This window comes from Domibacillus sp. PGB-M46 (genome assembly GCF_022668875.1).
In the GTDB taxonomy this organism is placed as follows: domain Bacteria; phylum Bacillota; class Bacilli; order Bacillales; family Domibacillaceae; genus Domibacillus.
This window is the reverse complement of the sequence record NZ_JAKGCR010000003.1, coordinates 230,687-287,984: the sequence shown is the minus strand read 5'-3', so window position 1 is coordinate 287,984 and position 57,298 is coordinate 230,687. Positions and strand designations below refer to the sequence as shown.

Below are 57,298 nucleotides of genomic sequence, written 5' to 3'. Positions count from 1 at the left end.
CACTTCTTTTATATTTTCTCCGATCAAGGTACGCGCTTCCCCGGGTGAATGCGCATATGCCGCCCACTTGCTAATTTGCTCAGCAACCGCAAGGTGCACACGCTCTTTTCTTTCCTGCTCTGACCGGCTGTTGTCATGTGCAACAACCCTGATACGGATTGCCTCTTCTGGAATACCGCCCGCAGCGGGATCAGACGGGGCAAAATACATCATAAAGCAAACGGCAGCTGAAAGTCCATATACATATAGAATAAGAATTTTTGTTTTCATTTTATCATCCCTCCCGGCAATCAGTATCGCCGGAAAGGAATTATCTTAAACGTGCAAAAATACCATTCTATCTTTTTTATTAATATCATACATAATGCTTACTGTCCCATCTGGGAAAGCCGCCTGGAAAAGAGCGGCAACCTCTTCGGTTTGACCAGCACCCGTTTCCACGCCGACAATTCCTCCCGGCCTCATAACAAGCGGCAGCTGCTGGGCGAGCCTTCGGTACAAATCAAGCCCGTCTTCTCCACCAAACAATGCCATATGCGGCTCATGATCCACCACAACTGTGGATAATGTTTCCCGCTCCCAGACCGGAATGTATGGCGGGTTCGACAGCAGCACATCCACCAATAGTCCTTGCTTGATGATCGGTTCTGCCAGGTCGCCATGCCAAAACGTCACGTCCGCACCGAGAATATCGGCATTTTGGGCTGCCGTCTGCAATGCTTCCGGGGATAAATCCACCGCGTAGACAGAAGCATCCGGCCGTTCAGCTTTCATGGTTACGGCAATGGCACCGCTCCCTGTTCCAATATCGACAATGACCGGGCTCTTTATTTTTTTTATTTTTTCGATTGCATGATACACAAGCTCTTCTGTTTCGGGCCGCGGGATTAAAACATGGTTGTTTACAATAAACGACCGTCCATAAAACTCTTCCATGCCAATCAAATGCTGGACCGGCACTCCTTCTGCATGGCGTTCGACCATTTTTGAAAAAGCATCCCACTGCTCTGGTGTCAGTGGATCATGCATCCTCGCCAATAGAGCGGAGCGGCTTACACCCATTACATGCTTCATCAACAGTTCGCCCGCATTCGCATCGCGTCTGTGCTCGACTAAATAAGAAGAAGCCCATTTTAGGGCTTCATATATTTTTTGTTCCACTTATTAATCCTCCAGGTTTTCAAGACGGCTTGACTGATCTTCTACGATAAGAGCATCAATTACTTCTCCGACTTTGCCTTCAAGAATTTGATCAAGCTTTTGAATCGTCAACCCGATACGGTGATCGGTTACGCGGTTTTGCGGAAAATTGTACGTGCGGATCCGCTCCGAGCGGTCACCGGTACCTACGGCTGATTTGCGGACAGCGTCGTATTCTGCCTGCGCTTCTTTTTGAAACTTATCGTAAATACGTGCACGAAGAACTTTCATCGCTTTTTCTTTGTTTTTAATTTGTGATTTTTCATCCTGGCAGGAGACAACGATGCCAGTTGGCAAATGTGTCAGCCGGACAGCAGACATCGTCGTATTGACGGACTGGCCGCCCGGTCCGCTTGATGCGAATGTATCCACCCGGATGTCTTTATCGTGCACTTCCACTTCGACTTCTTCTGTTTCCGGCATAACCGCAACAGTCGCTGTAGACGTATGAATACGCCCGCCGGATTCTGTTTCTGGTACACGCTGTACCCTGTGGGCGCCGTTTTCGTACTTCAATTTAGAGTAAGCACCGCGGCCATTAATCATAAAAATAATTTCTTTGTAGCCGCCAACCCCGGTGGTACTCGCTTCGATCACATCAATTTTCCAATTGTTCGCTTCTGCATACCGTGAATACATCCGGTACAGATCGCCAGCAAACAGAGCCGCTTCATCGCCTCCAGCAGCGCCGCGAATTTCCATAATGACGTTTTTATCGTCATTTGGATCTTTCGGTATAAGCAAAATTTTCATCCGGTCTTCCAGATCAGAAAGCGTACCTTCCAGCTCGCTCATTTCTTCTTTAACCATTTCCCGCATTTCAGCATCAAGCTTGTCTTCAAGCATCGCTTTCGCATCGGCATATTGTTCTTTTGCTTCTTTGTATTGCCGGTATACTTCCACTGTTTCTTGAATATCTGATTGTTCTTTAGAATAATCGCGAAGCTTAGCCGGATCATTTACAATAGCCGGGTCACTAAGCAGTTCATTTAATTTTTCGTATCGGTCTTCTACTGCCTGCAATCGATCAAACATTGTCTACACCTCGTTTGTTAAAGCGGCGGGTTTTGATGGCATTTCCGACAAACTGGATAATAGGTATCGTTGCCGCCGATTTGAATTTGTTCTCCTGTATACACAGGCTTTCCTTCTTCATCCACGCGCAGATTCATCGTTGCTTTTCGCTCACAAAACCAGCAGATCGTTTTCATTTCTTCTACTTTATCCGCGTAAATAAGCATATACTGGCTTCCTTCAAACAGCTCGTTTTGAAAATCATTTTTCAAGCCGAATCCCATAACCGGAATGTTCAGTTCGTCCACAATCTGGGCGAGCTGCAGCACATGCTTCTTTGATAGAAACTGCACTTCATCTACCAGAATACATGATGGCGATGACGGATCTCTTCGCACCTCTTCAAATACGTTTGTATCCGCGAAGATCGGACGTGCCGGACGCCGCAGACCTACACGGCTTGAAATGTAGCCAACTTCATCCCGGGTATCGAGACCTGACGTAAACAAAAGCACGCCCTTATTTTGTTCTTCATAGTTATTGGCAACCTTTAAAATTTCAATCGATTTGCCGCTGTTCATCGCACCATATTTAAAAAAAAGCTGGGCCATCCTGCCTGTCCCTCCATTTTATCTAAGAAAAGCGTAAGGCGGCCGTTCAGGCCCGGCAGGCATAAGACGAACCGGCGAAGTGGCGCTCTTTGCCACATAGCCATGGCGGCTTATGACAGAGGGGCTGGCCGCCTGAAGCTAGACAGCATAAAAAATCTTACCTTTTCTTATTTTTACATACAAAAAAACAGGCAAGCAGTTTGCACTCCTTGCCTGTCCCTTTTATCATTATCTTGCTTGATCTTTAAGGCCGTATTTTTTGTTGAAGCGATCCACACGTCCGCCTGCGTCAGCAAATTTCTGACGACCAGTGTAGAATGGATGGCATTCAGAGCAAACCTCTACGCGGATCTCGTCTTTAACTGAACCAGTTTCAAACTCGTTACCGCATGCACATTTAACAAGTGCAGTTTTGTAGTTAGGATGAATTCCTGCTTGCATCTTTTTTCTCTCCTTCCGCCCTGAGTCATTCCGAAACAGAGTTAAATATAATTAGGTGTTAATCCTAATTATTTATTTCATTCACATAAATCACATTATATCAGGCACCCTCAAAAATTGCAATTAGATTACAGCATTTTTTTTGAAGAGCCATTTTTCTTTGTTTCAGCAAGCAGCTGGGCAATAAACTCCTCATTGCTTTTTGTCTGGCGAAGACGGCGCAATACTTTATCCGCCAAGTCTGGCGCATCTGACATTGTTTTACGAATTGCCCAGACCATATCAAGCTGTTCTTTGCCAATCAACAGCTCTTCTTTGCGCGTACCCGAACGGCGAATATCGATGGCCGGGAACACACGGCGCTCGGCAAGTGAACGGTCAAGGTGCAGTTCCATATTGCCCGTCCCTTTAAACTCTTCGTAAATCACATCATCCATACGCGAGCCCGTATCAACGAGAGCCGTAGCCAAAATCGTTAAGCTGCCGCCTTCCTCAATATTGCGCGCGGCACCAAAAAAGCGTTTTGGGCGGTGAAAAGCTGCCGGATCAATACCGCCGGATAAGGTACGGCCGCTCGGCGGAATCACAAGATTGTATGCACGAGCCAGGCGTGTAATAGAATCCATAAGGATGATGACATCCCGCTTATGCTCAACGAGACGCATGGCGCGTTCAAGTACAAGTTCTGCCACTTTAATGTGGTTTTCCGGCACCTCATCAAATGTCGAACTAACGACTTCAGCTTGCACCGAACGCTCGATATCCGTTACTTCTTCCGGGCGCTCATCAATAAGCAGGACAATCAGCTCTGCTTCCGGATGGTTGGCCGAGATCGAATTGGCAATTTCTTTTAACAGCATTGTTTTCCCGGCTTTCGGCGGTGCAACAATCAAGCCGCGCTGGCCAAACCCAACCGGCGAAACCAAATCCATAATCCGGGTAGACAAGTGTCTGGACTCAAGTTCAAGCTCGATTTGGCGGTCCGGGTAAAGCGGCGTGAGCGCTGGAAAATGAACCCGTTCCTTTGCTGTTTCCGGATCTTCTCCATTGACCGCTTCTACATGCAGAAGTCCGTAATACCGTTCATTCTCTTTTGGCGGACGAACTTTTCCGGATACTTTGTCCCCGTTTCGAAGATCAAAACGGCGAATTTGAGAAGCAGAAATATAAATATCTTCCGAGCTGGCTGAGTAGTTAATCGGACGAAGGAAGCCAAAGCCTTCCGACTGAATGATTTCAAGCACTCCTTCCATAAAGAAGAAGCCTTGCTGCTCAGCGCGCGCTTTTAGGATGGCAAAAATCAGTTCTTTTTTGGTGAGCTTGCTATAGTAGGAGATTTTGTACGTTTTGGCAAGTTCGTATAACTCTTTTAATTTTAAGCTTTCAAGATGATTGATTGTAAGTTCTTCCATTATGGCACCACACTTTATTAAATTGATTTGATAGAAGGGAGGGGTGACGATGAAGCATGATAAACAAGTGGGCAAATCAAACAAAACAGCGGAGAACCGGACCGGCTGCACCGCTGTGGGTATGCTTATGGTTTAATAACAAGGTTAGGTTTTTTGTGCAAGCTGTGACGTCCATCTACAAAACGGACCGTACCTGATTTCGCACGCATAACGACAGACTGTGTTTCTGCGTATTTGCCTTTAAATTGAACACCGCGCAGCAATTCACCGTCTGTTACACCGGTTGCCGCAAAAATAGCGTCATCGCCGCGGACAAGGTCTTCCATCCGAAGAACTTTATTTACGTCAAGACCCATTCTCATGCATCGTTCAAGCTCAGCATCAGACTGCGGCAGCAAACGTCCTTGAATTTCCCCGCCAAGTGCTTTCAATGCAACAGCAGAAATAACGCCTTCTGGTGCGCCGCCCGAACCAAATAAAATATCAACGCCTGTTTTATCAAACGCTGTATTAATCGCCGCAGCAACATCACCGTCATTGATTAGTTTAATACGAGCGCCGGCTTCGCGCAACTCGGCAATAATATGCTGATGGCGTTCGCGGTTCAAAATCGTGGCCACCACATCTTCAATATCTTTGTTTTTCGCTTTGGCAACAGCCCTTAGGTTGTCCGTCACAGAGGCGTTAATGTCGATCATACCGACGGCTTCAGGTCCGACGGCAATTTTATCCATGTACATATCAGGCGCGTTCAACAGGTTTCCGGCATCTGCTACTGCTAAAACAGCCAGGGCATTCCAGCCGCCGGCTGCAACAATATTTGTTCCTTCAAGAGGATCAACAGCTACATCCACGCGTGGTCCATAGCCGTTTCCAAGCTTCTCTCCAATATAAAGCATTGGGGCTTCATCCATTTCACCTTCACCGATCACGACTGTCCCTTTCATTGGGATCGTATCGAACACATCCCGCATTGCTGATGTTGCTGCACCATCCGCTTCGTCTTTCAGGCCACGGCCCATCCAGCGTGCTGATGCTTGTGCAGCCGCTTCTGTAACACGGACTAGTTCCATCGATAAACTTCTCTCCACTATTCTCCTGCCTCCCCCTGCGACGAACAAACAACGGCATTATGCTACATATTTATTTATATATTATAACACATTTACCAGTTGTTTCGCTTAATACTATGAACTTTTTACTTCACTGTACTCTTCTTCTGTCATTTCTTCCCGCCAAATATTAGCGCCGAGAGCTGTCAGCTTTTCAGTTAGCTTGCTGTACCCGCGGTCAATATGCTCGAGACCCGTTACTTCCGTAATGCCATCTGCCATTAAACCGGCTATCACAAGTGCTGCACCAGCGCGCAGATCGCTGGCTTTCACTTTTGCCCCTTGAAGCTGAACAGGACCGTTAATGATGGCAGAGCGTCCTTCCGTTTTCACATTGGCTCCCATACGGCGCAGCTCGTCAATATGCTTGAAACGCGCCGGATAAATCGTATCGGTTACAATAGCCGAACCTGATGCTTTTGTTAAAAGCGACGTGAACGGCTGCTGAAGATCAGTTGCAAACCCCGGATAAACAAGTGTTTTAATATCAACGGTTTTAAGGTTCTGGGCTTTTCCAACAAAAATGCGGTCTTCTCCGATTTCAATCGGCACATTCATTTCACGCAGCTTAGCCGTTAACGATTCCATATGCAGTGGAATAACATTATCGACAATGACGCCTTCTCCTGCCGCTGCTGCCATAATCATAAACGTACCGGCTTCAATACGGTCTGGAATAATGGAATGACGGCAGCCATGCAGACCCTCTACGCCATCAATACGAATCACATCTGTGCCGGCTCCTTTAATCTTTGCACCCATATTTGACAGAAGCGTTGCCACATCAATAATTTCCGGCTCTTTTGCCGCATTTTCGATAATCGTCTGGCCTTTGGCACGAACCGCTGCCAGCATGATATTAATGGTTGCCCCCACACTGACTACATCCAAATAAATTCTGGCACCGCGCAGTTCATTTGCGCGCAAATAAATCGCGCCTTGTTCATTTGTTACTTCGGCACCGAGTGCTTCAAACCCTTTAATATGCTGGTCAATCGGACGAGGGCCAAGATGGCAGCCCCCGGGCAAGCCAATGACCGCTTTATTAAAACGGCCAAGCATGGCACCCATTAAGTAATAAGAAGCACGGAGCTTTTTGACTTTTCCATTTGGCAGCGGCATAGCAGTCATGTTTGTCGGATCAATTCTCATTTCTCCATCTTCAAATGTAACCTCTCCGCCAACTTCCTCCAAAAGACCTTTTAACATATGAATATCGGATATATCCGGCAATCCATCGATTGTAATCGGAGATTCCGCCAAAATAGCAGCCGGTACAAGGGCAACGGCGCTGTTTTTTGCGCCGTCCACCTTTATTGTGCCTTTTAAAGAATGGCCGCCTTCAATCTTTAACTTTTCCATCATGTTGTACTCCCTTCTTTCTGCGTAAACGGAAAGCGGGAAAGCTTTCTTGGTAATCGTAGTTTAACCGATAAAAATGGTCTCATGTACAATTCTTACTTCGCTTTACGATTTTCCCAATCAGCCAGGAATCCTTCGATACCTTTATCCGTTAACGGGTGTTTAAACAGCTGCTCCAATACCTTGTAAGGAGTTGTCGCAATATGCGCCCCTTTTAGCGCTGCTGCTGTAATATGCTGTGGATGACGGATCGATGCTGCGATAATTTCTGTTTCGATGCCGTGGATGGCAAAAATATCTGCAATCGTCTCGATCAACTCAAGTCCATCCTGTCCGATATCATCTAAACGGCCAAGGAATGGTGAAACGTATGTAGCACCGGCACGCGCTGCCATCAACGCTTGGTTAGCACTAAAAATAAGTGTAACATTTGTTTTAATGCCTTCTTTAGCGAACACTGCGACCGCTTTCAAGCCTTCCGGCGTCATTGGTACTTTTACTGTAATGTTTGGCGCGATTTGAGCCAGTTCGCGGCCTTCTTTAATCATGCCTTCTGCATCAAGCGCAATAACTTCTGCACTTACTGAATCTGAAACAAGCTCCGTAATTTCACGAAGACGGTCATGGAATGGAATGGTTTCTTTTGCAACCAATGATGGATTTGTTGTAACGCCGGAGAGAATGCCCCAAGAATGTGCTTCGCGGATTTCATCGATGTTGGCTGTGTCAATAAAGAATTTCATTAAATATTCCCTCTTTTCAGTTCATTTTATAATATAAACAACAACCGCCTATTCGTTAAAAAAGGCGGTTCTTGTCGTTATTTGTTTTGTTATAAGCATGCAGAATTAAGGATCAAAGGCTAAATTCGCGACGTCCTGTCGCAACACCTTTGTAACCTACATCTTGTAGGCCCAAGGATCAAAGGCTAAATTTGCGACGTCCTGCCGCAACGCCTTTGTGACCTAGATCTTGTAGGCCTTACGCTTGGCCTGAAGAACCAAATTCGCGCATTTTACCGGCAACTGTCGCTTTAATTGCATCGCGAGCTGGTCCAAGGTATTTACGTGGATCGTACTCTTCTGGTTTTGCAGCAAGTACTTCACGAACTGCTTTTGCAGAAGCGATTTGGTTTTCTGTATTTACATTGATTTTAGCTGTTCCAAGAGAGATTGATCTTTCGATGTCTTTTGTTGGAATGCCTGTACCGCCATGAAGAACAAGTGGAAGACCTGTTGCATTTCCGATCGCTTCCATCTCAGCAAAGCCAAGGTTTGGCTCGCCTTTGTAAGGACCGTGAACAGAACCAAGTGCTGGTGCAAGGCAGTCGATGTTTGTGCGTTTTACAAGCTCTTCGCACTCTTTCGGATCTGCATAGATAACACCTTCAGCAACGACGTCGTCTTCTTGTCCGCCAACTGTGCCAAGTTCCGCTTCAACTGAAACACCTTTTGAATGTGCATATTCAACAACTTTAGAAGTTGTAGCAACGTTTTCTTCAAATGGATGGTGTGAAGCATCGATCATAACAGATGTAAATCCTGCATCGATCGCTTCTTTACATTTTTCAAAGCTTGAACCGTGGTCAAGGTGAATGGCAACAGGTACTGTCGTACCGTAGTCTTCCATTAATCCTTCTACCATTTTCACAACTGTTTTAAATCCGCCCATGTAGCGAGCCGCGCCTTCAGAAACACCAAGGATAACTGGTGATTTTTCTTCTTCAGCTGCTTGAAGAATCGCTTGAGTGAACTCAAGGTTGTTTAGGTTGAATTGGCCTACTGCGTATTTCTTTTCTTTCGCAGTATTTAACATTTCTTTCATTGATACTAATGGCATTTTGTTTCCTCCTCTAAGGGAAATGTTTGCTTCATGAAAAAAACCACATTAGTATCATATCAAATTCGTCTTTTTATTACCAACACAATTTACTTATTCCATTAAAGCGTTAAATGCTCTTTGATGGTTTGGCGGATATCATCAATATCAAATGGTTTCGGAACATGCATAATGGCGCCGATATTCTTTGCTTCCTGAATCATATCCAGTTCTCCGTAAGCCGTCATAATAATGGCCCGGATGTTTGGATTTTCTGCCTTCATCCGCTTTAAAATTTCAATGCCATCCATACCTGGGATTTTCATATCAAGCAGCACTAAATCCGGAACATTTTCTCTCGCCAGCTGAATTGCTTCCGGTCCATTTGCTGCCTGAAGAGTTTGATACCCTTCTTTTTTCAATACTTCATTCAACAAAATTCTGATTCCATATTGATCGTCCACTATAAGAATTGTTGCTGCCATTTTTATCTTCCTCCTAAATATAGCGCCTTCCGTTTTTATCCTTTTGTTTGTTACATTCGACAGAACCCTGCAAATTCCCTTTTTCATTTTACTTAAACAGGATGTTCTGGGTTCTCCGCTGCACACAGGACGTGTGCGTTTTTAGGAGAACTTACTTGAACCAGGACGTTCTGGGTTCTCCGTTGCACACAGGACGTGTGCGTTTTTAGGAGAACTTCACTATAATAAAGAAAACGAAAGAAGTGATTATGGTTGTCAAAAATGTTTACGACGCAGTTGAACGGGCTGCTGAAACGGATTAGTGAAAAAGAGGAATTCGCCATCGAAGACGCGGGACGCCTCCTGTCTCAAGGACTGCTTGGCGAAGGAACTATTTATATGAAGGGATTCGGCGAAATGGCTGCTCTTGAAGCAGAAGCGATTCATGGTGCCGAGAGGCTGCCTGACATCCGCAGGTGGACAGAGGATGCCCGCTTAGCCGAAGCAGATCGTGTGCTGATTGCCACCCGCTTTTCCGATGATGCGGAAGCTCTTGGCCTGGCCAAGGAACTGCAAAGCCGCAATATCCCGTTCGCGGCTATTGCCTCTAAACGGGAAGCAGCAGGCATTGAGGAAGCAGCAGACGTGTTTATTGATCTGCGCCTGACAAAAGGGCTGCTGCCTGACGAAGAAGGCGGCCGGACAGGATTTCCTTCGTCAATTGCCGGTTTGTACGTTTACTTCCTATTAAAAATGACGATCGAGGAAATGATGGCTGAATATGAGTGACAGTGCCCGGGCAGTTTAAAAAGAAAAACTTTATTTCCATCAGGTTTCAGTCATTACATATAAAAAAACAGGACCGGCGCAAAAGGCGGTCCTGTTTTTTTATTAGCTGTGTTCGATTGAAGCCCGTACGAATTCTCTAAATAACGGCTGTGGACGAGTTGGACGCGACGTAAATTCCGGATGGAATTGTGCAGCGACGAACCATGGATGATCCGCGATTTCTACAATTTCTACAAGACGTCCATCTGGGCTTGTACCGGAGAAAATAAAGCCTTCTTTCTCCATTTGCTCGCGGAATTCATTGTTAAACTCATAACGGTGGCGATGACGCTCGTATACAATTTCCTCATTGTAAGCCGCACGCGCCAGCGTTTCAGGTTTTAATTTACATGCGTAAAGACCTAGGCGAAGTGTGCCTCCAAGATCTTCGATGTCTTTTTGTTCAGGCAGAAGATCAATGATCGGATACGGTGTATTCGGCACAATTTCTGCTGAATGAGCATCTTTCAAGTTCAATACGTTGCGTGCATATTCAATTGATGCAAGCTGCATGCCAAGGCAGATACCGAAAAACGGCACTTTATTTTCACGTGCATAGCGAATCGCAGCCAATTTTCCATCGATACCGCGATCACCAAATCCGCCCGGAACAAGGATGCCTGCTGCACCTTCTAAGCGCTCTGCTGCATTTTCTTCTGTTAATTCAGCAGAGTTCACCCAGTCGATCTCGATATCTGTATCAAATTGATAACCAGCATGCTTAAGAGACTCGGCAACAGAAATGTAAGCATCCTGCAATTCAACATATTTTCCGACAAGGGCAATACGGGCTTTGTTCGGCAGGTTGCGTACTTTATCAACGAGCGCATTCCACTCGGTCATGTCCGCTTCATGGCATTGCATTTTCAGCAGGCGGCAAACAAGTTCGTCCATGTTTTGCTTTTGAAGCATAAGCGGCACTGCATAAAGCGTGTCAGCATCTGTCGCTTCAATAACCGCTTCTTTTGCGATATCACAAAACAGTGCAAGCTTATCTTTCATATCCTGTGAAATTGGCATTTCTGTCCGAACGACGATAATATTTGGCTGGATTCCTAGGCTGCGCAGCTCTTTTACGCTGTGCTGTGTCGGCTTTGTTTTCATTTCACCGGCTGCTTTTAAATACGGAATAAGCGTACAGTGAATGTACAATACGTTATCCTGGCCAACATCACTTTTAATTTGGCGAATCGCTTCTAAGAATGGGAGGGATTCAATATCACCGACCGTACCGCCGATTTCCGTAATGACCACATCCGCACCTGATTCTTTGCCAGCACGGAACACGCGTTCTTTAATTTCGTTCGTAATGTGCGGGATTACCTGAACCGTACCGCCAAGATATTCACCGCGGCGTTCTTTGCGGAGAACGGTTGAGTATACTTTCCCTGTTGTGATATTACTTAATTTTGTTAAGTTAATATCGATAAAGCGCTCGTAGTGGCCGAGGTCAAGATCCGTCTCTGCCCCGTCATCTGTAACAAACACTTCACCGTGCTGATACGGGCTCATCGTTCCCGGATCCACGTTAATGTATGGGTCAAATTTTTGAATGAATACCTTTAACCCACGATTCTTCAATAATCGGCCGAGAGATGCAGCCGTGATTCCTTTTCCAAGAGATGACACAACGCCGCCTGTTACGAAAATATATTTCGTCAAAATGAACGTCCTCCTTCAATGGTTATAATGCTCAAAAAAATACAAAAAACGCCCCACTTACTTCTCAGTAAGAGGAGCGTTATCGACTAAATTCTTCGTCTCGTAAAGAGCCCAAATAACATACTACAATTCACGAATGAAATAGTCAAGAGAAGATTCTGCTTTATTTATCGTCAAGGTCGTACTCGTCCTCGGCGCCTTCTTCTTCATCAAAGTCTTCTTCTTCATCGTCAATGTCTTCTTCGATATCAACGTCTAAATCATCTTCCAGATCATCATCTTCCAGATCGTCATCCAGATCAATATCTTCTTCTTCATCGTCAAAGTCTTCTTCTTCGAAATCGATCAGATCGTCTTCGTCTTCAAGAATGTCTTCTTCGAAATCATCTTCCACTGCTTTTTTGGCTTTTTTCTTGCGTGTTTTCACTGGTGCATTTGTTGTTTCTTCTTCCAGTTTTTCAACTGGATACCATGCACGAAGCCCCCAGCGGTTTTCACCGAGTGGCAAAAAGCTGCCGTCGATGTTTAAATCTGTGTAAAATTGAACCATACGGCCTTTTACTTCCTGCTCTGAAATTTCCAGATGCTTTTGAATTTCAGACAGTAAATCGTTAAATGCAACCGGCTCCCGCTTATCGGCAAGGATCAAATGCGCCAGTTCAAGAAATGACATTTCCTTTAATTCTTCTTTCGAATGTTGTTGCAAGCTCACCATCCGCACTTCCCTTCTCTATTTGCACGCCCAAAAAAGAGCAAAAACGTTTTTGGCATATTCTCCATTATAAACAAAAAGAAGACCTCTACGCTATATTTATGTGATGATTTCTGCTTTTTTTCCTGCAGGAGCGATGGACGGGCCCATTTGCTTGCGTTCACGGCGTTTTTTCGCTTTCCCTGTTATCTCCTCATACGCTTTATAGAAGAAGAAAAATGAAAGAAGCAGGAATGGCACAGCACCTAATTGTTTTATGTAAAGCCAATAAGAACCGACCGAAACTGCTGCGACGGTTACGCAGATAAGAAACTGTCTCACACTTTCCCACCCTTTCCTTCGACATTTTCCTACTCTATTATCTCTTCTTACTATAATAGGGATATGTAGGGAATGTAAATTTAATTATAATTATTCCCTTTTATCTGGATAAATAAAGCAGCTTTATCCGTATTTTCACCAAAAAAGAAACTTTTAGTACAAATATGCATCATTGTGACCAAATTTGCTTGAAATTGTTTCACCCGCAAAGCACCGGGTATACAAAAAACAGAACAGCAAAACATTAAATCTTTCAGGAGGTAACACTATCATGGAAAACAAAAACTTTATTGGCGTATACCATAATGAAACAGATTTATTAGCAAAAATTGATGAGCTTAGAGCAAATGGATATTCAGAAGAAGACATGTATATTACTGTAAAAGATAAAGATGCAGTATCAATGGTCAGAGGACGCACAAACGCTGAAATCGAAACAGCAGGCGGCTCTTGGGGAGATCGCTTTATGTCCTTCCTATCGGGTGTAGATCCAATTCGCGAAGGATTCCGTAACATGGGTCTTTCTGATGCAGAAGCAGACCGCTACTACAGCGAAATTGAAAATGGCGGCATGCTGCTTTATGTAGATCGTGATTACGGAACCCGCTATGGCAGCGATTATGATCCAAGCAGCACAGTAGGCCTTGCAAATGGCAACAGAGCAGACCTCGATGGAGAAACTTTGGATCCGATCGATTACGATGGCCTCGATTCAACAAGAACCGGCCATTCAACGACGGGCTTGACGGATACAAACCTAGGCGGCAACGCTACGTTTGATACAGACCGTACTTTAACAGACAACCTGAACGAGGAAGAAAAGCTTCGTCTTCATGAAGAGCGCTTAAATGTAAGCAAAGATCGTGTGCAAACAGGTGAAGTGCAAGTAGAAAAAGAAGTTGTAGAAGAAGAGCAGGTCATTGATGTGCCAGTTGAGCGTGAAGAAGTGTATGTAGAGCGCCGTCCAGTAACTGACAGCGATGCGTCTACATTTGGTGATCGTGCATTTGAAGAAGACACGGAAACAATCCGCGTTCCTGTAACGGAAGAGCGTGTTGAAGTAACGAAAAAACCGGTTGTAACCGAAGAAATCGTTGTCGGTAAACGAAAAGTAGAGGATACCGAAACAGTCCGTGACACCGTGCGCCGTGAAGAAGCGCACATTGACGAAGACGATGATGAAAGACTGCGTTCAGAACGTAAGCGCGGTTTACTATAAATAAAAAAAGGAAGCAGACTGATTAAAAAAACGTCTGCCTTTCCGGGAACGCGGCTGAATGGGAAACGGAGTGACCTTTTAGGGGTCACGAGCGTTCACAGCCAGCAAGTGACGCCGAAAGCAGGCGTTTGCTAACAGTCTGAGCCGTCCTCATTTGAGGGCGGCTTTTATTTCATATCCTTTTACACCTTCAAATAATAAGTTTATCTGCAGGTTAATGTATTCCTCCAGCTCAAAATTCTCCTGAAGCATGAAACGTCGGAAGCCCCACATTTGTCCCAGTACAAAAATGTTTTGTGCCAGTATACGAACATGGTCTTTATCCATATCGAGTACACCATTGTCAACACACCGCTGAATAAGCTTTTCCACCATCGCTGTCATTTCTTCTTCTTTTTCTAATACATATGGAAGGACATCCTTTGAAAGGGATTTTATCTCTTGATACAATACTTGAACTTCATCCTGCATCTCATCAATCACATAAAAGAAGTGGCTGATACCAAGCTTAAGATTTTCAAGTGTCCCCTGTTCAAGATCCATTTGCTCGATTCGGCTCTTTACTTGATCATAAATACTGTCGCACACAAGATACAGCACATCTTCTTTGGTCCGAATATATTCGTACAATGTTCCAATACTGAAGCCGGCTGCTTTTGCAATTTCACGGGTTGTCGTCCGATGAAAGCCTTTTTGCTTAAATAATTGCACAGAACCGCGGATCATCTCAGCCCGCCGTTTTTCAATCAGTTGTGTGTCTTTAACCGAAGTAGGTACCGGCCGTTTCGCTCGTTCCATCTTCACACCACCTTACGTTGATAAAAACCTGGAAATCACAAGACGCTGAATTTCCTGTGTCCCTTCATAAATTTGGGTAATTTTCGCATCACGCATAAAGCGCTCAACCGGATAATCTTTTGTATACCCGTAGCCTCCGAAAATTTGAACGGCTTCCGTCGTTACATACATAGCCGTATCACCAGCCATGAGCTTGGACATAGCCGATGCTTTTCCGTATGGAAGGCCTTCTGACTCCAGCCAGGCTGCTTGATAAGTCAGCAGTCTCGCCGCCTCAACAGAAGTTGCCATATCTGCGAGTTTAAACGAGATTCCCTGGTTAGCCATAATGGGTTTTCCAAACTGCCGGCGCTCTCTTGCATAGGAAAGTGCCGCATCCAGCGCTCCCTGTGCAATCCCGACCGCCTGGGCTGCAATGCCATTGCGGCCGCCGTCAAGCGTTTTCATCGCTATTTTAAAACCGCTTCCAATTTCACCTAATACATTTTCTACCGGAACGCGGCAATTGTCAAAGATAATTTCCGTGGTAGGGGACGAACGGATGCCCATTTTCTTTTCTTTTTTTCCAGTTGAAAATCCGTTAAATTGTTTTTCTACGATAAAAGCGGTCATCCCTTCCTCTGCTTTCGCAAAAACAATATATAAGTCAGCAACACCTCCGTTTGTAATAAAGACCTTGGAGCCATTTAAAACAAAAGAGGCGCCGTCACGGTGAGCTGTTGTTTTTAAGCTGGCCGCATCTGAACCGCTTCCGGGTTCCGTCAGTGCATAAGCACCTATTTTTTTCCCCTGGGCCAGCGGCTTTAAATATTTCTTTTTTTGCTCCTCTGTTCCAAATGCGTAAATCGGCCAGCTGGCCAGTGAGGTATGAGCCGACAGAGTAACACCTGTTGAAGCGCATACACGCGAGAGTTCTTCAATGGCCACACAGTAAGCAAGATAGTCACTGCCGATTCCTCCATATGCTTCCGGCCATGGGATTCCTGTTAAGCCGAGTTCCGCCATTTTGTGAAAAATCCCTGAATCAAAGCGCTCTTCTTCATCACGCTCGGCAGCAGACGGTGCAACTTCTTTTTCCGCAAAATCCCGCACCATTTTCCGGATCATGCTGTGCTCTTCTGACAATGTGAAGTTCATCTCCCCATCCCCTTTGCCAAATGCTTGCTGATCACCATTCGCTGAATTTCCGATGTTCCTTCGTAAATCTCCGTTACTTTGGCATCGCGGAAAAGCCGTTCTGCCGGCCCGTTTCCGGCAAGCTGGCTGATGCATTGGCTTGTGATGGCGACCGCTGCTTTTGAAGCAAAAAGCTTGGCCATAGAGGCTTCCCTTCCGCATGTCTGGCCGGCTGCACGTAAATACGCAGCCCGATAGACAAGCAGCCTGGCTGCCTCAACCGATACAGCCATATCAGCCAGCTCTATACCTGCACGGTTTTTCTTTGCATACTCAAAAGCTGCTTCTGCGATGCCGAGCGCCTGCGCTGCAATACCAATCCGTCCACCGTCCAAATTAGACATGGCAATATGAAAGCCTCTTCCTTCTTCTCCAAGTCTGTTTTGGAGCGGCAGACGCATGTCTTCAAAGGTAAGAGCCGTCGTTTTGGACCCGTGAAGACCCATTTTTTTCTCATCCTTGCCAATGAGAAAGCCAGGTGTACCTTTTTCGGCTATAAAAGCCGTAATACCGGCTTCCGACCTGGCAAAAATAACATATAAATCCGCTGCTCCGCCGTTTGTGACAAACAGCTTGGAACCATTTAAAACATAGGCATCTCCATCGCGGCGTGCTGTCGTTTTTAAAGAAGAGGCATCAGAGCCCGACGATGGCTCGGTTAAACAAAAAGCACCGAGCCATTTGCCGGAGGCGAGCTTTGGTATATACGTGTTCTTTTGTTCCTCCGTTCCAAAAGCCAGAATAGGGGCTGTGCCGACGGATGTATGAACCGACAAAATCACACCGGCCGCTGCGCTTACTTTTGACAGCTCGTGAACAGCCGTAATGTAGGAAACAAAATCAAGCCCGGCACCGCCATATTCTTTCGGCACCATCAGTCCCATCAGTCCATGCTCTGCCATTTTTTGAACGAGTGCATAAGGAAACTCGCCGGCTTCCATCTGTGGAACAAAGGTTGCCGCTATGTTTTCTGCAAAGTGCCGGGCCGCATTACGCGTTTTTTGCTGAACATCGGTCAGCTCAAGATTCATCCCTCCCGCCTCCTTTACTCGTATATATAAAACCCGCGCCCTGCTTTTTTACCGACCCAGCCAGCTTTTACATATTTCCGGAGCAGCGGGCATGGCCGGTATTTATCATCGCCAAAGCCTTCATGCAAAATCTCCATCACAGACAAACACGTGTCCAGCCCAATAAAATCCGCCAGCTCAATCGGCCCCATTGGATGATTCATACCAAGCTTCATGACATCATCAATGGCTTCTTTTGTGGCAGCTCCTTCATAAAGAGCATAAATCGCTTCATTGATCATTGGCATTAAAATCCGGTTAGATACAAACCCTGGAAAGTCATTGACTTCCACAGGTACTTTGCCAATCGTTCTAGCTACTTCCTCTACCTTCTTGTGGACTTCATCCGATGTAGCAAGCCCGCGAACAATTTCAACCAGTCTCATCACCGGCACCGGGTTCATAAAATGCATGCCAATCACGTTTTCCGGCCGATCCGTCGCCGCTGCGATTTCGGTAATCGGCAGAGAAGACGTATTAGAAGCCAAAATAGCATGGTCCTGGACGAGTTCATCCAGCTGCGAGAAAATCTCCCGCTTTACGTTCATATTCTCAACGACTGCTTCAATCACCATATCAGCCTCCGCTGCGTTGCCAAGAGAAGATGAGCCCTCCAGTCTGGCCAGAATATCCCCCTTCTCTTCCTCACTCATTCGCCTCTTTACCACTTGGCGGGCTAAATTTTTTCCGATTCTTTTCCAGCCCTCCTTCAAGTTCGCCTGGCTGATATCGTATAAAGCCACTTCATAGCCGGCCTGCGCACATACCTGTGCAATGCCTGCTCCCATTTGTCCGGCACCGATCACCATGATTTTTCTTACCTTCACCTGCGCCGTCCTCCTTTCATTAAGAAGCGCCCGCTTCTTTTTGTTGCCCTAGAACAGCCTTCTCCAGCAACTCAGCCACATCATAAGTGGCAACCGTCTCTTCTATTTCTTTTGCTTTCGTTCCATCATTGAGCATCGTTAAGCAGAACGGGCACCCCGAGCTGATTACAGATGGAGCCTGCTCTAGCGCTTGCTCCGTACGTGCCACATTAATGCGGTGGCCTGTATGCTCTTCCATCCACATCAAGCCTCCTCCTGCCCCGCAGCACATGCTGTTCTCCCGGCTGCGTTTCATTTCGACGAGCCGTACTCCGGGAATCGCAGCCAGGATATTCCGAGGCGGGTCATATACATCATTATACCGGCCAAGATAACAGGAATCATGGAAAGTGACTGTTTCGTTTACCGGATGCACCGGCTTCAACTTTCCTTCCCGTACAAGCGTATCTAACAGCTCGGTATGATGGTACACTTCCGCCTGAAATCCAAAATCCGGATATTCTCTTTTAAAGGCGTTATATGCGTGTGGATCGATCGTTACAATTTTTCGTATACCATGCTTCTCAAATTCGGCTATATTCGCAGCAGCGAGTTCCTGGAATAAAAATTCATTGCCGAGGCGCCGAGGCGTATCGCCCGAATTTTTTTCCTTGCTGCCTAAAATAGCAAAGGAAATGCCTGCTTCATTGAGCAGTCTTGCAAACGATAGGGCGATCTTCTGGCTTCGGCTGTCGAATGCACCCATAGAGCCGACCCAAAATAAATATTCCGGCTCCTCTCCCGCTTTTTGTGCTTCTTTCATTGTCGGAATGTAAACATCACTGCGCAGCTCCCGCCACTTTTCTTTGTCCTTCCGATTCAGTCCCCACGGGTTACCCTGCCGCTCGATATTTTGTATGGCCCGTTGTGCATCCGGGTTCATCTTTCCTTCTGTCAGTACCAGGTAGCGTCTCATATCAATAATTTTATCAACGTGTTCATTCATAACCGGGCACTGATCCTCACAATTCCGGCAGGTTGTACAGGCCCATAGCTCTTCTTCTGTGATGACGTCTCCAATCAGCTGCGGGCTGTATACAAAAGCCCCTTCAGCAATTTGATTGCCCTTTGTGTTGGAAAAAGCAAATGCCGGGACCCATGGCTGCTTTGAAGTAACCGCTGCTCCAGTAAAGGTCAGATGGTCCCGCAGCTTCACAATCAAGTCCATTGGTGACAGCATTTTACCTGTTCCGGTTGCCGGGCACATGGAAGTACAGCGGCCGCATTCTACACAGGCATACAAATCAAGCAGCTGTGCGCGGGTAAAGTCTTCTATTTTGCCTGCCCCGAAACTCTCCTGCGCCTCATCTTCAAAATCAATTTTACGAAGCGTCCCCGCCTGTTCGAGCCGGTGAATATACGTATTAACAGGGCCGGCAATCAAATGGGCGTGCTTTGACTGCGGCACATACACAAGAAAAGCGAGCAGCACCAGAAGATGCACCCACCACATCACATAAAACAGGCCAACGATGGCCGGCTGCGCAAGCCCGGCAAAAGGAATAGCAATGAGCGAGGCAATTGGCTCCGACCAGCCGAAACCGACGGCCTTTTCCTGCCAGAGAAGCCACATGCCGTTCCCTATTAAAACAGACAGCATAAGGGAACCGATAAAGACGAGCACAAGACCGCTTTTCCAGCCGCGCTTTAAGCGAACGAGCTTTTCAATGTAGCGGCGGTAGAATGCCCAGACGACGGCAGCGAGAATGACGAGCGTAACCACTTCCTGAAAAAACGTAAAAGAGCCGTAAAGCGGACCAAGCGGCAAATGGGCACCCGGCACCACCCCTTTTATAATAAAATCGAGCGCTCCAAGCTGTACAAGCAAAAAACCATAAAAAAACATCACGTGAATAGCCCCGCTTTTTCTATCTTTCAGCAGTTTTTTCTGGCCAAACACATGAACCATCATGTTTTTTAAACGTTCGTTTCTTTTAGAATGCCATTCTTCTTTCTTACCGAGCCGAATGAATGTGTAACGTGTTTTCAATAAATAAATGAACAAAAAGGTGGAGTAAGCGATTACAAATAGCGCCGCAGCCACATTCAGCCATAGCCATCCGTTCATCTTCATTCACGTCCCTTCCATTCCTTTTCTTTATCCTAATGTATGAATGAACATTCAGTCAATGCATAAAAAAGAAGAGCCTGTTCTTATTTTAAGAACAGGCTCTTTTATTTGTTACATCTTTTCCGGTGCTGATACACCGATCAGTTTCAATGCATTTTTCAATGTAATTTGTACAGCCTGCACAAGAGCAAGGCGTGCTTTGGACGCTTCTGCGTTTTCCTTGTCTACCACTTTATGGGCTCCGTAGAAACTGTGGAAGCCTGCCGCAAGATCATGCACATAGTTTGTAATGCGGTGCGGAATACGTTTTTCTGCCGCTTCGGCGACTACCTGCGGGAAGTCACCCAGTTTTTTCAGCAGGTCTACTTCTTTTTCAGACGTTAACAATGATACATTTGCTTCTGCCGATGCCGTTAAGCCTTGTTCAGCTGCCTGGCGCAAAATGCTGGAGATACGCGTGTATGCATACTGTGAGTAATAAACGGGGTTTTCATTAGACTGTGATACCGCAAGATCAAGGTCAAAGTCCATATGTGTATCGCCGCTGCGCATTGCAAAGAAGTAACGGACAGCATCCAGGCCGACTTCTTCTACCAGCTCACGCATCGTAACCGCTTTGCCTGTACGTTTGCTCATCTTCATTTTTTCGCCGTCTTTATACAGCTGCACCATTTGGATCACTTCTACTTCAAGCTGCTCCGGTTTCATGCCAAGTGCTTCAACGGCTGCTTTCATACGCGGAATGTAGCCATGGTGGTCGGCACCCCAGATGTTGATGACTTTGTCGAATCCACGCTCAAATTTATCACGGTGGTACGCAATATCCGGCGTTAAGTATGTGTATGAACCGTCCTGTTTGCGAAGAACACGGTCTTTATCATCGCCAAATGCTGTAGAACGGAACCAAAGTGCACCGTCTTCTTCGAATGTATGGCCATTTTGGTCAAGTGCTTTGAGCGCTTCGTCAATTTTGCCGTTTTCGTATAAAGAGGTTTCGGAGAACCACACATCAAATTTCACGCGGAAGTCCGCCAAGTCTTTTTGAAGCTTCGCCAGCTCCAGCTTTAAACCGTGAGCACGGAAAGCCTTGTAACGTTCATCTTCCGGCATATTGGCAAATTGATCGCCAAATTCTTCCGCCAGCTCTTTCCCGATATTGATAATATCCTTGCCATGGTAGCCGTCTTCCGGCATTTCTTTTTCAAGACCAAGCGCCTGGAAGTAACGGGCTTCAACAGACAAGGCCAGATTATGGATCTGGTTGCCGGCATCGTTAATATAATATTCACGCGTGACGTCATAACCAGCTGCATCTAATACATTGCACAGCGAATCGCCAACGGAAGCGCCGCGTGCGTGGCCCAGATGCAAATCACCCGTTGGATTAGCTGAAACAAATTCCACTTGAATTTTTTCGCCTTTGCCGGCATTGGATCTTCCGTATTCGTCTCCCGCTTTCAGCACAGACGGAACGAGATCCGTCAAATAGCTGTTATTCATGTAAAAGTTAATAAATCCGGGTCCGGCGATATCAATTTTCTCAACGGAACTCTTTGACAGGTCCATATTTTCCTGAATCGCTTCTGCAATTTGGCGTGGTGCTTTTTTGGCAATCCGCGCCAGCTGCATCGCCATGTTTGTCGAATAATCACCATGTGATTTATCTTTTGGTGTTTCAAGTAGGACAGCAGGAATTTCGCTCTCTGCGGCAAGTCCTGCTTTCAGGACAGCTTGTTTAATTTCTTCTTTGAGCTGTGCCTGCATTTGTTCTGCAATGTTCACAATTGTTCCTCCAGTTCATAGTGGATATTCATCGTATACGTGCCGACTGCATCGCCCTGCATAAGCAGGCTATATACTAACTCGGCTTGTCCGGTGCCCGCATCGTTCATGTTGTGGGTAAAGGTTTTGGTATCGGTTGTCAAAAGAAGCGTGCCGAACTGGCTTTCATATGAGCCGTTCAGCCGCTGCCCTTCTTCGAAAATCATCCGCATTTTCAAAGCACCGCTCCGCAGAATAAGCGCCCCTGCGTCTGCAAGCTTTACGATGGTGTGCACGACCCCCTCATCCTGCACTTCATCATATTTTAAAAATGTGGACCCCTCTTTTTTAAACAGCCGTCCAAACAGCGACAGCTCAAACGTTTCCTTTTCCCCTTCGTGCGCTACATCCGTCTTCACCCGGATTTTCACGGGCATCTGCTCATCTGCCACGCCGAATCACTTCCTTGTTGTAATGTGTGTTTATTTTAACACAGAAATCGTGCCGGCTAAACGTCTGTTTTTGGCAGCCCATTCGCCGTATCTGCTACACGTTGTAAACAAGCCGCCTTACCACAAACAAAAAAGTGTCCGGCAAGAAGCCGGACACACGTTTAAAAGAAACCGAGCAGCATTTCCCGAATCAGCTTCGATGCTGTATTCGCTGTTTGTTCAGAGTTATCGTAGATCGGCGCTACCTCAACAAGGTCCGCACCGATGACATTTACATCTGATCCCGCAATGGCATGAATGGATGCTAAAAGCTCTTTCGATGTAATACCGCCAGCGTCTACAGTTCCTGTACCTGGCGCATGAGCCGGATCCAGTACGTCGATGTCAATCGTTACATAAACCGGACGCCCCGCAAGCGTCGGCAGAATTTCTTTCAGCGGCTCCAGCACTTCAAATTTAGAAATGTGCATGCCGTTTTCTTTTGCCCACTGGAATTCTTCCTTCATACCGGAACGGATACCAAATGAGTATACATTTTTAGGACCGATATGCTCGGCAATTTTGCGAATTGGCGTAGAGTGTGACAAAGGCTCACCTTCGTACTCTTCGCGCAGATCGGTATGCGCGTCAAAATGAATGATCGCCAAATCCTTATACTTTTTCGCCGCTGCTTTCATAACTGGCCATGATACCAAGTGCTCGCCGCCCATACCAAGCGGCTTTTTGCCGGCTTCAAGCAGTCCATCAATATATTCCTCAATGATATCGAGGCTTCTTTGTGCGTTGCCAAATGGCAATGGAATGTCCCCTGCATCAAAATACGCAACTTCGTGCAGCTCACGATCTAAATAGGCGCTGTATTCTTCAAGCCCGATCGATACTTCGCGAATGCGGGCCGGGCCGAAGCGCGAACCTGGACGGTAGCTTACCGTCCAGTCCATCGGCATGCCATACAGCACGACATCACTGTCTTCAAATGATGTTTGCGTTCCAATAAATACATTTCCTGAATATGCTTCGTCAAATCTCATCTTATGTTAAATCCTGCACGAATTTTGGCAGCGCAAATGCCGCTTTGTGCAGCTCTTTCGTATAGTATTTTGTTTCGATATCGTGGAAACGGCTCTCTTCCACCTGAAGCGGATCGTGTTTTTTCGAGCCAATTGTAAAGCACCAAAGGCCGCTCGGATATGTTGGGATATTAGCTGTGTACAGACGTGTAATTGGGAAAATTTCTTTTACATCCGCCTGCACCTGACGGATAAGCTCTGCTTTAAACCAAGGATTGTCACACTGCGCCACAAAAATACCGTCTTCTTTCAATGCTTTAGAAATACCGGCATAAAAGCCTTTTGTAAATAAGTTAACAGCCGGGCCGACTGGCTCTGTTGAATCGACCATAATGACGTCATACTCATTTTCAGACTCTGCGATATGCATAAAGCCGTCGCCTACTTTTACTTCAACGCGAGGATCATCCAGGTCGCCTGCGATGTCAGGCAGATATACCTTCGAATACTCGATGACTTTGCCGTCGATTTCAGCAAGCGTTGCTTTTTCAACAGATGGGTGCTTTAGCACTTCGCGGATTACACCGCCGTCGCCGCCGCCAACAACCAATACATTTTTCGGGTTTGGATGTGTAAATAGTGGTACGTGTGCCACCATTTCGTGATAAACAAACTCATCACGCTGGCTCGTCATAACCATGCCGTCCAAAAACAGCATATTGCCCCACTCTTCTGTTTCCACCATTTCTAAATATTGAAAATCCGTTTGTTCTGTATGCAAAGTACGTTTCACTTTCATCGTGATGCCGTAGCTGCCTGTCTGCTTTTCGGTATACCATAGTTCACTCATGATACTGCCTCCTTCTTAATGATAAGGATATTACTTTATTCTCTTGGAGAATAAAGGCTAAACCCATAGCATCCTGCTAGGACGCCTTTATGACCTGCATCCCGCAGGCCTCAAGAAAAAAGTATAGAACAATTTGACGAAAAAGCATAGTGAATTTATATGAAGACGTTTAAAAATTCGCCATTTTTTTCATACTAATAAATAAGCAAGATACCTGGAGCTGGGCAAAATTTAAAATAAAGCTTTTTCATCTAAAGAAAAACGAGGTGATGCAGCATGAAAAAGTGGCTCATGGCGATACTTGTTTCAATCATCGGGGCCGTCATTGTCTTTTTTTACGCGTTGTATGCGGCCGGTCCCCCAGATATAACAGTGCCGCGTTCGACCCTTTTTTATGCGGCTGACGGAACAAAAGCCGCTGAAGCACATGGAGGAGAAAAGCGGTACTGGGTAAAGCTCGAAGATATCTCCCCTTATGTGATTGATGCGGTGATCTCCATTGAAGACAAGCAATTTTACAATCACTTTGGCCTGGATCCAAAGCGCATTGCCGGTGCCGCTTTGGCTGATATAAAAGCAGGGGCAAAAGTCCAAGGGGCAAGTACAATCACGCAGCAGTATGCGCGCAATATTTTTTTAACCCACGATAAAACGTGGACACGTAAAGCAAAAGAAGCCTGGCAGGCGCTTCGTCTTGAAGCGTTTTACTCAAAAGATGAGATTTTAGAAGGGTACTTGAATACCGTATATTTTGGGCATGGCGCTTACGGAATAGAAGCGGCCTCCCAATTTTATTACGGCAAGCCGGCCGCTGCCCTGAGTGTTTCCGAGGCAGCGCTTCTAGCCGGTATTCCAAAGGGGCCTTCAGTTTACTCTCCACTCATCTCACGAGAAAAATCTGAGCAGCGCCGCCGGCTTATTTTATCCGAAATGCATTTGTCTAAACATGAATATGAAAAAGCAGTAGCGGACGCCCCGCGGATCACCGGCGCTTTTGCCGATGACGAAAACAGTGCGCCTTACTTTATAGATGCCGTACGAGGTGAGCTTGAGTCACTTGGTTTTCGGGAGCAAAGCGGCTTGAAAGTGTATACAACCCTTCAGCCACGGCATCAAAAAGCAGCCGATCAAGCGATGGCAGACGGCATTGCGAGCGGCGCTTCCATTCAATCCGCCCTTGTTTCTATTGATCCGGACACCCATTATGTAACAGCCCTGTCCGGCGGGCGCAATTATCGGGAAAGTCCTTTTAACCGGGCTGTGCAGGCGTTCAGGCAGCCAGGATCCTTAATGAAGCCTTTTTTGTATTATGAAGCGCTTGGGCAGGGGATGACCCCTCTTACAAAAAGAAAGAGTGAGCCAACGACGTTTGAAGGAAATTATTCACCGAAAAATTTCAACAGCCAGTATGCGGAGCGTGCTGTGACAATGGCTGAAGCACTCGCCGTTTCCGACAATATTTATGCAGTCAAAACCAATATGCTGCTCGAACCGGAAACACTCGTGCAGACGATGGAAGAGTTTGGTGTTACCTCCAAGCTTCAAGCCGTTCCCTCTCTTGCACTCGGAACCTCCGGGATGACCGTTCTTGAAACAGCGAATGCCTACGCAACCATTGCATCGGGAGGCACATTTGCGAAGCCTGTCTTTATTACAAAAGTGGAAAGTATGGACGGAGAAGTGCTGTACCAGTATGACAAGCAGCAGGAACAGCGGCTTGATAGAAACAAAATGGCCGTACTGACACGGCTGATGACGGGGATGTTCGATAAAACGATGAGTGATTATGCCTCACCAACGGGAACGGTGATCGCTTCTTCCCTGACACGGCCTTACGCCGGCAAATCCGGGTCCACTCCTTATGATTACTGGATGGCAGGTTTTACGCCTTCACTTGTATCCGTCGTGTGGACCGGCTATGACAACGGAGCGGAAATCACGAAAACCGAAGACCGGTCACGGGCAAAAGTGATCTGGGCAAAGTTTATGGAAGAAGCTCATAAAGGACAGAATCCAAAGGAATTTACCTGGCCGCGCGAGCTGGTTGAAGTTGAAGTAGATATTAAAACGGGCACAGCCTGCAGCGGAGGGCACAAGCTTTTGTTTGAACCTGGCACCGAGCCAGAGACGAAATGTCCGAAAGATGAGAAGCATACAGAAGATATGCTGTATCCCGATCTGCCTGAATGGTTCCGATAATAAAAAAACCCGGGAATCCTCCCGGGTTTTTCTGCGTTTTGTATAGGTTGTTTAAGCTTCTGACACGGTTAAACCGTTTTTCAGCTCATCCGACGAAAGATCCCACATTTGTTCATTATGGCTGATGAGGAAATCGCGCAGTATAGTTTTGGAACGATCATCCATTACATCTACAATAATATGGCGCTTGAGCGATTTGTCCATCCGGTTAACATGCTCCGGCAGCGACTTGTATCCGCGCCGGATGTCGCGATTAACTGTCATTTCACATGCGGTTACCCCTGCATAATAAGGCCCTTCTTCTTTTCGGTCTACGGTTACCCAAACGAGCCAATAAGGTTTGGCATCCGGAACTTCTTCTTTTGTTTTTAAAAATTTAATGCCTTTTTCCACAGCACTCCGGGCATGCATCGCACCGATATCAATATGAGCCGATCCTTCTTCTACGTCAATAATGACCGGTGAAACCTCCTCTAAGCTGAGTGCACCTTTTCCAAATCCTTTATGCCCGTCGGTCGGATCGTTTTTAATGATATTAAAGCCGACTTTCTTTTTTTGTTCCATTGTTTATTAGCCCTCCTTACAAGAATACGCTAAAAATAGCATTAAAGCCTGCTAAAACAGCTGAAGTCAGCTGACTTAAAAATGGACTTACCGTATAATCTCCCAGCGGTGTAATGACTAAAATTAAAAACAGCAGTACACCATATTGTTCATACTGTGTCATTTTAACCCGCAGATTGGCCGGAGCCAAATCTTCTAAAATCCGGTAGCCATCCAGCGGCGGGAACGGAAGCAGGTTAAACACAAACAGAAGCACGTTCAAATACACCATCATATATAACAGCTGAAAAACAAACTCATTCGCATTTGCCCCGACCCCGTATAGAATACCCATGGCAATAAACGCAATTAAAAAATTGCTGAGCGGTCCGGCAAGCGATACAAGCACGCCGGCCAGCTTCGGGTTTTTAAAATGGCGGCGGTTTACCGGCACCGGCCGCGCCCAGCCAAACCCGGCAATAAGGATAAAAATAGTGCCGATCGGGTCCAAATGATGCACCGGGTTCAACGTAAGACGCCCTTGATTTTTGGCCGTATCATCCCCAAATTTGTACGCCGTATACGCATGAGCAAATTCATGTACCGTAAAAGCCACCAGCAGCGAGATGATTACAAACGGCAGCTGTTCCAATTCAAACGCCAAAAATTGTTCCAATCCGTTGTCCCCTTTACTTTCGATATAGTTCTAATATACTTTTGATCTTCCGTTTAGCTGTTCGGTTTGAAGATTCATCCCGGAGCAGATCAATAGGGAAATAAAGCTTGTGATCTGTACGCCGCTTGCCGGAGATCGCTTCGACGATATCAGAGCGCCCGGATAATTCCTGCAGCGTTTCCCCATCTTTCATCAATAGATAAATCGGCTGCCGTTCCGTTTCAATGCCCGGCCGGTAAAAGTCATACGGCAGGTCGGAGGAAGAATCATGAACGAGGTAATATTCCGGATCGATGCCTGCTTTTCGGAACAGCTCTTCCAGCTCTGCATATTTTTCCTGCTCGGCTTCCGGGTCAAATTCTACGTATTTAAATAAATTCCGGTTCATAAATCGGCTGCATAAATCCTGCAAAATAGCATCATCTTCATCCTGCCAGACGTGAAAATAAAACATAATGACGGACTCATCCAAATTCACATATTCTTCAAGCGAGCAGTCCCCGTCAAACAGGGAAATAAAGTGAACCGGCTTCTGTCGGAACGAATATCCCTGTTTATACAGCTGCTTTGCCCGCTGCAGGGTTTTAGAAAGCAGCACTTCGGCACTGCGCGTAACAGGATGGAAGTAAATCTGCCAGTACATTTGATAGCGGCTCATAATATAATCCTCTACCGCATGCATGCCGCTTAATTTAAACACAGCCTGCTCCTCGCGCGGACGAATCACCCGCAGAATGCGCTCCATATCAAAATGTCCGTAGCTTACACCCGTGTAATAGGCGTCACGCTGCAGATAATCCATACGGTCTGCGTCAATCTGGCTTGAAATCAAGCTGACTACCAGCTTATTCGGATATGTTTTGTTAATAACCGCTGCTACTTTTTCCGGGAAATCGTTGCTCACCCGCCGCAGCACCCGGTTAATATCCGTGTCACCGAGCACAATCTTTTTGGTATATTCTTCGTGATCGAGGCCAAACACTTTTTCAAAGGAATGAGAAAAAGGCCCATGCCCGACATCATGCAGCAGTGCTGCGCAAAGGCTGACCAGCCGTTCTTCCGGGTTCCATTCTGATCTGCCCCGAAAAATGTCATCAACCATTCGGCGGACAATTTCATAGACACCGAGAGAATGATTAAACCGGCTATGCTCCGCCCCATGAAAAGTAAAGTACGTCGTACCGAGCTGGCGAATTCGGCGCAGCCGCTGAAACTCTTTCGTGCCGATCAAATCCCAAATTACTACATCCCGCACATGAACATAGCGGTGAACCGGGTCTTTAAATACTTTCTCTTCTTTCAACTTCTGCTTCGCGTAGCTCACATGCGCGCCCCCCGTCTCTTTTTTGTTCATTATAACGGAAAAATCAATCATTATGGGAAAATTCGCATTGACAAATGCATATACTGCTAGCACATAGAAAAAAATCACCTTTTTTCGAAAGAAAAGGTGATTCACATTATGACTTTAATTTTTTCTGTATTTTCTCCATCAATTCATCTTCTGTCAATGCCGCAACTGGACGATTATTGACAAAAGCAAACGTTTTTTTTCGGCCAGGGCCGCAATAGGATTGGCATTTTACATCAATGGATGCATCCGGATCCAATTTTTCGAGCTTCGGAATCAGTGTTTTCAGATTCACTGCCTGGCAATCATCGCATACGCGAAATTCATTCGCCATATTAACTCTTCCTTTCCGTTTATTCATCCCGATATTTTACATGGAAAAAAGCATGTTTGCAAGCTTGCCGCGTATAAAAGAAATCCTATCTGGCAATCCTGTTCATAGAGACTATTTTCATAAGGAGAGATGATAAGATGAAAGTTCGTCAAGATGCCTGGTCAGAAGAAAACGATCTGCTGCTCGCCGAAACCGTTCTTCGTCACGTACGCGAAGGAAGCACGCAATTAAACGCATTTGAAGAAGTCGGCGACTTATTAAACCGCACATCAGCTGCCTGCGGATTCCGCTGGAACGCTGTTGTGCGCACCCAGTATGAAAAAGCACTCAGCCTCGCTAAAAAGCAGCGCAAGCAGCGCAGCCGTACCATCGAGAAAAAGACGCTGTATACGCCGCCGGCAGAAGGTTCGCAGGCGATCACACTGGCTGATGTGATCGGCTATTTGCAGAGTCTTGATTCTATCGATGCAGTTAAAGCAGAAAACGAGCGGCTGCGTGCCGAGAATGAGCAGCTGCAGTGCCGCTTGAATAAAATTGAACAGTCATCTGAAATTATGCAGGAAGACTATGAAACACTAATGAAAATCATGAACCGCGCCCGCAAGTTTGTCGCATTAGATGACGAAGAAGGCGCTGCGGTTACCTTTAAGATGGAACAAAACGGAAACCTGGAAAAAGTGGCAGAGTAATATTAAGCAAGAGCCCTGTCGTTTCGTTCGATCACACGCTGCAAATAACCGTCAAAGACATCTGCTTCAAATGAAGTCATAGAGCCGCTTTCAAGCGGACCGCCAAGTTCTTGCAGCGACTTTAAAAATCGTATGATGACATCTTGGATGGTGAGCGGTTTTCTGATCAGCTCTTCAAGTGAAGCCATCACCTCGGGCTGAATATCAGGGTACACCCATTTTGTCTGAGCCTGCCGCTTGGCTGCTTCGTAAAAAGAACGGACAACTGCGGCACGCTCTGAGCCGCTTCCATTTACACACAAGTAGATTTGAACGGCTACACCTTTTTTCAAGCGGCGCTGCGAAATACCAGCGAATTTCCTGCCGCCAATGCTAAGATCATAGCTTCCTGGACAATAGGATCCAACAATTTCATAGGCATCGATATCGGCCTCCGGAAACATATGGCGAACGAGTGTATACATCGCTTCATAGCCGCGGTCAATATCGATGCCTTTTTCCGTGTCCGGCACCAAAAGCGATAAGTTCAGTACACCTTCGTCCAAAAGCACCGCAAGCCCGCCTGAATTGCGGACAATGACCCGGTAGCCCTCGTTCTCAAGCACCTCCACCCCTTCCTTTAAATAAGGCAGCTTTGTATCTTGAATGCCAAGCACAATGGTGTCATGATGCACCCAGGCACGGGCCGTTGCAGGGCTTTGCCCGGCGCCAATCGCTGTTGCAAGGGCGTCATCGGCAGCAAATGAATGAATAGGGTTAAATCCTGGCCCGTAAGCGGATTGGTCGATAAACCGCCAAAGCGGACGGCGCAGAAGCGCTTCTGATTGATCCATAACGATTCTCCTTCACAAAATGTTCTTCTTTTACTGTAGCCTTCTGGCGGGAGTCGTTCAAGCTTTTTATGATATAGTAAGTAGGACTATACTACATAGGAGATGAAGAACATGAGTGAAGCAGCAAAAACGCTGGACGGCTGGTATTGCTTGCACGATTTCCGCTCGATTGACTGGGCAGCATGGAAAATGCTGTCAAGCAGTGAACGAGAAGGTGCTCTGGCCGAATTCCGCAAATTCTTATATAAACTGGAAGAAACACAGGAAATGAAAGCTGGCAGCCACTCCTTCTACAGCATTATTGGCCAAAAAGCTGATTTTATGCTGATGATTTTGCGCCCGACAATGGCAGAGCTGAATGTAATTGAAACAGAATTCAACAAGCTGAAAATTGCCGAATTTACCATCCCGGCGTATTCCTATGTATCCGTTGTCGAACTAAGCAACTACCTGTCTTCTGAGGAAGATCCGTACCAAAACCCGCAAATTCGCGCTCGTTTGTATCCGGAGCTTCCTAAAACAGAGTATGTATGCTTCTATCCAATGGATAAACGCCGCCAGGGTGAAGATAACTGGTACATGCTGCCAATGAAAGACCGCGGCAATTTAATGCGCAGCCACGGTATGATTGGCCGCCAGTATGCCGGCCTTGTGAAACAAATTATTACCGGTTCGGTTGGATTTGACGATTACGAATGGGGTGTCACGCTTTATGCGGATGATGTGCTTCAGTTTAAAAAGCTTATCTATGAGATGCGCTTTGATGAAGTAAGTGCCCGCTACGGCGAATTCGGTTCTTTCTTTGTCGGCCATTTGCTGACAGACGAAAAGTTTACACAAATGATGCATATCCAATAACCTTTTCAGACGGTGTCTTTCAGGCATCGTTTTTTTATGTGCATTTTTTGCCGGCACTCCCCTTTTATTGTATGGAACATAATGGTTAGAGTTTATGGATTCAGGCGTAAGCCCAGCACCGACTTTATGCGTTTTGCATAAAGTAAATCGGGAGGTGTTGATGTGGCTGTTGTTGCTCATACGGAAGAGGATGTAAAACTTCCGGCACGCTTGGCATGCTGATGGTTAGCAATGTCGGCGTAAACCGGACACGGTCTGGCTGTCTTGATTTCAAAGATATCCGCACGGTTTTTCAGTCACCCGGCGGCTTTGAAACAACACCGAAAAGCTATTTTTATCAAGGTGCCCGCCAGCAGAACATCGACCTGGCACGAAAAGTATTAAGAGGCGGCCGCTGCCATCCGGCTTCCAATGCCCTTGGTTTTTTGAGCCAGCCGACGGATGCCCTGCCCAGTGGTTTAACCAGCCGAATACAGGCCGATATAAATCCCACTGCTTTTTTAGTCCGCTTCGTTCTGTTTGTCCATCTGTTTACTAAATAAGGAGGCGTTTTTTTTCATGAATCCATTTCAGTATGTACCGGCCCAGGGACCGATGAATCAGGGAAGCATGAATCAAGGAAGTATGAACCAAACCGGGCCGCAGACACTGCCTCCAGTAGGTATGGGCCAAGGCCAAGGCCAAGGTATGGGCCAGGGCATGGGCCAGGGCATGGGTCAAGGCATGGGACCGGGTATGGGCCAGGGCATGGGGCCTGGTGGACCTGGCGGAGGAGCCGGCCTGCAGCAATTTGAAGAATCCTACATTGAAAATATTTTCCGCTTAAACCGCGGCAAAATGGTGACCGTGTATACAACGTTTGAAAACAATAAAGAATGGAATGCTAAAGTGTTCCGCGGCCGCATTGAAGCGGCCGGGCGCGACCACCTTATTTTAAGCAGCCCTTCAACCAACCAGCGCTTTTTAATTCCGCTTCTTTACCTTGATTATGCTGTCTTTGATGGGGAAATTGCTTACGAGTACCCGTTTAGTTAAAAAAGGGCGGCATGGAGGCCGCTCTTGTGAGAATGTAGACAAAGCAAGAAAACAGGCTGATTGAAAACGCCTGCTCTTCCAGGAGGGCCGCTTGCCCGGAAGCGAAGTGACCTCTTGGGTGAAGGTCATGAGCATTTACAGCCGGAAAGTGATGCCGAAAGCAGGCGATTGAGGTCAGCTTGAAAAGAGCGGCATGGAGGCCGCTTTTTTCCTACATATTTTTAACGGCTGCTACAATAAGCAGTACCCAGGCAGCAAGAAATGCCACGCCGCCAATCGGCGTAATCGCACCAAGCTTGCTGATGCCTGTAAGAACTAACACGAATAAGCTGCCGGAAAACAGCATGATTCCTGCAAACATAAGCCAGCCCGACCAGTTCAGTGCAGAGCTGCCCACAAACTGCCCCATTAAAAAGCCGACGATCATTAAACCGAGCGCATGAAACATTTGGTATTGAACCGCCGTTTTCCAAATGTCCAAATACTTCGCTTCTACTTTTCCTTCAAGCCCATGGGAGCCAAACGCGCCAAGCGCAACCGCTAAAAAGGCATGGACTGCCCCTAGAATAATAAATAATTTCATGATTCTGCTCCTTTAAAAATCAAAAATTGAATCTCCATTTGATCCGTCTTCTGTCGCGATCCGCTCTTTCTGGCCAACAATCTGCACAGGCTCCTGGACTGGCGGCGACATGATGGCTGGCGTAACAGAAGCCTGCTTCGGCGCAGGCATGTCCATTCCAGCTCCAATAAGCAAGTCGCACATCGACTTGATCGCATAAATATGCCGTTCCATTTCCCCTGGACCGGCGTTTCTTGCCGCAGCTATTTCCTGCTCCATTTTCTGCAGCACTTTCTCATGGGATACATTCACTTTTTAACACCTTCTTTCGGAGAAAATTGAAAACATGAATGGCCTGATGACCGTTTTACAACCACAGACGGCATCTGCTTTGTTTTAAATCCAAATGCCCGGCAGCCACGAGGAGCCTGCGCATCCCATGTGACAAAAAAATGCCGGCATTTCATACAATTCGGTTCCGCTTTCAACACGTCCCTTCCCCGTTTCACGTGAAACATCAGACTGCTGGAAATATACGCACGCTTTTTAAAGCAGATAGCCCGAAAAGAGCTGGGCTGCATAGTGAAAGGCTTTGCTTATAAAAGAACAGACGCTTCCAGACAGCCTGCTTTTTTGATTTCTTTGTTCTTTGAACAATTTATACGTTTGAATCGAGGCACCAATTAATCGGGCTTTCTCCCATAGAAGCGAGCGCTTCATTTGCCTTGGAGAATGGCCGGCTTCCGAAAAATCCGCGTGATGCTGATAATGGACTTGGATGAGGCGATTCAATAATAACATGCCTGTTTATGTCGATTAAGGCTTTTTTGCTTTGTGCTGGTCTTCCCCAAAGTAAAAATACAACCGGCTTCTCCCGCTCGCTGATAAGTCTGATTACCTGATCCGTAAACGTTTCCCACCCCTTGTTCCGATGAGAATTTGCTTTTCCCTCTCGAACAGTTAAAACCGTGTTTAACAGGAGAACTCCTTCATCTGCCCATTGTTTTAAATATCCATGATTCGGAACTTCACATCCAATATCTTCCTTAAGTTCCTTATACATATTTTTTAAGGATGGCGGCGGTTTAATGCCAGGCTGAACCGAAAAGCTTAAGCCGTGCGCCTGGTTCGGTCCATGATACGGGTCCTGGCCAAGAATGACGACCTTTACATTTTGGTACGGCGTAAAATGAAGGGCATTAAAAATATCATCCATATCAGGATGGATCACCTGTGTACTGTATTCTTCTTTTAAGAATGACCGCAGCTCCTGGTAATAAGGTTTTTCAAATTCACCTTCAAGCAGCGGTGCCCAGTCATTTGTTAAGATTTTTTTATTCATACGGCTCACCTCCTTCTTCATTATAAAGGAATGAGCCGCTGTTTAAAAATAAAGCGGGCGGGTATAAGAAAGCGAACGTGAAAACACGAGGAGGTCTTTCTGTGTATACCGCAAAAATTGTTCGAAACCATACAGAAGCGGCCAGTGCCGTAACGGCTTTTTCACAAGATGGATTTTCCAAAGAAGCGATTTATGTGTTTGCCCGCGATAAAGATGAATCTAAACAGTTAACCGACGCGACCAACAGCGGCTCAGTCGGCTTCAAGGAACAGGGCTTGTCCGGCACAGTCGCCAATGTATTTAAAAACCGCGGGGACGAGCTGCGTTCGAAGCTCCACAGCCTCGGAATGAGCGAATCCGAAGCAGCCGAGTACGAAGAACAGCTTGACCGGGGGCTTATTGCCGTCGTTGCGACAGATAAAAAACCGGAGGACCGAAGTCCGGCCAATTCCAACGATCAAAGCGTCCTTTAAAAAGGGCGTTTTTTCTTGTACATTTCTCTATTGTTTCTTAAACTAAAAGAAGTGTTAAAAAGGAGGAATTGCATCATGAAAAAAACATTAACCATTGCAGGATCAGATACAAGCGGCGGCGCTGGCATCCAAGCCGACTTGAAGACCTTCCAGGAGCACGGCACATATGGCATGACAGCCCTCACAACAATTGTCACAATGGACCCCGATAACGGCTGGAACCACGGTGTGTTTCCACTGGCGATCGACACGCTTCAGGCCCAGTTAAAAACAGCCATGTCCACTGGCATTGATGCGCTGAAAACAGGAATGCTTGCTACGCCTGAAATTATCGAAACAGCAGCAGCTTCTATTAAAGAGAACGATATCCAAAAAGTCGTCATCGACCCGGTTATGGTCTGCAAGGGCGAAGATGAAGTATTGAATCCGGAAGCAGCCGAAGCAACACGCGACTCCCTTCTTCCGCTTGCGACCGTTGTTACACCAAACTTATTTGAAGCATGGCAGCTTTCTGGTGTCGGCCCAATCCGCACAATTGATGATATGAAAGAAGCGGCTCAAAAAATTCATGCGCTTGGTGCAAAAAACGTAGTCGTTAAAGGCGGCAAGCAGCTGCAAAGCGAAAAAGCGGTTGACCTTTTCTATGATGGCCATGAATTTGAGCTGCTAGAAGGCGAAAAGCATAATACCACTTATAATCATGGTGCAGGCTGCACATTTGCGGCTGCTATTACGGCCAACCTGGCAAACGGGCTGGACGTAAAAACAGCAGTCCATAATGCGAAGGATTTCGTAAATGCAGCGATTAAACACGGCTGGAAACTGAACGAGTATGTAGGTCCTGTTATGCACGGTGCTTACAACCATAAATAACACATAAGAAAATCCCGCCTGCTTGGACGGGATTTTCTTTTTATTTAAAATACGTGATTTTCTCTTGAACCGGTGTCCGTTCTTTTGCTTGCGGCAATTCGTCGTAATAGCCGAATTGCAGCAAAGCCAAAATCCGCTCGCCTGGCTTTACGCCAAGCGCTGCACGAAACTTTGGTGCATCCAGCCAGGCTGGTGTTTTCCAGCATGTGCCGATGCCCTGCTCCCAGGCAAGCAGCTGGGTGTTTTGAATAAGGGCGCTTGCAGCCGAGAAATCTTCGAGCCGTTCTTTTTGGCGCGGATCCTCCGGCACAATGACAAATACAAAAGCGCCAGGCAGTGCAAAGCCGGCTGTTTTTTTCTTTAGCTCTTCTTCCGGAAGCAAATTCCATTTTGGGATTGTGCATTCTTTCAGCGTTTCCCGCATCGCTTGGAGTCCCTCTTCGGCTGCAACCACAAAGCGCCATGGCTCGCGGCAGCCATGATTTGGCGCCCATACCGCGTCCTCTAGTACAGCCGTAACATCGGAAAGCGCTACAGGCTTGCCGTTAAATTTCTTGATGGAACGGCGTTCACGAATAATATTTTTCAGCATATGTACCACCTCTATCTATTAGATTTCTTTTTTTATCATACTGAAAAAGCGGGATTTTCGCCATTCGAACTTTTTTTTAGTACAATAGGGCAAGAACGAAATTCGACGGGAGGGCAACGGACATGGAACCGATTTTACCTGAAAAGGTACAGGAGCTTATTAATACGTTTGCCGGCCAGGAAGTATACCTTCATATGGAAACGACAAACGGTGCTTACGCATCACATTTCAATGAAAAGTTTTTCTCTGCGGGTGCGTATATCCGCAATGCGAAGCTTACATATGAACATGGCAAAATTGTCGGCGATGGGCCGTTTCGTGTTGGGCTGAAGCTTGCAATTGGCTGGGTCTACGCAGAAGGATTAACTCATTATGGTTTTGATGAAAATGGGCACTTACTGATGGCTGGACATGATTTTGATGGAAAACTGGCAGTCGCTCTGCAGCTGGGCACAACGCCGTTTAAGTAACGAAAGGACTGAAGACGATGACCAAAACAATGGAAATTGAACAGGAGCGCCACGTCCTTGTCATCTTTCCTCACCCGGATGATGAGGCATTTGGTGTATCCGGCACGATCGCTGTTCATACTGGACGAAAAACACCGGTCACTTATGCCTGCTTAACACTCGGCGAAATGGGCCGCAATCTTGGCAATCCTCCTTTTGCTACTCGCGAGTCTCTTCCAGATGTTCGCAAGGCCGAGCTGCAAAAAGCAGCCGAAGCCATCGGCATTCAAGATTTGCGCATGATGGGCCTTCGTGATAAAACGTTAGAGTTTGAAGATGATCAAAAAATGATGAACCTCGTCACGGATTTGATTAATGAGCTGAATCCTTCCCTCATTATTACATTTTATCCGGGCTACTCTGTTCACCCGGATCATGAAGCAACCGCACGTGCGGTTGTAAGGGCGGTGCGCGCGATGGAAGAGAGCAAACGGCCGAAGCTTCACTGTGTGGCCTTTGCGAATAACACGCTTGAAGAAATCGGGCCGGCTGATATCCGTTACGACATCCGACACGTGTATGATAAAAAACTAGAAGCCATGAAAGCTCATATTTCCCAGACCATCTGGATGCTGAAAGATCTGGAAGCAAGCGTTGCCGAAGAAGGAAGCGAGCTGCATGACCGGTTTAACTACGAGCATTTCTGGACATATACATTCGATGAAAAAGATAAAGTAACCGAAATAAAAAGCTGATCTGCATTTGCAGACCAGCTTTTTTAATGCTCGTTTAAATAAGCAGGTTAAACAAGAGAGGATCACTGTTAATTTCCATATAAGGGAAGCCGTTTTCCTCCATCCGCTTAACAAGCGGTGCATAGTCCTCTTTATGTTTCAGCTCAATACCGACCAGAACAGGTCCTTCATCACGATTGGTGCGCTTTGTATATTCAAAGCGGGTAATATCGTCGTATTCACCCAGCACCTGATCCATAAACTTGCGGAGTGCCCCGGCACGCTGCGGGAAAGTGACGATAAAGTAATGCTTTAACCCTTCATAAATGAGCGAACGTTCTTTGATCTCCTGCATGCGCTCAATATCGTTATTGCCGCCGCTGATCACACAAACCACGTTCTTTCCTTTGATCTCGTCTTTATAAAAATCAAGGGCAGCAACAGGCAGCGCTCCTGCCGGCTCTGCTACGACTGCATTTTCATTATACAGCTGCAAGATCGTTGTGCATACTTTGCCTTCTGGAATAACGGAAATACCGTCGAGCACATCCATGCAAATATCCATTGTCAGGTCACCGACTTGTTTAACGGCCGCCCCGTCGACAAACGGATCGATTGTGTCCAGACGGGTTACCTGTCCGCTGTTCAAGGAAGCTCTCATGCCAGCTGCTCCCGCCGGTTCAACGCCAATCAGCTTCGTGGATGGGCTGATGCCTTTTAAATATGAGCCGACACCGGCTGCAAGGCCGCCACCGCCAATGGAACAAAACATGTAATCAACAGGTTCTTGCATATCGTTCAAGATTTCAACCGCCACGGTTCCCTGTCCGGCAATCGTCCGGTAGTCATCAAACGGATGAACAAACATTTTTTCTTCTTCTGTGCAGTAGGCCATTGCTGCAGCATACGAATCATCGAACGTATCTCCTGTCAGCACAACCGATACTTTATCTCCACCGAACCGTTTCACCTGCGATACTTTTTGACGCGGTGTTGTGGACGGCATAAAGATCTTTCCTTCAATGCCGAGGGCAAGGCAGGAATACGCAACGCCCTGCGCGTGGTTCCCGGCACTTGCGCATACTACGCCTTTTGCCCGCTCCTCCTCCGTCAAGCTTCGGATAAAGTTATACGCACCGCGCAGCTTAAAGGAGCGGACAATCTGTAAATCTTCACGCTTTAAATACACATTGCAGCCGTAACGGGCTGATAAAAGTTCATTTTTTTGAAGCGGTGTCTTGGTAACCACGTCTTTAAGCACCTGGTTTGCCACGACGATTTCTTCTACTGATACTTTAGACACGGTGAATTCTCCTTCTTATTGCGAATTGTATGAATTATTTTATCATTTGACCGCACTTCGTTCCAGTGCATCTTCAATCGCCTTGGCTACTCCGCTTTCTTCATTGCGGGACGTCTCAAACCGGGCTGCTTTTTTAATATTGGCGTCTGCGTTGCCCATCGCATATGAATATCCGACTCTCTCAAGCATAGACAGGTCATTATAGTTGTCTCCCACAGCGAGCGCATCTTCGAGCGAGAGTCCTTTAGAAGTCAGGTAATTCTCAAGCGTAATGCCTTTTTGCGCCTGTTCATTAGTAATTTCAAGGTTTTCGTTCCCAGATGAGCTGACAGCTATTCCGCCAATCCCATCGAGACGGTCCGCCGCCTGCTGCAGCAGCTCGCGGTCCATTGAAAACACGAAAAATTTATAAATGTGCTGGCTCGTGTCACGAATGATTTCTTCGTAATCATTCACTTGTTTAGCAAGGCCGTGCTCGATCCGCAGCTTAGCGCGTTCACGAATGTCTTCTACATTTGCGTCTGGATGTGCGGAAAGAACAATATCAATCAACAGCTCTACCGCTTTTTCTGCGTCGTCTGTGTACGTTGCTTGATTCGTATACACTTCAAAATAAACACCGACATCTTTTAAGCGGCGGTATAAATCGTATGCCAAATCATCTTCAATCGCCGTAAATTGAACGATTTCGCCCCCTGCATCCCGCACTTCTGCTCCGTTCACTGCAATAATCGGGCACTCGATCCCGGTTCCTTCTAGTGCAAAGCGGGCTTCTTTGTAAGAACGCCCTGTTGCAACAATGACTTCGATCCCAAGCTCCTGCGCTTTTTTCATGGCGGCTCGGTTTTCTTCACTCACTTCCATGTTCCCGTTTAATAGCGTTCCGTCCATATCTGTTGCGATGCTTGTAATCATTCGGGTCACCTTCTTTTTCATTTCATTCTTTCCTATTTTAACATGAAAATAGTTCGGAATCCGGAAAAATGCCGGGAGTATACAACGCAAGTATTGTAAGCGCAATCAAGATTCTGTATTTTATGAATATGTTCTGAAGCATAGATTTTTAAAATGGAATGAATTAAAATTGCACATGTTGAATCTTTATACGAAGAAAGGGTTTATATATGCGTAAATTTGGTTCCCTCTTGCAGTTTGTGATTCCATCTGCAATTGGGATTTTATTGTTTATGACTCCCGTGCCAATGGAAGATGGCATGACCATTCCGATTGCCGTTTTGTCAGCCTGGCTCCAGGATGCTCTTGGAGATGCCATTCCCAGTATTGTAATGGTGCTGATTGTGTTGTCTGCTTTGTTGACAGTCGTTGTTAAACTCGTTCGTCCGGCGTTTGTGCGCCATTCTGCTTTCTTGACCGCTCTTTTTGATATTTCGCCGTTTTGGCTGATTGTCCGCCTGGCCGGCGCTGTGTTTTCAGTGTTGACTTATTTTCGTCTTGGTTCTCAAGCCATTTGGTCGGACGCAACAGGTGGAACACTTCTGTTCAGCCTGCTGCCTGTTCTGTTTGCCGTCTTTTTATTTGCCGGCATCCTCCTGCCTCTTCTGCTTAATTTTGGCTTGCTTGAATTTGTCGGCTATTCCTTAACGAAAGTGATGCGGCCGCTCTTTTTGCTGCCTGGACGCTCTTCAGTGGACGCACTTGCTTCATGGCTTGGCGACGGGACGATTGGCGTTTTGCTGACAAGCAAGCAGTATGAAGAAGGATTTTACACAAAAAAAGAAGCGGCCATTATTGGAACCATGTTTTCAGTCGTCTCGATTACTTTTTGCCTTGTCGTCATCGGCCAGGTCGGCCTAGACCAGTATTTTGTTCCTTTTTACTTAACCGTTGTTTTAGCCGGAATTGCCTGCGCGATTATTATGCCGCGGATTCCGCCGCTTTCAAGAAAGCCCGATACCTTTGTAGATGGAACACCGCGTCGCGCTGATGATGAATCGATTCCATCCGGGTATACCTCTTTGTCATATGGATATGAACAGGCTGTGAAGCGGGCCGGCCAAAGCAAGCTGTCCGAAACTGCGGTTGATGGGGTAAAAAATGTGCTGGATATGTGGCTCGGTGTTATCCCGATTGTCATGGCCATCGGTACAACAGCTCTGGTTATTGCGGAATCAACGCCCGTTTTCCAATGGCTCGGCCTGCCGTTTATTCCTTTGCTTGAGCTTTTAAACATACCATTCGCCAAAGAAGCATCTGAAACGATTATGATCGGGTTTGCCGATATGTTTCTGCCAGCAATATTAGGCGAAAGCATCCAAAGCGAGCTGACACGGTTTGTAGTTGCAGCTCTATCTGTCTCACAGCTCATCTATATGTCAGAGGTAGGCGGACTGCTTCTCGGGACAAAAATTCCCGTTTCCTTTAAAGATTTGTTTCTTATCTTCATTATCCGCACGCTGATCTCTTTGCCGATTATTGCAGGAATTGCACACCTTTATTTTTAAAAAGCCGGAACTTACCGGCTTTTTTTTCGTATAATCGGGTAATGATATATGTTGCCTAGAAAGGAAGTGTCTCTTTTTGACAAACAAACTTTGGTTCCAAACAGGAATTGGCATTTTACTGGCGATGCTGATTATTTTTATGTTTCAGCAAATTCATGATGTCTTTAATCCTCTTATTATTATCGCCAAAACGATTTTTCTGCCTCTTTTGATTGGCGGGGTGCTTTTTTATTTAACAAGGCCGCTCCTCCACTTTCTTGAAGCAAGAAAGCTGCCGCGCTGGGCTTCGATTACATTCGTGCTTGTTGTGGTCGCGGCCGTATTCTGGCTGATTTATGCGATGATCGCGCCCGTTATCGGTGAACAGGCCGGTTCTTTAGCAAAAAACACACCGCAAATGATCGAGGAAGGCGAAAAATGGGTGGATTACCTGCTCAGTCACCGGGATGACCTGCCGCCCCAAGCGCAGGAATCAGTCGAAAGTACAATCACCAATGTTTCTAACAATCTAAATGAATGGACTGTTGGATTCGGCTCCTGGCTGTTAACGTTTCTTCAAAACTTTTTCCAAGCCTTATTCCTTTTAATCCTGGCTCCATTCTTCCTTGTATACATGCTGAAGGATCATGAAAAGTTTGCACCGTTTGTTGCCGGCTTTTTCAGCGGAGAACGAAGAACATGGATCCGCAAAACACTGCATGACTTGGATGTGACGCTTCGCTCTTACATTCAAGGACAGCTGTTGGTCAGCTTCCTTGTCGGCGTGATGCTCCTAATTGGATACTTAATTATCGATTTGAATTATGCCCTGCTGCTGGCGCTGTTCGGCATGATGACAAATGTGATTCCGTTCCTTGGCCCTTACTTGGCCGTTGTGCCAGCTATGTTTATCGCTCTTCTGCAGGAGCCGCAGATGGCCTTGTACGTAGCGATTATTATGCTCGTTGCCCAGCAGATTGAAAGCAACTTTATTTCACCAAACGTAATGGGCAAAGCGCTTGACGTTCATCCGCTTACCGTTATTACGGTTATTTTGGCGGCTGGAAACATCGCGGGCATCTGGGGCGTTATTCTAGCCATTCCGTTTTACGGCGTTATTAAAACAATTCTGTCTAACCTTTATCAAAAAAGAACCGAAATCCGTGAAGCGGCCGGAAAAGAAATTGATTAATACAACAAAACTGTTTCTTTGGAGGCAGTTTTTATTGTTAGCATGCGGACCGGATAATAAAAAGAAAACCCCTTTTTGAACGAAAGGGGTTTTCTTTTTTACTTTTGTACGAACCAAGTGTAAAATTACACGTAAGGAGTGGTGTTCGGTGAACAAAGAAGCGATAACAGCTATAGTCTCCTCTAAATTAAAGCTGATCCGCACAGAACGCGGATACACGCAGGATAAAATGGCTCATGTGATCGGCTTGTCTAAAAAAACACTTGTGCAAATTGAAAAAGAACGCTCCACTGCCGGCTGGACAACAGCGGCAGCGGTATGTGCACTGTTTCGGAATAGCGATATCCTTCAGTCTGCGCTCGGCGGTGACCCGGTTGAAATAGCCGAGCTTGCTGCGCACAAAACGATCTCACGGCCAAATGGCCAGGAAAAAACGATGGGCGGCCGCGTTTGGTGGCGTGAGTTAAGCAGTCAAAAAGGCATCCGCCTTCAGCAAAATGTGATCAGCGGCCACTACCGCGTGCTGGATGCTGAAGATTACCGGCTTTTCAGCACATACGATGCAGCCGAAGCAGAAGAGCATTTCCAAAATTATGTGAAAAGGAACGGGGACGAATAACCGTTTATTCGTCCTGCTCTTCACAATCAAAGCAAAACAGCTCTCCTTGTTCTTTTACCCCATTTAAAAATCCGTCCAGACAATAAATATCCTTGCCGCATACGATACATTGACCGACCCATTCTTTCAGGACCATCTCCCCCTTTAAATTCCATTATATCCCGCTATGTATCTTTCTGTTGAAATTATATATAATAAGGATTACTACTTTTGAAGGAAGCGAAGTGACCGTTTATGCGGAAGTGTGGACTGTTTTTAGCAGCGGCTCTTTTGATTTACGCCAGCTTTTTAACGCTTGAAAAAAGCGATCATGCAGTATCAGACAGCCAATTCACCGACCCGGTTTTGTTCGTTCATGGCTTTAAAGGAACTGCACGCTCCTTTAATACGATGATTGCCCGGTTTGAGCAAAGAGGCTGGGGAGAGCGGGCACTGACTATGAATGTCACGCGTACTGGCAGGCTTCTCGTCCGGGAAAGTCCTTTTTCTACAGAACGGCCTGCGCTTATTCAATTAATTATGGAAAACAACCGGGCTTCCTTTGAGGATACATCACGTGCAGTAGCTGCTGCTATGCAGGTACTGAAGAAGGAATACGGTATTGAACATATAAAGGTAGTCAGCCATTCAATGGGCGGCATTGTATCGGTGAAATTCTTGCAGGATTTATATGACCCTGCGCTTCATCCGGCAGTTGACCAATTAGTCACGATTGGCAGCCCCTTTAACGGCGTAGCCGGCGGACGATGGTTTACGCAAAACGAAGGCGAGGCGGTATACGACCTTATGCCCGGTTCGCCGGCTCTTGCTCAAATCACTGCCAACCATGCCCAGTTCCCAAAGGAAACACAAGTATTAAACATTGCCGGAACCGGTGATCAGGTGACGCTGCTTCAAAGTGCACTCAGCTTAAAAGCCATTGTTCCAAAAGACCAATATCAGCTCGACATCCTCTATGACACAACCGTTGATCATAGCGGCCTGCATGAAACACCTTTGGTCGACGAGAAGATCGGTGCTTTTTTTCATTATCAGTAAAGCAGCCTCTGCCGGGCTGCTTTTTTTATAAAAAAAACGGCTTCCCTCACAGGGAAACCGGTTTATTTATCTATATTATCCTTTAAATATATCGCTGTGTGCTTCACGGATACGCGCTAAAACGGCATCCACAGTGGCCTCAGCGTTTACGGGATATTCTTTCACTCGAGTAACGGAGCACGCGTCTCCTGTCTGGCACAATATTTTTACACATTCCGCTGTTTCTTCTTCGAGTTCATGCCATCCGCCCTCTTTGAAAAATGCACCTGACTTGGCCATTTTTTCATACTGTACAACATAGTTCTCTTTTACTTCTTCGGCAAAATAGCTTTTCACATCAAGAAGATTTTCAACGACCATCATGGTTATGGGTCAACTCCTGTTTCTTTGATGGCACTAGTATACGATGTTTTTTTTCAAAAAAGAACCGGCATTCGCATAAAAATCTCGTTATATACAATTTGGTAACACTTCGTTCACGAATTGTTCACAATTTCACAGAAGGAAGCGTTTACGGTCTCTGCCAGATTGCGAGGAGACAATTCTATTTGCGCTCCGATCCGGCCCGCACTCACGACAATAGACTCAAATTCTTCCGCCTGTGTATCTATAAAAGTTGGATAAAGCTTTTTCATTCCTACTGGCGAACAGCCTCCCCGTATGTATCCCGTTTGTTTCTGAATCTCTTTTACGGGAAGCATATCAACTTTTTTCTCACCTGCTGCGCGTGCTGCCCGCTTTAAATCAAGCTCCGCTTCGACCGGCACGACAAACACGAACAAGCCGCCTGCCCCTTCGGTAACCAGTGTTTTAAAAACGCGCCCCGGTTCAATGCCAATCTTATGGGCAACGGACACCCCGTCTATCTTCCCGTCTTTGTTATCGTATTCATGCATCTTATACTCAATGCCTGCTGCATCAAGCAGCCGCATTGCGTTTGTTTTTCCTTTTGCCACCATGCTTCCCCCTTTTTCTATGGTACACTTATTGTACTATAGTCAATGTGAAGAGGTGGAGCAAATGGACCAACTGACCGTTTCCGGCTTAATGGAAGTGATGAAAGAATTTTTTCCGCCGAATACGTCTGTTGCCGTGTCAAATCACGAAACATTTATTTATTACCAGCCGAGCCGCCTGATTGATTTGCATATTCGGGTAGGCGACCCGATCAAGCCGGGCAGTGTTACCCAGCAGGCTATCGAAGAAAAACACCAAGTGTCTACGTATATTGACAGCGATGTATATGGTATTCCCTACTATGCGATGAGTGTGCCGATTTTTCATAATCATGTGCTCACCGGTGCCGTCACAACCATCCATCCGGCCAAGCCATCTCCCATTTCACGCAATCTACTAACGATCAAGGCGGAAGACCGGTGGTATCCTATTCCGTACAGTGACGTTATGTATTTAGAATCTGAAGGACGCAAAACCCGCGTGCAGGCCCGGACAGGCAGCGGCTACCATAAACTCAATTTAACGGAGCTTGAATTTATGCTGCCAGATGATGCTTTTATCCGTGTGCACCGTTCTTATATTGTAAATGTGAACTTTATTCAGGAAATTCAGCCGGACTCGCATTCAACTTTTTTGCTGATTATGAAAGACCGCACTAAAATTCCCGTCACCCAGACGTATACGAGTGCTTTCCGCAAATCGCTCAATTATTAACAAACTTGATTCATGACGCGAAATTTCTCCTTCGCGTCTTTTTTGCGGTTTTTCGTTACAAACAGAATGAAAGCCCTTTCAAAAATTGCTACACTTACCAAAACAACCTGGGGGGTCGAATCACAGTGAAGGAACGTATTCGCATGGCAGAATTAAGAAACAGGATTGTGAGCGCCGATGAAGCCGCATCCTGGATTGAAGACGGGATGACATTGGGGTTAAGCGGATTTACACGAGCCGGGGATGCAAAAGCCGTGCCGATGTCTCTTGTAGAACGAGCTAAAACGGACCCATTTAAAGTCAATATTTTTACCGGTGCCTCCCTCGGCTTTGACTTAGATAAAATGATGGCAGAAGCCGGGATTATTCATAAACGCCTGCCCTTTCAAGCAGACCCAGTTATGCGAAAAGAAATCAATGAAGGGCATCTGCTTTTTGTGGACCAGCATTTATCCCATACGGCCGAATCCATCCGCAGCGGGGTTCTCGGACCAGTCGATTACGCGATTGTGGAAGCAATCGCTATTACAGAAGACGGACTTATTATCCCGGCAACCTCTGTCGGCAATTCCTCTATATTTGTTGATAGAGCGGAGAATGTCATTGTGGAGCTGAATAACGCCCAGCCGGCAGAACTCGAAGGCCTTCATGATATTTTCACTCCGAACGATCCGGGAAAACGCGGACCGATCGGGCTGACATCGATAGACGAGCGTATTGGAGAAATCGGTATTCGAGTTGATCCAGCAAAAATTAAAGGGATCGTTTTAACAAATGCACAGGACTCACCCTCTACGATTGTGCCGCCGGATGCGGAGACAGCACAAATGGCAGACCATTTAATGGCCTTTTTCCGTGGGGAAGTGAAAGCGGGACGCCTGACCAATGAACTCGCTCCTCTTCAGTCTGGCATTGGCTCGGTTGCCAATGCAGTAATGCACGGGCTGGTTAACTCGGAATTCGAAAACTTGGAAGTGTACTCAGAGGTGCTGCAGGATGCCGTATTCGATTTGTTTGACTGCGGTAAAATCCGCTTTGCTTCCGGCTGTTCAATCACTCTCTCAGAAAAAAAAATGCAGGATGTTTATTCAAACTTAGCAAGGTATCGGGATAAGCTTGTCCTTCGCCCACAGGAAATCTCTAATCATCCCGAGCTGATCCGCCGGCTTGGCCTGTTATCGATTAATACGGCGCTTGAAGCAGACATTTACGGAAATGTAAACTCTACCCATGTACTCGGTACAAAGATGATGAATGGCATTGGCGGGTCGGGCGATTTTGCCCGCAACTGCCGGACTGCCATTTTTATAACAAAATCAACCGCGAAGGGCGGCGCGGTTTCCAGTATCGTTCCGTTTGTTTCACACGTGGATCATACAGAACATGATGTGGATGTGATCGTTACAGAGCAAGGCTATGCCGACCTGCGCGGCCTCGCCCCGCGTGAACGCGTCCCCGTTATCATTGAAAATTGTGCCCATCCAGCTTATAAAGAGCAGCTGAGACGTTATTACGAGGAAGCACTACCGCGCGGCGGCCAGACACCGCACGTGCTTGAAAAAGCGCTCTCCTGGCATACCCGCCTTGCCGAGACAGGTTCGATGCTTGAACAAAGTTCTCTTTCCCTTTCGTAACGTCTGTCCAGCCGCTTTGGAAAACAACTTCCAAACTCCTGTCTCAAAACGATTTTCTTTAAAAGCGGCGTGACGTTAACTATATTCCTTAAGGAGCTGTTTTTAACGCAGCTCCTCTTTTCGTTATAAGTGGGACAAATACAGCTTATTCTTACGCTAAAACGGCCCGTTTTTTCTCCTGTTTAAAAATTCTACTTCACGTTAAAAATTTGCTGCTTTGTGTCAAAAAAATACGGTTTTATGTTCTTTGTGATGAAAGCACTTTCAAAATATTTTATACTTATAAATGTGAAGCCGCTTGAAGCGGCTCAATGTATAAAATACAATTCCATACTCTCTCTGATTTACTGTCAGAAAAAAGCGGCCCCGATGAAGGCCGCTTTTTTCGTCCTACTGCCCGCGGCGCTGCTCCGCGATTTTTTCTTTTGCTTTCGCTATTTCCTTTACAGGCGGCATTAAACTCACCACGATATCTCCCGCTTCTCCCCGAGGCGAGGCGTCGCGTGTGTAAAAAGCCAGCTTGCCGGAAGGCTTTACCAGGAACAAAAGCAGCGTATTTTCGTCCAGCTCTTTTAAATAGCTGTCGTAGCCGAAGCGTTCCGTCAGCTCTGTTTTTCGAAAAACGTAATCAGCCGCCCGGGATGTTAACGCCTGATAATGGGCAGATGAATCAAACAGCACTTTTCCGCCCACCGTTTTATTGAATTCTTTCGCTGTTTCTGTCCGCTCCGGTCCTGAAGCAATTTGGTACAAATTCACACGGCCCATCTCCGGAATAAAGGTAGAGCAGACGAGTGCGTTATACGCCTCATCGCTCGTTGCGGCAATCATGTACTCATACGGCGTCAGTTCAAGATGATATTCGGTGCTCTCCGATAAAATTTCACCGTGGTAAACCGGCAGATTAGCCTGCCGTGCCGCATGAAGCCGTTGCCATGAGTCGTCCGCCACAAGTACGGGAATATTTAAATCCTGCAATGTTTTACCGAGCTTTGCCGTAAAGGTATTGCCGCCAACAAGCAGGACGCCCGGCTTATCGGTTGAAGCCAAATGAAGCTTTTTAGCCAGCCAGCCGATTGAAAAGCCATGAGCTACAACAGTAGAAAACACAAGGGCAAACGTGAGCGGTGTCAGCAGTGAAGCATCCTCATACCCCGCTTCAAAAAGCGACTGGGCAAAGTAGCCGGACACCGTGAGTGCCACAATGCCGCGCGGCGCAATCCAGCCGACGAGCGTTTTTTCCCCATTTGTCATATCCGTCCCGATTGTAGAAAGCCAAATCGATAACGGGCGAACGACGAACAGCATGATCAGTACGAAAGCAATAATACGGAAATCAAAAATCTGCATCAGCGTTTCTCTTGTCAGGGATGCTGTCAGCATAATAAAAATGGTCGAAATAAGCAGGATAGAAATGTTTTCCTTGAAATGGCGCATGTCTTTAATAGAAGTAATGTGCATGTTCGCCATTACCATCCCCATCGCCGTTACCGCAAGCAGCCCCGTTTCATGCATCGTTTCATCAGCAATCGTAAAGCAGGCGATCACGACAACAAATACGGACGGAGACTTTAAGTATTCCGGCACACGCCCTTTTTCAAGCGCTTTGCCAAGACCAAGGCCAAATACTACGCCGAGTATTACCGCAAAGACGGAGCCGAACAAGAAATTAATAAACGTAGCGGCTGTTTCTTCTCCTGTAAAAAACTTAATAAGTTCAAATGCAAACAGTGCAAGAAGAGCGCCAAACGGGTCTACAACGATCCCTTCCCATTTCAATATGGCGGACGTGCGCGGCTTCAGCTTCGCCTGGCGCAGAAGCGGAAGAATAACAGTCGGGCCTGTGACAATAAACAAACCGCCAATCACAAACGAAACGGCCAGAGACAGCCCGGCTACATAATGCGCAGCCAGCGAGCCGGCGATCCAGGCGATAAAAGCACCTAATGTTACGATCCTGCGAATCGGCTGCCGAACCGTTTTAACCTCGCGGAAATCAAGATTTAAGCTGCCTTCAAATAAAATAATGGCAACCGCGGCGGAGATAATAGGACCAAACAAATCGCCAAATACATCTTTCGGGTTAAACCAGCCGGCCAGCGGGCCAATTAAAAGACCTGCCACCGACATGACCACAATCGCCGGAAGCCTATAGCGCCAAGCTGTCCATTGAGACGCGATTCCAACAACAAGTGTGATCATTATATAAAACAACAGAGAATCAAACATCACATCTCCCTTTCTTCCCATGTTTCTGTCCATACTACCGTGTTTGTTCCCATATTTCACGTCTGAGAAACCGGGCATACCCTCATCCGCTAAAATAAAAAAAATCGAAATATTTCTCATTCACTGACTGCAACCCTGATTGTACGCATGTAAATGTAAAAAAGCTGCCCTGAACAGGACAGCTTTTTCTTATTGAAACACAATGGTTTTGTTGCCGTGCACGATAATGCGATCTTCCAAATGCCACTTAACTGCCCGTGCCAGAACACGCCGTTCAATCGAGCGGCCGATTTTTTTCAAATCCGCCACATGATCGCGGTGATCTACACGTTCAATATCCTGTTCAATGATTGGCCCTTCATCTAAATCATTGGTTACATAGTGAGACGTCGCACCGATCAGCTTCACGCCACGGTTGTACGCACGCTCGTACGGACGCGCACCGATAAACGCCGGCAGAAACGAGTGATGAATGTTAATAATTTTGTTCGGATACTTCTCTACAAATTCTGGTGTTAAAATTTGCATGTAGCGTGCCAGTACGATGACATCGACCTTATGCTCTTCAATCAAGCGTGACTGTTCCTCTTCCACCTGCCGGCGAATGTCTTTGTTTGCCGGGATGTGATAGAACGGAATACCGAGCGATTCAACCATCCCCCGGGCTTCTTCGTGGTTTCCAGCTACGAAGGCGATATCCGTCGGCAGATCGCCGCTTTGCCATTCCCATAAAAGCTCCAGCAGGGCATGCGGTTCTTTTGAAACAAAAATGGCTGTTTTCTTCCGCTCGCTTCCGTATGCAAAGCGGAACTCCATACTAAAGTTCTCTGCAAGTGACGAGAATTCTTTTTCCATCGCATCCCGCTTGTCCATTAGTCCTTCGCAGTCAAATTCGAGCCGGATAAAAAAAGTGCCGCCTTGCGGATCACTCGTATACTGGCTTGACTCAATAATATTCGCACCCTGCTCAAACAAAAATTTTGAGAGCGCAGCGACAATTCCCGGCCCATCTGGACACTTTACAAGCAGGCGGCCCCGGTTTTCAGGACGGCTTTGTCCACTCGGTACGTTTTCGGGTGAATTTATATTTGCATTCATCATGTACACTCCAGTTTTTCAGTTTAATTTCAATTTCCTCATTATATACGATTCCGCCTGCTTTGAAAATATATTCAGCCGTTCGCCTCGATTCGTGCTATAGTAAAATAACAAATGACTTGTTATTGGAGGCAAAGCAATTGGAGAAACAAGAACAATGGTCGTCGAAGATCGGCTTTATTTTGTCCTCAGCCGGCGCGGCGATTGGGCTTGGGGCGATTTGGAAATTCCCTTATGTAACCGGCCAAAGCGGCGGCGGTGCTTTTTTGCTTTTATTCGTTATTTTCACTCTTTTAATCGGGCTTCCTATGCTGGTTTCAGAGTTTATTATTGGACGCGGTTCCGGCCGGGAAGCGGTTGGTGCTTATAAAAAATTAGCGCCGGATTCTTTTTGGACACTCACAGGTAAAATCGGCGTAGTCGGCTGCTTTTTACTGCTTTCTTTTTACAGCGTAGTCGGCGGCTGGGTACTCATTTATACCATCCGTGCTCTTTATGGCGGTGTCATCGGCAGCGGTGATCCCGGTGCCATGTTTGGCGCGATGACCCAAAATGGATGGCTGACGATTGGCGGCCACGCTCTTTTTATACTGCTGAACATTATTGTCATTGCAGCCGGTGTCCAAAAAGGCATTGAGTTTGCCAGCAAATATATGATGCCTCTTTTATTTATTTTCTTCATTATTTTAGTGATCCGCTCCTTAACACTCAACGGAGCGATGGAAGGCGTGGCATTTTTCTTGCAGCCGGACTTTTCGAAAATTAATGCAGAAGCTGTCTTATATGCACTTGGACATTCCTTTTTCTCACTAGCTGTCGGATTTTCCTGCATGGTCACCTACAGCTCGTATTTAGGTAAAGACGTGAGTATTCCCTCGTCTGCCGGTTCTGTGGCGATTATGAATATTTTTGTTTCCGTTTTAGCGGGACTTGCCATTTTCCCGGCCGTTTTTGCATTCGGCTTAGAGCCGACAGCTGGGCCTGGGCTTCTGTTCGTCGTACTGCCGGCTGTTTTTTCGCAAATGCCTTTTGGTGAATTGTTCTTATTTATGTTTTTACTGCTGTTTTTGTTTGCAACACTTACTTCTTCGTTCAGCCTGCTTGAAATTATCACCGCAGCTTTTACGAAAGGGGAAGCAGCATCACGTAAAAAGATTTCACTTATCTCCGGTATCATCGTTTTTCTGGCGGGCATTCCTGCGGCTCTATCCTTTAGTGCGTTCGCCGATATTTCCTACTTCGGCCGCAACATTTTTGATATGACCGATTATCTCGTCAGCAATATCCTTCTGCCGCTCGGCAACCTGCTGATCGCGCTGTTTATTGCCTGGCGGATGGATCAGGCGATTGTAAAAAGCGAGTACGAACTCAATGCCGGCCGCTTCGGATCTACGTACGCGTACTGGCTGCCGCTTATGCGCTGGATTGTGCCGATTACAATTGCGGTCGTATTTGTTTATACGATGAGCCAATTAAAAATGTAACCTAAAAAGCGTTCCCGAATCCAGAACTGATTCGTGAACGCTTTTTTTATTTTTCTTCTATTCGTACATGCCTGTTCATGCTTTAAAGTGCAGCGGCATATACTTCTTCCCTTGTACAACCTTGTACAGCCGCTGTTTGATCCGTTTCTTCCGCTGCCTTTTTCTCCTGCTTCTGCTCACGTTCCAGCATCTTTTGCCGCTGTTTGATTAAATCAGCCAGCGGGATCGGCTTCGGCAGCTGTCCTAAAATGGAGGAAGGCAGCTTTGTACCAGGAGCATATACAGCTAAAAAGGCATTCGCCATCTGCAGATAGCCTGCGCCGTTTGGATGTACATCGCCCGGGTTCGGCACATATTCCACTCCGTCCAGTCCAAAACGATCCGCCACCGGAACAAAGACGGCACCCGCTCTCTCCGCTTCTTGTTTAATGATCTGGTTAAGCAGGTTCAACTGCTCACTAACGGCCGGCTTGTGCTGGTCAAACACATGAGGATACGGGAAATAATAACCCATTGCATAGATATCCGCCTGCGGGTTCAGTGCTTTCATTTTCTCAAGCAGCACCGCATAGTTTTCCCTCACGCCATTTAAGGCAAAAGCAGCCGTTACTGCGTTAAAGGTAAGCAGCCCGCGCTTCGGATCATTTTGAATAAGCGGCAGCAGGTCATTCGCGCCCGCTGAAATGGTAATGAGGTCGGCCGACTGAATGGCTTTTTTCCCCGCTGCACTTTCCACCTGGCTGATCACCTGACTTACCGTGTAGCCGGGAATCGCCAGCTCCTTTGAATAAGAATCCGGCCGGATCGCAAGCGCAATCATATCTGCATACCCTGCTCCAATTTCCCGGTTCGGCGTCTGGCCCGCCGCAAGCGAATCACCAATTGCTATATAATGGATGGCCGCCGCCTGTCCAGGGCTGGCGATACTGCCGAAAACAAAAAAGAACAACAGCAAAGCCCGTCTGATCATACGCGCCACTTCCTTTACTCATTCTTCTCCTTATTGTATCAAAAGAATGAGCTTTTACGCTTGAACAAACTGTTTTATGCACCAGTCATTGTAAATGTAAAAGCGAGATCAATGCCGTGGATTTGTTTTTCTTGAAAATAAGCAACATAATAAATAACCGTATCGTCCACGTGATACACAATTCCGTCAAAAGAGTGAGCCAGAAGATAGTCTTTGGTAATCCGGCCAATCCATGCATGAACATGTTCCGGGCGAACAGCAGGCACCGCTCTTTCGGCATATTTCCACTCAAGTGCATCCCGTCTAAGATCTGTTTCTGTGTACCGGCAGTTAATAACCATAGGCCGATCCAGCTGGATGTCCTGCTTCAGCACGGCCGCACGGCTGCTTCCTTCGGTTTCCGCGTGACAAAATGCATAGTGGGCGGCAAGCTTTGCATCGCTGATTAAATAAAGGCCAGGACCAAAAATAGACCGCGCTTGAACGCCGTCTTCAAACTGCCGCCTTTCCATCCGCTCGTAACATTGAGTGGCGATTACACGTTTCGCTTCTCCAAAGCTCACTCCACGATAACCCATTCTTTTCATTCTCCCAGCCTCCATTTCACGCTTTATTGACCGGCAGGCAAACATTGAAGGTAAAATTGAGTTCAGCTTACCACATTCACCCAAATAGATTTCAGTTATTGGCAGAAAATCTCACTTTAAAATGAACAGAAAGCAATAAAAACCTGCCGCTCTTTCGTTTTGAAGGAGCGGCAGGTTTTTATTTGAGCTTCATTTTAGTATTTATCAAAATACTGCTGGATTTTCTTCGGATCGCTCGTTTTTGTTAAAGTTAACATTAACAAAATACGGGCTTTTTGTGGATTTAAGGAATCAGCAGAAACAAGGCCGTCTTTGTCGTCTGAAGGGCTGTGTGTGACAACTCCGCTGCCTGTGCGCGTAGAGCGGACAACCGCTACTCCTTCTTCTGTCGCATCTTTCACTCCTTCTCTTGCGATACTCGACATGGACCCATTACCAGAGCCTGCTACAACAAGTCCTTTGGCTCCTGCTTCCACAGCGGCATCAACCAAATATCTTCCTTCATTTTGGTAAGAATATAAGATATCTACTTGAGGAAGCTTTTCAATTTTTGAAATATCAAAAGCAGTCTGTGTAGTATGCTTCTTAGTCAAGATGGAGCTGAAATAAACACTTTCACCTGCAAAACCGCCTAAATAGCCCTGCTCTAAGGATTTAAATGTATCAAGGGCTGTTGTGTTTGTTTTTGTTATGTAACGCGCTGCACCAATTCGGTCGTTAAACGCAACCATAACGCCCTTTTTCTTCGCATATGGATTTGCCGCCAGCTTCACAGCATTATATAAATTCATCGGCCCATCAGCACTAATGGCCGTAGCCGGACGCATCGCACCGACCACCACGACCGGCTTTGTGCTTTTCACGACCAAATTAAGAAAATAAGCTGTTTCTTCTAATGTATCTGTCCCGTGTGTGACGACAATTCCATCCACATCATCGGACGCAAGCAGCGTATTAATACGCTTGCCAAGCTTCAATAAAATATCGTTGTTTATTTCCGGACTGCCGACATTGACAATCTGCTCTCCGCTCACATCAGCCAGCTTTTTCATTTCCGGAACAGCTTTGATCAAGGTCTCCACACCGAGTTCCCCGGCATTGTAATCCGTTGTATCCGTATTACTCGCAGAAGAGCCTGCGATCGTACCGCCGGTTGCTAAAATTTTCACGTTTGGCAGATCGGTGTCCGCACTCTTAACCGTTGTAGAAGCAGTTGTTGTGGCTGCCTGTACGGATAAACCCGTATAAACCCCTGCTCCTGGAGCTAATAAACAAACAGACATAACAGATGCACCTATCATTTTTTTAAGCTTCATCAAACCGTCTCCTTCCGCTGCTACGAATATATTGTACAATTTTCACTATATACGCTTTACACGTTTAATCATCCATTCATGTAATATTTTCTAACATAAATTTTATTTGTATTTTCGTTTTTCAAACAGAAAACAGCCTTTATCCGTATAAATAAAACGGATAAAGGCTGTTTTGAGATCTTTTACTGCGCACCTTCCATGAGAAAGCGGTCAGGGTCCGGCTGCACCCGCTTCTTCGTATGTGCCTCCGTATGAGTTTTTGCTTCCCCTTTTTGCTTCGACAATGAGCGTTCCAATGTATTTGCGTGCATCAGCTGTTAAAAGGTGCAGTTCCTTTCGTTCAATATGCCGTTCAAACTCGATAAAATCCCCTTCAAGCGTTTCTCTTACCGCGATAATCCGGTAGCCGTCATCGAGGAGTGCATCGATGGCTTCCTTTTCTTTTATAAACCCTTTGTAATCGGACATACTCCCTCACCCCTTTTTACAATTTTTCAATCGCAGCCGGCGGCAGTTCATCAGCTGCGGTTTCGCTTTCTGATGGAATAGTCCAGTCACGGCCGACCGTCACGCCAAGGTATTTGTCGTCACTTGGGTCTTCCAGCTCAGCTTGCTTGTATGAGCGGAACCACCAAAACTTCGCTAGTAAATAATATGCAGCGGCGCCGACCGCAAAGCCGACAAAAAACGAATAGGTTGAAAAAATGACGGCAAGCGTGCCGCCTATTACCCAGGAAATAATGCCGGCCCAGTTTACACCGTAATGATAGCGGTACTGCCCTTTCATTTCATACAAGTCCGGCACATTCACACGGCGCTTGCGGATCAAATAATAGTCTGCAAACAAAATGCCGACAATGGCGGAAAGCACCCCGCCGACAACGAGCAGAAACGGCATTAAAACGTTAAATAAGTTCCACGGCTGGGTGACCATACCGATCACGCCTGCTGCGATTACACCCGCATAAAATGGTACTTTCGGGCCGCCAATGTTTGAAAACACGGTGGCAGCCGGGACAAGATTGGCCGCTGTATTCGTGGACCACTGGGCAAAGACGATAAGCATCAGCAAAACGGCCAGCACAAGCCCGCTCGACGTTTCCTGCAAGGCGGCAACCGGATCATAGTTGCCTACTGCAATAAAAGCTACACCGCCAATCGCTACCACAAAGGTTTGCGTAAGCGGCATGGCAATTAAACTGCCGACCAGCACACTTTTATTGCGTTTGATCCAGTTCCGCTCAAATTGCGGCGCTTTAATAAAACGGGAAATCGAAGAAATATCGGCCGCCAGCGTCGACCAATACCCCATGTTCCCAAGAACCACAACCATAAAAGCATTAAACAGCAAACCGCCGGTAAGCGGGTTTTCCACCCAGGACCAAACATTTTTATCGGCCGCCGCCGCCTGGTCGGCAAGTGTGATATACATCCAGAGTGAAATTAAAATAATAATAGGCGCAGCTAAATCTGCAAATTTCTCAATCGATTTGATCCCAATAATCGTGTTGGCGACCTGCACCGCCACAAAAGCTAAAAAGCAGACGAACCAGTTGTCAAAGCCAAACATCACATTTAAAATACCGTTGATCGCCATAGCGCCGAAATACGTGTTGATTCCGAACCACATGGATGCGGCAATACCGCGGATCGCTGATGGGATATGTGTTCCGATTGTTCCAAACGGCGCCCGCATATAAACGGGAAAAGACAGCCCATGCTCGATCCCGATATCTGCAATAATGGAAATAAACAGGCCAATCAGCACACAGCCGATAAAAGAGGCGGCAAGCACCCATGAAAGCGGCATTTGTTCCACCGCCGCTCCGCCGATGGCAAAAGCAGCCAGCACAACCGCCATCCCAATCCACATAAGCGCAAAACCAAACGTCCCAATTTTACGGTCACGGTGAGCAACCGGCAGTAAATCCGGCGATTTTAAA

General features: G+C 46.5%; 61 protein-coding genes and 1 pseudogene (2 of these 62 cut by a window edge). 18 read left to right on the top strand and 44 right to left on the bottom strand.

All coding sequences use genetic code 11. The features are described 5' to 3' along the window. The 11 genes from L2D08_RS05550 to L2D08_RS05500 form a co-directional block, all read right to left on the bottom strand. A protein-coding gene (locus tag L2D08_RS05550) for a stage II sporulation protein R (RefSeq protein ID WP_242232750.1) crosses the window boundary here: on the bottom strand, positions 1-270 show its start. The gene continues 396 nt to the left of window position 1, outside the view; 270 of the gene's 666 nt are visible here — the first part of the coding sequence; its start codon is at positions 268-270; its stop codon lies beyond the left edge, outside the window. Between the two features lie 45 nt (positions 271-315). Further along, the gene (gene prmC, locus L2D08_RS05545; protein ID WP_242232749.1) at positions 316-1,161 is read right to left on the bottom strand and encodes a peptide chain release factor N(5)-glutamine methyltransferase; all 846 of its coding nucleotides are present in this window, start codon (positions 1,159-1,161) and stop codon (positions 316-318) included. A 3-nt stretch (positions 1,162-1,164) separates the two neighbouring features. Then, positions 1,165-2,235: a peptide chain release factor 1 gene (gene prfA, locus L2D08_RS05540; RefSeq protein ID WP_242232748.1), complete on the bottom strand. Its 1,071-nt coding sequence runs from the start codon at positions 2,233-2,235 to the stop codon at positions 1,165-1,167. 17 nt (positions 2,236-2,252) lie between these two features. Further along, positions 2,253-2,825: a thymidine kinase gene (locus L2D08_RS05535; RefSeq protein ID WP_242232747.1), complete on the bottom strand. Its 573-nt coding sequence runs from the start codon at positions 2,823-2,825 to the stop codon at positions 2,253-2,255. Between the two features lie 228 nt (positions 2,826-3,053). Further along, positions 3,054-3,266, bottom strand: coding sequence for a 50S ribosomal protein L31 (gene rpmE, locus L2D08_RS05530; RefSeq protein WP_242232746.1), 213 nt, complete (start codon positions 3,264-3,266; stop codon positions 3,054-3,056). 128 nt (positions 3,267-3,394) lie between these two features. Continuing rightward, a complete protein-coding gene (gene rho / locus L2D08_RS05525) occupies positions 3,395-4,678 on the bottom strand; it encodes a transcription termination factor Rho (RefSeq protein WP_242232745.1) in 1,284 nt (427 codons plus the stop codon). 125 nt (positions 4,679-4,803) lie between these two features. Further along, on the bottom strand, positions 4,804-5,769 hold the full coding sequence (gene glpX / locus L2D08_RS05520) for a class II fructose-bisphosphatase (RefSeq protein WP_242232744.1): 966 nt from the start codon (positions 5,767-5,769) through the stop codon (positions 4,804-4,806). 96 nt (positions 5,770-5,865) lie between these two features. Continuing rightward, positions 5,866-7,152, bottom strand: coding sequence for a UDP-N-acetylglucosamine 1-carboxyvinyltransferase (locus L2D08_RS05515; protein ID WP_242232743.1), 1,287 nt, complete (start codon positions 7,150-7,152; stop codon positions 5,866-5,868). Positions 7,153-7,247: 95 nt separating this feature from the next. After that, a complete protein-coding gene (gene fsa / locus L2D08_RS05510) occupies positions 7,248-7,895 on the bottom strand; it encodes a fructose-6-phosphate aldolase (protein WP_242232742.1) in 648 nt (215 codons plus the stop codon). A 238-nt stretch (positions 7,896-8,133) separates the two neighbouring features. Next, complete coding sequence (locus L2D08_RS05505) at positions 8,134-8,991, bottom strand: class II fructose-bisphosphate aldolase (RefSeq protein WP_242232741.1); 858 nt, start codon at positions 8,989-8,991, stop codon at positions 8,134-8,136. Between the two features lie 101 nt (positions 8,992-9,092). Next, positions 9,093-9,455, bottom strand: coding sequence for a response regulator (locus L2D08_RS05500; RefSeq protein WP_242232740.1), 363 nt, complete (start codon positions 9,453-9,455; stop codon positions 9,093-9,095). A gap of 261 nt (positions 9,456-9,716) precedes the next feature. On the opposite strand from L2D08_RS05500, the gene L2D08_RS05495 reads away from it, so the two are divergent. Then, positions 9,717-10,223 carry a DUF2529 family protein gene (locus L2D08_RS05495; RefSeq protein WP_242232826.1) on the top strand — a complete coding sequence of 169 codons (507 nt, stop codon included), beginning with the start codon at positions 9,717-9,719 and terminating at the stop codon, positions 10,221-10,223. A gap of 102 nt (positions 10,224-10,325) precedes the next feature. On the opposite strand, the gene L2D08_RS05490 is transcribed toward L2D08_RS05495, so the two are convergent. From L2D08_RS05490 to L2D08_RS05480, 3 genes are all read right to left on the bottom strand, one after another. Then, positions 10,326-11,924, bottom strand: coding sequence for a CTP synthase (locus L2D08_RS05490; RefSeq protein WP_242232739.1), 1,599 nt, complete (start codon positions 11,922-11,924; stop codon positions 10,326-10,328). Between the two features lie 163 nt (positions 11,925-12,087). Then, positions 12,088-12,639 carry a DNA-directed RNA polymerase subunit delta gene (rpoE, locus tag L2D08_RS05485; RefSeq protein WP_255821824.1) on the bottom strand — a complete coding sequence of 184 codons (552 nt, stop codon included), beginning with the start codon at positions 12,637-12,639 and terminating at the stop codon, positions 12,088-12,090. A gap of 96 nt (positions 12,640-12,735) precedes the next feature. Further along, positions 12,736-12,957 carry a hypothetical protein gene (locus L2D08_RS05480; RefSeq protein WP_242232737.1) on the bottom strand — a complete coding sequence of 74 codons (222 nt, stop codon included), beginning with the start codon at positions 12,955-12,957 and terminating at the stop codon, positions 12,736-12,738. A gap of 271 nt (positions 12,958-13,228) precedes the next feature. Here L2D08_RS05480 and L2D08_RS05475 point away from each other — a divergent pair, with 271 nt between their 5' ends. Further along, positions 13,229-14,176, top strand: a complete 948-nt coding sequence (locus tag L2D08_RS05475) for a YsnF/AvaK domain-containing protein (RefSeq protein WP_242232736.1) — start codon at positions 13,229-13,231, stop codon at positions 14,174-14,176. Between the two features lie 150 nt (positions 14,177-14,326). On the opposite strand, the gene L2D08_RS05470 is transcribed toward L2D08_RS05475, so the two are convergent. The 9 genes from L2D08_RS05470 to speE form a co-directional block, all read right to left on the bottom strand. Next, positions 14,327-14,974, bottom strand: coding sequence for a TetR/AcrR family transcriptional regulator (locus L2D08_RS05470; RefSeq protein WP_242232735.1), 648 nt, complete (start codon positions 14,972-14,974; stop codon positions 14,327-14,329). Positions 14,975-14,986: 12 nt separating this feature from the next. Beyond that, positions 14,987-16,111, bottom strand: coding sequence for an acyl-CoA dehydrogenase (locus L2D08_RS05465; RefSeq protein ID WP_242232734.1), 1,125 nt, complete (start codon positions 16,109-16,111; stop codon positions 14,987-14,989). Then, positions 16,108-17,181 (bottom strand): acyl-CoA dehydrogenase family protein, encoded by a 1,074-nt coding sequence (locus L2D08_RS05460; RefSeq protein WP_242232733.1) that lies wholly within the window; start codon positions 17,179-17,181, stop codon positions 16,108-16,110. The genes L2D08_RS05465 and L2D08_RS05460 overlap by 4 nt, the downstream gene beginning before the upstream one ends. Positions 17,182-17,195: 14 nt before the next feature. Beyond that, positions 17,196-18,047 carry a 3-hydroxybutyryl-CoA dehydrogenase gene (locus L2D08_RS05455; RefSeq protein WP_242232732.1) on the bottom strand — a complete coding sequence of 284 codons (852 nt, stop codon included), beginning with the start codon at positions 18,045-18,047 and terminating at the stop codon, positions 17,196-17,198. A 19-nt stretch (positions 18,048-18,066) separates the two neighbouring features. Next, positions 18,067-20,154, bottom strand: a complete 2,088-nt coding sequence (locus L2D08_RS05450; RefSeq protein ID WP_242232825.1) for a 4Fe-4S dicluster domain-containing protein — start codon at positions 20,152-20,154, stop codon at positions 18,067-18,069. A gap of 114 nt (positions 20,155-20,268) precedes the next feature. Then, entirely contained in the window at positions 20,269-21,939 is a 1,671-nt protein-coding gene (gene argS, locus L2D08_RS05445; RefSeq protein ID WP_242232731.1) for an arginine--tRNA ligase, read from the bottom strand. Next, positions 21,936-22,370: a YwiB family protein gene (locus tag L2D08_RS05440; RefSeq protein ID WP_242232730.1), complete on the bottom strand. Its 435-nt coding sequence runs from the start codon at positions 22,368-22,370 to the stop codon at positions 21,936-21,938. Before L2D08_RS05440 ends, argS begins: the two co-directional genes overlap by 4 nt. Before the next feature lie 161 nt (positions 22,371-22,531). Beyond that, positions 22,532-23,401 (bottom strand): agmatinase, encoded by an 870-nt coding sequence (gene speB / locus L2D08_RS05435; protein WP_242232729.1) that lies wholly within the window; start codon positions 23,399-23,401, stop codon positions 22,532-22,534. A 1-nt stretch (position 23,402) separates the two neighbouring features. Continuing rightward, the gene (gene speE / locus L2D08_RS05430; protein ID WP_242232728.1) at positions 23,403-24,230 is read right to left on the bottom strand and encodes a polyamine aminopropyltransferase; all 828 of its coding nucleotides are present in this window, start codon (positions 24,228-24,230) and stop codon (positions 23,403-23,405) included. Between the two features lie 276 nt (positions 24,231-24,506). Between speE and L2D08_RS05425 the strand changes: the two genes are divergently transcribed. Further along, positions 24,507-26,429, top strand: a complete 1,923-nt coding sequence (locus L2D08_RS05425) for a transglycosylase domain-containing protein (protein ID WP_242232727.1) — start codon at positions 24,507-24,509, stop codon at positions 26,427-26,429. 51 nt (positions 26,430-26,480) lie between these two features. On the opposite strand, the gene L2D08_RS05420 is transcribed toward L2D08_RS05425, so the two are convergent. The 4 genes from L2D08_RS05420 to L2D08_RS05405 all read right to left on the bottom strand — a co-directional run bounded on the left by L2D08_RS05420 (position 26,481) and on the right by L2D08_RS05405 (position 29,333). Further along, positions 26,481-26,993, bottom strand: coding sequence for a YwhD family protein (locus L2D08_RS05420; protein WP_242232726.1), 513 nt, complete (start codon positions 26,991-26,993; stop codon positions 26,481-26,483). Positions 26,994-27,009: 16 nt separating this feature from the next. Further along, positions 27,010-27,648, bottom strand: coding sequence for a site-2 protease family protein (locus L2D08_RS05415; RefSeq protein ID WP_242232725.1), 639 nt, complete (start codon positions 27,646-27,648; stop codon positions 27,010-27,012). A gap of 13 nt (positions 27,649-27,661) precedes the next feature. Then, on the bottom strand, positions 27,662-29,002 hold the full coding sequence (locus L2D08_RS05410; protein WP_255821843.1) for an HD domain-containing protein: 1,341 nt from the start codon (positions 29,000-29,002) through the stop codon (positions 27,662-27,664). A 106-nt stretch (positions 29,003-29,108) separates the two neighbouring features. Continuing rightward, on the bottom strand, positions 29,109-29,333 hold the full coding sequence (locus tag L2D08_RS05405; RefSeq protein ID WP_242232723.1) for a YuzB family protein: 225 nt from the start codon (positions 29,331-29,333) through the stop codon (positions 29,109-29,111). 137 nt (positions 29,334-29,470) lie between these two features. On the opposite strand from L2D08_RS05405, the gene L2D08_RS05400 reads away from it, so the two are divergent. Further along, positions 29,471-30,022, top strand: coding sequence for an RsfA family transcriptional regulator (locus tag L2D08_RS05400; protein ID WP_242232722.1), 552 nt, complete (start codon positions 29,471-29,473; stop codon positions 30,020-30,022). 2 nt (positions 30,023-30,024) lie between these two features. On the opposite strand, the gene lipL is transcribed toward L2D08_RS05400, so the two are convergent. Beyond that, positions 30,025-30,855: an octanoyl-[GcvH]:protein N-octanoyltransferase gene (gene lipL, locus L2D08_RS05395; RefSeq protein WP_242232721.1), complete on the bottom strand. Its 831-nt coding sequence runs from the start codon at positions 30,853-30,855 to the stop codon at positions 30,025-30,027. A gap of 111 nt (positions 30,856-30,966) precedes the next feature. Between lipL and hemQ the strand changes: the two genes are divergently transcribed. From hemQ to gerQ, 3 genes and pseudogenes are all read left to right on the top strand, one after another. Then, positions 30,967-31,713: a hydrogen peroxide-dependent heme synthase gene (hemQ, locus tag L2D08_RS05390; RefSeq protein WP_242232720.1), complete on the top strand. Its 747-nt coding sequence runs from the start codon at positions 30,967-30,969 to the stop codon at positions 31,711-31,713. Positions 31,714-31,875: 162 nt separating this feature from the next. Next, positions 31,876-32,251 (top strand): annotated as a pseudogene (locus tag L2D08_RS05385) (cell wall hydrolase). 20 nt (positions 32,252-32,271) lie between these two features. Further along, a complete protein-coding gene (gerQ, locus tag L2D08_RS05380; protein WP_242232719.1) occupies positions 32,272-32,748 on the top strand; it encodes a spore coat protein GerQ in 477 nt (158 codons plus the stop codon). Positions 32,749-32,959: 211 nt separating this feature from the next. Here the strand turns inward: gerQ and L2D08_RS05375 are convergent, their stop codons facing one another. The 3 genes from L2D08_RS05375 to L2D08_RS05360 all read right to left on the bottom strand — a co-directional run bounded on the left by L2D08_RS05375 (position 32,960) and on the right by L2D08_RS05360 (position 34,652). Beyond that, positions 32,960-33,331 carry a DUF423 domain-containing protein gene (locus L2D08_RS05375; RefSeq protein WP_242232718.1) on the bottom strand — a complete coding sequence of 124 codons (372 nt, stop codon included), beginning with the start codon at positions 33,329-33,331 and terminating at the stop codon, positions 32,960-32,962. A 12-nt stretch (positions 33,332-33,343) separates the two neighbouring features. Continuing rightward, positions 33,344-33,622, bottom strand: a complete 279-nt coding sequence (locus L2D08_RS05370) for a YwdI family protein (RefSeq protein ID WP_242232717.1) — start codon at positions 33,620-33,622, stop codon at positions 33,344-33,346. Positions 33,623-33,968: 346 nt separating this feature from the next. Continuing rightward, positions 33,969-34,652: a uracil-DNA glycosylase gene (locus L2D08_RS05360; RefSeq protein WP_242232715.1), complete on the bottom strand. Its 684-nt coding sequence runs from the start codon at positions 34,650-34,652 to the stop codon at positions 33,969-33,971. 101 nt (positions 34,653-34,753) lie between these two features. On the opposite strand from L2D08_RS05360, the gene L2D08_RS05355 reads away from it, so the two are divergent. Both L2D08_RS05355 and pdxK read left to right on the top strand, forming a co-directional pair. Beyond that, on the top strand, positions 34,754-35,125 hold the full coding sequence (locus L2D08_RS05355; protein WP_242232714.1) for a YflT domain-containing protein: 372 nt from the start codon (positions 34,754-34,756) through the stop codon (positions 35,123-35,125). Between the two features lie 75 nt (positions 35,126-35,200). Further along, positions 35,201-35,998 carry a pyridoxine/pyridoxal/pyridoxamine kinase gene (gene pdxK / locus L2D08_RS05350; RefSeq protein ID WP_242232713.1) on the top strand — a complete coding sequence of 266 codons (798 nt, stop codon included), beginning with the start codon at positions 35,201-35,203 and terminating at the stop codon, positions 35,996-35,998. A 40-nt stretch (positions 35,999-36,038) separates the two neighbouring features. Here the strand turns inward: pdxK and L2D08_RS05345 are convergent, their stop codons facing one another. Then, positions 36,039-36,590: a nitroreductase family protein gene (locus L2D08_RS05345; RefSeq protein ID WP_242232712.1), complete on the bottom strand. Its 552-nt coding sequence runs from the start codon at positions 36,588-36,590 to the stop codon at positions 36,039-36,041. Between the two features lie 122 nt (positions 36,591-36,712). On the opposite strand from L2D08_RS05345, the gene L2D08_RS05340 reads away from it, so the two are divergent. Continuing rightward, positions 36,713-37,060 (top strand): YojF family protein, encoded by a 348-nt coding sequence (locus L2D08_RS05340; protein WP_242232711.1) that lies wholly within the window; start codon positions 36,713-36,715, stop codon positions 37,058-37,060. A gap of 17 nt (positions 37,061-37,077) precedes the next feature. After that, on the top strand, positions 37,078-37,794 hold the full coding sequence (bshB2, locus tag L2D08_RS05335; protein WP_242232710.1) for a bacillithiol biosynthesis deacetylase BshB2: 717 nt from the start codon (positions 37,078-37,080) through the stop codon (positions 37,792-37,794). A 34-nt stretch (positions 37,795-37,828) separates the two neighbouring features. Here the strand turns inward: bshB2 and ilvA are convergent, their stop codons facing one another. Both ilvA and L2D08_RS05325 read right to left on the bottom strand, forming a co-directional pair. Then, positions 37,829-39,076, bottom strand: a complete 1,248-nt coding sequence (ilvA, locus tag L2D08_RS05330) for a threonine ammonia-lyase IlvA (RefSeq protein WP_242232709.1) — start codon at positions 39,074-39,076, stop codon at positions 37,829-37,831. Positions 39,077-39,118: 42 nt separating this feature from the next. Beyond that, the gene (locus L2D08_RS05325) at positions 39,119-39,991 is read right to left on the bottom strand and encodes an HAD family hydrolase (RefSeq protein ID WP_242232708.1); all 873 of its coding nucleotides are present in this window, start codon (positions 39,989-39,991) and stop codon (positions 39,119-39,121) included. A 209-nt stretch (positions 39,992-40,200) separates the two neighbouring features. On the opposite strand from L2D08_RS05325, the gene L2D08_RS05320 reads away from it, so the two are divergent. The 3 genes from L2D08_RS05320 (at position 40,201) to L2D08_RS05310 (ending at position 43,328) form a co-directional block, all read left to right on the top strand. Further along, positions 40,201-41,538, top strand: a complete 1,338-nt coding sequence (locus L2D08_RS05320; RefSeq protein WP_242232707.1) for a YjiH family protein — start codon at positions 40,201-40,203, stop codon at positions 41,536-41,538. Positions 41,539-41,614: 76 nt separating this feature from the next. Further along, complete coding sequence (locus L2D08_RS05315) at positions 41,615-42,709, top strand: AI-2E family transporter (protein WP_242232706.1); 1,095 nt, start codon at positions 41,615-41,617, stop codon at positions 42,707-42,709. Between the two features lie 148 nt (positions 42,710-42,857). Further along, a complete protein-coding gene (locus L2D08_RS05310) occupies positions 42,858-43,328 on the top strand; it encodes a helix-turn-helix transcriptional regulator (RefSeq protein ID WP_242232705.1) in 471 nt (156 codons plus the stop codon). A 4-nt stretch (positions 43,329-43,332) separates the two neighbouring features. Here L2D08_RS05310 and L2D08_RS24005 read toward each other — a convergent pair whose 3' ends face one another. Continuing rightward, positions 43,333-43,464 (bottom strand): hypothetical protein, encoded by a 132-nt coding sequence (locus L2D08_RS24005; protein ID WP_255821852.1) that lies wholly within the window; start codon positions 43,462-43,464, stop codon positions 43,333-43,335. Between the two features lie 98 nt (positions 43,465-43,562). Between L2D08_RS24005 and L2D08_RS05305 the strand changes: the two genes are divergently transcribed. Then, positions 43,563-44,366 (top strand): alpha/beta hydrolase, encoded by an 804-nt coding sequence (locus tag L2D08_RS05305; protein ID WP_242232704.1) that lies wholly within the window; start codon positions 43,563-43,565, stop codon positions 44,364-44,366. 75 nt (positions 44,367-44,441) lie between these two features. Here L2D08_RS05305 and L2D08_RS05300 read toward each other — a convergent pair whose 3' ends face one another. Next, entirely contained in the window at positions 44,442-44,729 is a 288-nt protein-coding gene (locus L2D08_RS05300; RefSeq protein WP_242232703.1) for a hypothetical protein, read from the bottom strand. Positions 44,730-44,842: 113 nt separating this feature from the next. Further along, on the bottom strand, positions 44,843-45,322 hold the full coding sequence (gene ybaK / locus L2D08_RS05295) for a Cys-tRNA(Pro) deacylase (RefSeq protein WP_242232702.1): 480 nt from the start codon (positions 45,320-45,322) through the stop codon (positions 44,843-44,845). A gap of 64 nt (positions 45,323-45,386) precedes the next feature. Here ybaK and L2D08_RS05290 point away from each other — a divergent pair, with 64 nt between their 5' ends. Then, positions 45,387-46,037 carry a LytTR family DNA-binding domain-containing protein gene (locus L2D08_RS05290; protein WP_242232701.1) on the top strand — a complete coding sequence of 217 codons (651 nt, stop codon included), beginning with the start codon at positions 45,387-45,389 and terminating at the stop codon, positions 46,035-46,037. Positions 46,038-46,162: 125 nt separating this feature from the next. Continuing rightward, a complete protein-coding gene (gene scpC / locus L2D08_RS05285) occupies positions 46,163-47,671 on the top strand; it encodes a succinyl-CoA:acetate CoA-transferase ScpC (protein WP_483863879.1) in 1,509 nt (502 codons plus the stop codon). A gap of 390 nt (positions 47,672-48,061) precedes the next feature. Here the strand turns inward: scpC and L2D08_RS05280 are convergent, their stop codons facing one another. Together L2D08_RS05280 and purU are read right to left on the bottom strand one after the other, a co-directional pair. Continuing rightward, positions 48,062-49,900, bottom strand: a complete 1,839-nt coding sequence (locus tag L2D08_RS05280; RefSeq protein ID WP_242232823.1) for a cation:proton antiporter — start codon at positions 49,898-49,900, stop codon at positions 48,062-48,064. A gap of 189 nt (positions 49,901-50,089) precedes the next feature. Then, complete coding sequence (gene purU, locus L2D08_RS05275) at positions 50,090-50,998, bottom strand: formyltetrahydrofolate deformylase (RefSeq protein WP_242232699.1); 909 nt, start codon at positions 50,996-50,998, stop codon at positions 50,090-50,092. 140 nt (positions 50,999-51,138) lie between these two features. Between purU and L2D08_RS05270 the strand changes: the two genes are divergently transcribed. Beyond that, the gene (locus tag L2D08_RS05270) at positions 51,139-52,482 is read left to right on the top strand and encodes a sodium-dependent transporter (RefSeq protein ID WP_242232698.1); all 1,344 of its coding nucleotides are present in this window, start codon (positions 51,139-51,141) and stop codon (positions 52,480-52,482) included. Positions 52,483-52,564: 82 nt separating this feature from the next. Here L2D08_RS05270 and L2D08_RS05265 read toward each other — a convergent pair whose 3' ends face one another. From L2D08_RS05265 to L2D08_RS05245, 5 genes are all read right to left on the bottom strand, one after another. Further along, the gene (locus tag L2D08_RS05265) at positions 52,565-53,452 is read right to left on the bottom strand and encodes an SGNH/GDSL hydrolase family protein (protein ID WP_242232697.1); all 888 of its coding nucleotides are present in this window, start codon (positions 53,450-53,452) and stop codon (positions 52,565-52,567) included. 74 nt (positions 53,453-53,526) lie between these two features. Further along, positions 53,527-54,039 (bottom strand): hypothetical protein, encoded by a 513-nt coding sequence (locus L2D08_RS05260; protein WP_242232696.1) that lies wholly within the window; start codon positions 54,037-54,039, stop codon positions 53,527-53,529. Positions 54,040-54,233: 194 nt separating this feature from the next. Beyond that, positions 54,234-55,355, bottom strand: coding sequence for a type II asparaginase (locus L2D08_RS05255; RefSeq protein ID WP_242232695.1), 1,122 nt, complete (start codon positions 55,353-55,355; stop codon positions 54,234-54,236). A gap of 210 nt (positions 55,356-55,565) precedes the next feature. Further along, positions 55,566-55,823 (bottom strand): hypothetical protein, encoded by a 258-nt coding sequence (locus tag L2D08_RS05250; protein WP_242232694.1) that lies wholly within the window; start codon positions 55,821-55,823, stop codon positions 55,566-55,568. Positions 55,824-55,839: 16 nt separating this feature from the next. After that, positions 55,840-57,298 carry the 3' portion of an NCS1 family transporter gene (locus L2D08_RS05245; RefSeq protein ID WP_242232692.1) on the bottom strand. The gene runs 20 nt beyond the window's last position, so 1,459 of the gene's 1,479 nt are visible here — the last part of the coding sequence; the start codon falls outside the window, past its right edge — the gene reads right to left on this strand; the stop codon is at positions 55,840-55,842.

Excerpts from the sequence above, each read along its gene's own strand:
- L2D08_RS05410 (WP_255821843.1), bottom strand. The coding sequence starts at position 29,002 with ATGAACAAAAAAGAGACGGGGGGCGCGCATGTGAGCTACGCGAAGCAG.
- L2D08_RS05495 (WP_242232826.1), top strand. The coding sequence starts at position 9,717 with ATGTTTACGACGCAGTTGAACGGGCTGCTGAAACGGATTAGTGAAAAA.
- fsa (WP_242232742.1), bottom strand. The coding sequence starts at position 7,895 with ATGAAATTCTTTATTGACACAGCCAACATCGATGAAATCCGCGAAGCA.
- purU (WP_242232699.1), bottom strand. The coding sequence starts at position 50,998 with ATGAATGCAAATATAAATTCACCCGAAAACGTACCGAGTGGACAAAGC.
- L2D08_RS05470 (WP_242232735.1), bottom strand. The coding sequence starts at position 14,974 with ATGGAACGAGCGAAACGGCCGGTACCTACTTCGGTTAAAGACACACAA.
- L2D08_RS05250 (WP_242232694.1), bottom strand. The coding sequence starts at position 55,823 with ATGTCCGATTACAAAGGGTTTATAAAAGAAAAGGAAGCCATCGATGCA.
- L2D08_RS05255 (WP_242232695.1), bottom strand. The coding sequence starts at position 55,355 with ATGAAGCTTAAAAAAATGATAGGTGCATCTGTTATGTCTGTTTGTTTA.
- L2D08_RS05505 (WP_242232741.1), bottom strand. The coding sequence starts at position 8,991 with ATGCCATTAGTATCAATGAAAGAAATGTTAAATACTGCGAAAGAAAAG.
- L2D08_RS05300 (WP_242232703.1), bottom strand. The coding sequence starts at position 44,729 with ATGATGGTCGTTGAAAATCTTCTTGATGTGAAAAGCTATTTTGCCGAA.
- L2D08_RS05345 (WP_242232712.1), bottom strand. The coding sequence starts at position 36,590 with ATGCTGAAAAATATTATTCGTGAACGCCGTTCCATCAAGAAATTTAAC.
- L2D08_RS05375 (WP_242232718.1), bottom strand. The coding sequence starts at position 33,331 with ATGAAATTATTTATTATTCTAGGGGCAGTCCATGCCTTTTTAGCGGTT.
- L2D08_RS05260 (WP_242232696.1), bottom strand. The coding sequence starts at position 54,039 with ATGAAAAGAATGGGTTATCGTGGAGTGAGCTTTGGAGAAGCGAAACGT.
- L2D08_RS05500 (WP_242232740.1), bottom strand. The coding sequence starts at position 9,455 with ATGGCAGCAACAATTCTTATAGTGGACGATCAATATGGAATCAGAATT.
- L2D08_RS05360 (WP_242232715.1), bottom strand. The coding sequence starts at position 34,652 with ATGAATAAAAAAATCTTAACAAATGACTGGGCACCGCTGCTTGAAGGT.
- L2D08_RS05450 (WP_242232825.1), bottom strand. The coding sequence starts at position 20,154 with ATGAACGGATGGCTATGGCTGAATGTGGCTGCGGCGCTATTTGTAATC.
- rho (WP_242232745.1), bottom strand. The coding sequence starts at position 4,678 with ATGGAAGAACTTACAATCAATCATCTTGAAAGCTTAAAATTAAAAGAG.
- L2D08_RS05290 (WP_242232701.1), top strand. The coding sequence starts at position 45,387 with ATGGACCAACTGACCGTTTCCGGCTTAATGGAAGTGATGAAAGAATTT.
- rpmE (WP_242232746.1), bottom strand. The coding sequence starts at position 3,266 with ATGCAAGCAGGAATTCATCCTAACTACAAAACTGCACTTGTTAAATGT.
- bshB2 (WP_242232710.1), top strand. The coding sequence starts at position 37,078 with ATGACCAAAACAATGGAAATTGAACAGGAGCGCCACGTCCTTGTCATC.
- prfA (WP_242232748.1), bottom strand. The coding sequence starts at position 2,235 with ATGTTTGATCGATTGCAGGCAGTAGAAGACCGATACGAAAAATTAAAT.
- L2D08_RS05420 (WP_242232726.1), bottom strand. The coding sequence starts at position 26,993 with ATGGAACAAAAAAAGAAAGTCGGCTTTAATATCATTAAAAACGATCCG.
- L2D08_RS05535 (WP_242232747.1), bottom strand. The coding sequence starts at position 2,825 with ATGGCCCAGCTTTTTTTTAAATATGGTGCGATGAACAGCGGCAAATCG.
- L2D08_RS05400 (WP_242232722.1), top strand. The coding sequence starts at position 29,471 with ATGAAAGTTCGTCAAGATGCCTGGTCAGAAGAAAACGATCTGCTGCTC.
- rpoE (WP_255821824.1), bottom strand. The coding sequence starts at position 12,639 with ATGGTGAGCTTGCAACAACATTCGAAAGAAGAATTAAAGGAAATGTCA.
- L2D08_RS05305 (WP_242232704.1), top strand. The coding sequence starts at position 43,563 with ATGCGGAAGTGTGGACTGTTTTTAGCAGCGGCTCTTTTGATTTACGCC.
- L2D08_RS24005 (WP_255821852.1), bottom strand. The coding sequence starts at position 43,464 with ATGGTCCTGAAAGAATGGGTCGGTCAATGTATCGTATGCGGCAAGGAT.
- L2D08_RS05465 (WP_242232734.1), bottom strand. The coding sequence starts at position 16,111 with ATGAACTTCACATTGTCAGAAGAGCACAGCATGATCCGGAAAATGGTG.
- L2D08_RS05265 (WP_242232697.1), bottom strand. The coding sequence starts at position 53,452 with ATGATCAGACGGGCTTTGCTGTTGTTCTTTTTTGTTTTCGGCAGTATC.
- L2D08_RS05405 (WP_242232723.1), bottom strand. The coding sequence starts at position 29,333 with ATGGCGAATGAATTTCGCGTATGCGATGATTGCCAGGCAGTGAATCTG.
- speE (WP_242232728.1), bottom strand. The coding sequence starts at position 24,230 with ATGAGTGAACTATGGTATACCGAAAAGCAGACAGGCAGCTACGGCATC.
- speB (WP_242232729.1), bottom strand. The coding sequence starts at position 23,401 with ATGAGATTTGACGAAGCATATTCAGGAAATGTATTTATTGGAACGCAA.
- L2D08_RS05320 (WP_242232707.1), top strand. The coding sequence starts at position 40,201 with ATGCGTAAATTTGGTTCCCTCTTGCAGTTTGTGATTCCATCTGCAATT.
- L2D08_RS05325 (WP_242232708.1), bottom strand. The coding sequence starts at position 39,991 with ATGATTACAAGCATCGCAACAGATATGGACGGAACGCTATTAAACGGG.
- L2D08_RS05460 (WP_242232733.1), bottom strand. The coding sequence starts at position 17,181 with ATGAATCTTGAGCTGACCGATGTTCAGCAAAAAACGCGTAATGCGGCC.
- L2D08_RS05425 (WP_242232727.1), top strand. The coding sequence starts at position 24,507 with ATGAAAAAGTGGCTCATGGCGATACTTGTTTCAATCATCGGGGCCGTC.
- L2D08_RS05340 (WP_242232711.1), top strand. The coding sequence starts at position 36,713 with ATGGAACCGATTTTACCTGAAAAGGTACAGGAGCTTATTAATACGTTT.
- gerQ (WP_242232719.1), top strand. The coding sequence starts at position 32,272 with ATGAATCCATTTCAGTATGTACCGGCCCAGGGACCGATGAATCAGGGA.
- pdxK (WP_242232713.1), top strand. The coding sequence starts at position 35,201 with ATGAAAAAAACATTAACCATTGCAGGATCAGATACAAGCGGCGGCGCT.
- L2D08_RS05515 (WP_242232743.1), bottom strand. The coding sequence starts at position 7,152 with ATGGAAAAGTTAAAGATTGAAGGCGGCCATTCTTTAAAAGGCACAATA.
- lipL (WP_242232721.1), bottom strand. The coding sequence starts at position 30,855 with ATGGATCAATCAGAAGCGCTTCTGCGCCGTCCGCTTTGGCGGTTTATC.
- L2D08_RS05280 (WP_242232823.1), bottom strand. The coding sequence starts at position 49,900 with ATGTTTGATTCTCTGTTGTTTTATATAATGATCACACTTGTTGTTGGA.
- hemQ (WP_242232720.1), top strand. The coding sequence starts at position 30,967 with ATGAGTGAAGCAGCAAAAACGCTGGACGGCTGGTATTGCTTGCACGAT.
- L2D08_RS05475 (WP_242232736.1), top strand. The coding sequence starts at position 13,229 with ATGGAAAACAAAAACTTTATTGGCGTATACCATAATGAAACAGATTTA.